Source organism: Streptomyces sp. NPDC086023 (genome assembly GCF_044540325.1).
Taxonomy (GTDB): Bacteria; Actinomycetota; Actinomycetes; order Streptomycetales; family Streptomycetaceae; genus Streptomyces.
This window is the reverse complement of record NZ_JBITRX010000027.1, coordinates 1-57671: the sequence shown is the minus strand read 5'-3', so window position 1 is coordinate 57671 and position 57671 is coordinate 1. Positions and strand designations below refer to the sequence as shown.

Here is a 57671-nt window from a genome sequence, read left to right as displayed (position 1 = left end):
CCTCGCGGTCGGCGGCACCAACGCCGCGGACTGGTGGGTGCAGCGCATCGGCAGGGCCGCCGACGGCACTCCGCTGCCGGCGAAGCTGGCGCAGGTGCCGGGCCCCGGCTACCGCAAGACCGGCATCGCGATCAGCCGCGGCGTGCTGCGGGTGGCCGAGGCCCATCCGGCTCTGGCTCCGGCTGCCCGCACGAGCGTGTGGGAAGTGGCCTCGACGGCCGACGGCCGGCTGACCGCGTCAGACCGGATTCCGGGTTCGAAGACCGTGGCGCTCTGCCCAGTGGCCTCGCTCGAGTGCACTCCGCTGTGGGGTAACGCGGGGTCGGGTGGCGATGTCGTCCACCGGCGAACCACGGTCGACGGAATGGAACACCACTACCTGAAGACCCTCGACAGCAGCCACAGCCTGAGCTTCGGGCGCACGCCCGGAGATGCTCTCGTCGACGTCTCCGACGGCTACGTGGTCTTCAACACGGGCGGAGCCACCCCCAAGCAGTTCGTCAAAAGGTTCGTCTTCTACACGGAGCACGAGACGCTGCTGGTGCGATCGGTGCGTGCTGCTGCCCTGAGCAGCCACATCCTGTGGAGCGCCACGACCACGGCCGGACGGCTGGAGCGGCTCAACACTCTGTCGGGTGGGCCGACCACGGTCGAAACCGGCGCGAGCTGTGTGCCCAAGGAGCTCCAGGCGCGCGGCCGCTGGGTGTACTGGAGCTGCGGCAGTGCGGGCCCCGCGGGTGTGTTTGACACCGTATCCGGCTCGTCCAAGGCCGCCCCGGCCGGCGACGTGATGCTGGGCGACGGCTTCACCGTTCGTCATGATCACACTGCCAAGACTCTCATCCTGACCGACGCCCGAACCGGGGTCAGCGAAACGCTGGCCGCCCTCGAGCCGGTGAAGGGGATGGCCCTGGATCGCCGAGTGCGGTGGGCCGTGGACGAGTACACCAACTTGGTCGCCTGGGTCGACAAGGACGAGAAGGTCCACGTGAAGTCGGCGGGCGTCGCGCCGTCCCCCCTTGCGATGGTGCGGAACACCGTACCTGCGGGTGTGGACCCGACGGCTGACCCGGCCGCCTGGAAGTTCCTGCTCAATCGCCCGGTCGCCTTCTGGAGCATGGCGTTCACCGACCTGGCAGGCGTTCCTCTTCGCACGCTCTCGGGCGGGGCGAGGCCCGGGAGGTTCACCGTGGAATGGGACGGAAGATCGGCCGCCGGCGCCTACGCCCCCAACGGCGGCTACCGCTGGACGCTCAAGGCGGTCCCGTACGGGACGACATCGGCCGTCACGGTCGCTTCGGGCACCGGCAGGATCTCCCACGGCGGAGCCGCCCCGCACGACTACGGCAACTTCGAGCAGTGGCCCGACGGCACCGGCGACGTCCTCGCCCACACCACCACCGGCGGCCTCCGCTTCGTGTACGGCGACGGGAAGGGCGCGTTCAACGGCACCGCCACCGGCTCCGGCTGGCCCGCCGGGATCCGCCCCGTACCGATCAAGGACATGAACGGCGACCGGTGCAACGACCTGCTGGTCCGCAACCCGGCCGGCGAGCTGCGCCGGTACACCCCCTCCTGCGGCAGGGCGGTCACCCCGTCCACCGCCAACAAGCTCATCGGCACCGGGTGGAACCAGTACGACGTGCTGACCTCGCCCGGTGACGTGACCGGAGACGGGCGCGGCGACCTGGTCGCCCGCAACGCCTCCACGGGCGCGCTGTACCTGTACGCGCGCAATGCCGACGGCGTGTTCGCGGCGCGGACGCAGGTCCCGGGCGCGTACAAGGGCTACAAGCGGATCACCGGTGCCGGCGACCTCAACGGCGACGGCCACGGCGACCTGGTCCTGCACGACACGGGCAACGAGCTGTGGCGGATGAGCGGCCTGGGCGGCGGGAAGTTCGCCGCGCCCGTGAAGCTCGCCGACAACTGGGGTACGGCATACAACGCCCTCGTCGGCGTGGGCGACCTGACCGGTGACGGCCGGGCGGACCTGATCGCCCGCGACACCTCGGGCGTCGTCTGGCGCTATGCGGGCACCGGCAAGGGCACCTTCGGCTCCCGCGTCCGGATCGCAACCGGCTGGCAGGTCTACGCCGGACTGTACTGAGCCGGGCTGTACAGGGCGAGGGCGGCACCCCGGCATCGCCAGGGGGCCGCCCTCGGTCCGTTCGAGCGGGAGGCTACGCCTCGCAGCCGCGTCCCGCAGAGGGGTTGCGGCAGGTGTCGGTGCCCGATCCGCCGTTGTTGACGTTGGTCCCGGCGCCGCCGTCGAGGGAGTCGGCGCCCGCTCCGCCGCCGAGTTCGTCGTCACCGTCGCCGCCGAGCAGGGTGTCGCCGCCACCGCTGCCCGTCAGGGTGTCCTGCCCGGCACCGCCGTGGAGCCGGTCGTCGTCCCCGCCGCCGTTCAGACTGTCGTCGCCGGCGCCACCGCAGATCCGGTCGTTGCCGCCCCGGCCGTTGACGTTGTCCGCGCCGTCACCGGCGACGAGGACGTCGTCCCCGGACGTGCCGCTGATGCGGTCGTTGCCGGACGTGCCGGTGATCGTCGCCGGGAGGCCGAAGCACAGCGTCGGGGCGGGGGTGCCGGGCGTGAGGGTCGTCGTCTCCTGGACCCGGTTGTTCGCGGGGGCGGGGTCGGACGGCCACGGGACCTCCGCGGTGTCGGTCGCCGAGCCGGCGGCGACGGCCGTCGCGCTGACGGTGACGGTCCTGCTGCTCCCGGCGTCGATCGTGCCGCCGTGGGCGATGTCCACCCGGTCGCCGCCGACCGGCGCATGATGCTCCGTCACGACACGGGGCTGTATGGCCGCGTACGCGGAGCCGCCTCCTGCCAGCAGCAGACCGAGAACCACACCGACCGCGGGCGCACGTCGCATGAACCAGCCCTTCCCCGTCCCTTGCCGCCCCCTTCGGCTCCAGGGAACACCAGGACCGCCCGCACCCGGCGTTGCGACGACGGACGGTGACGAGGAGTGCCCCGAACGGCCGCGTACCCGTCACGGTCCGTCAGCGCCCGGCGGCTTTGGCTCCGTTCGCTCCGTTCGCCGCCCACTCGCGGCCGATGCCGCGGATCAGCGCCGGGTAGACCCCCGCGTACCGGAACGGCTTGATGGCCAGCATGTACAGCGCGCCGAGCCGGCCGTTCGGCTTGACCAGTACGGCCATCTGGCCGCGGTACCCGCCGGAGCCGTCCGGCACCCAGCCGATGTGCATCAGGCCGTGCACGGTCCTGTTCCCCATCTCGGCGACCCACTCGTCGTGCGTCTGGTAGACCGAGGTGAACGGGACCGCGCGCAGGTCGGGGCCCCTGTTCCCGGCCCGGAGGTCCGCGGGCAGCCGGTCCCGCAGGGTGGTGAGCCGTCCGCCGACGCCGCTGTCCTCCCTGTCCCAGCCGAACCACTCGCCGAGCTTCCAGCGCGCGGCGAAGAGGAAGCGCGTGACGGGCGCCCGGATCGGTTCGCCGTTGCCGTCGGCGAACTGGTCCACCAGCCGGGCGAGGTCGTCGGGGCCGCCGGGGGTGGGGAGGGCCCAGACGTCCTCGACCGTGAAGTCCGGAGCGATCTCGTGGATCCTCCAGGGCTGGGAGGTGTGTGCGGACCTGGGAAGTCTCATCAGCCGTACCCCTGTCTATACGATGCCGTATAGACCTACGCTAGCACCGTCTATACGGCACCGTATAGACGGGTGGGGAACCCGAGGGGAGACATCCATGGGCGCGATCCGCACGCCGCGCGGCGCCTGGATCGAGGAGGGCCTGAAGGCGCTGGCCGCCGGGGGCCCGGACGCGGTCAGGGTCGAGACGCTGGCCGCCGCCCTCGGGGTCAGCAAGGGCGGGTTCTACGGCTACTTCCGCAACCGGGACGCGCTCCTGGCCGAGATGCTCGACACCTGGGAGCGCGCGGTCGCCGACGCGGTCATCGAGGAGGTCGAGAGCGGCGGCGGGGACGCCCGGACCAAACTCGACCACCTCTTCACCATCGCCGCCGGGGGCGAGCGCCACCCGGCCCTGGGCACCGCGGCCGACCTCGCCGTCCGCGACTGGGCGCGCCGGGACGAGGCCGTGGCGGAGCGCCTGCGCCGGGTGGACAACCGCCGCATGGAGTACCTGCGTTCCCTCTACCGCTCCTTCTGCCCGGACGAGGACGACGTCGAGGTCCGCTGCCTGCTCACCTTCTCCGTCCGGATCGCCGGTCACTTCCTGCACGTGGACCACGGCGGCCGCAGCCGCGGCGAGGTCATGGCGCTGACCCGCCAGTGGCTCCTGCGCTGAGCCGCACGGAATTCCGGCGCCGAGCCGGCGCCGAGGTCCCGTCGTGGCGCGCCGTCGCCGCCGAGCCGGAGGCCTCGGCCCCGCCGGGCCGAAAAGCGGTTGACCCCGGTCGGCCGGCGCCGGTCACATGGTCCTCATGATCACCAGGGACACAGGACCGACGGCCCCCGGCGGGCAGGACATCGACGAGGACCTCGTACGGCGGCTCGTCGCCGGGCAGTTCCCCGACTGGGCCGGAATCCCGGTGACCCGAATCCCCTCCGGCGGCACGGTCAACGCCATGTTCCGGCTCGGCGACCTGATGGTCGTACGGCTGCCGCTGACCGAGGGCGGTGCCGGGGACGTGGGACTGGAGCGCCGCTGGCTGCCGCGCCTCGCCCCCCTGCTGCCCACGCCCGTCCCCACGGTGCTCGGCGCCGGCCGCCCGGCGGAGGGCTACCCCTGGCCCTGGTCCGTGTACGGGTGGCTCGCCGGCGCGAACCCCGAGGCCGGGGCCCTCGACGCGCCGGTCCCGCTGGCCCGCGACCTCGCGGCCTTCGTCACGGGGATGCGCGGCGTCGGCCTGCCGGACGCGCCGCCCGCGTACCGCGGCGGGCCGCTCGCCCTGCTCGACGCCGCCACCAGGGCGGCCGTCGAGGAGCTGCGGGGGATCCCCGAGGAGGGCGTCGACTGCGACGGCCTGCTCGCCGTCTGGGCGGACGCGCTGGCCGCGCCCGCCTGGGACGGGCCGCCGGTCTGGGTGCACGCCGACCTGATGCCGGGCAACCTGCTGGTCTCCGGGGGCCGGCTGACCTCGGTGATCGACTTCGGCTGCACGGGCGTCGGAGACCCCGCCTGCGACCTCTTCCCCGCCTGGAACCTGCTGCCGGCCCGGGCGCGCGGGGTGTTCCGCGACGCCCTCGGCGTGGACGACGCCACCTGGCGCCGCGGCCGGGGCCGTGCCCTCTCGCAGGCCGTCATCGCCCTGCCGTACTACCGGGGCGTGAACGCGCACATGGCCGGCAACGCACGCCACGTCATCCGCGCGGTCCTCGACGCGGCCTGACCCCGGCGGGACCCGGGGACCCCAGGACGTGTGCGTCCCCGGCCCGCACCGGGCCGGGGACGCACACGCGGTCAGCGGGCCGGGGTCAGCGGCGCTCGGGCAGGTCCGCCTCGGCCGGGTTCACCGAGAACCCGCGCGCCGCGGACCGGGCCGCCGGGGCCTTCTTGCCGCAGAACGCGGGCTCCAGCACGCCGCCCAGGGCCGTGTTGGCGACGCCCCGGTTCGAGGTGTTCGCCATCGCGGCCAGGCTGCGCTTGCCGTCCTTGGTCGCGAACGCGTACGTGTAGAAGCCCTGCACGGTGCCGGTGTGCCCGTACACCGAGGTGCCGCACGACAGGTCGTACCGGCGCAGCCCGAGCCCGTAGTGACGGGTGTTCGTGGCGTCGGTCGGCGTGACCGTGGTCATCGCGTCCAGCATCGCCGGCTTGAGCAGCTTGCCACCCAGCAGACCCTTCACGAAGGTGTTCAGGTCGGCCGCGTTCGAGATCATCGCGCCGGCCGACTGGCCCCAGGACACGGTCTGCTCGGTGGAGTCGACCAGCGGCGCGCCCGCCTCGTCGGGGTGCAGGTAACCGCGGGCGTGCAGGCCCTTGATCTCCGTCTGCGGGTGCACGTACGAGGTGTTGCGCAGGCCGAGCTTCTTGATGATGCGGCGGTCGTACTCCTTGGCGACCGGGCGCCCGGTCAGCTTCTCGATGAGCATGCCGACCACGACGAAGTTGGTGTTCGAGTACTTGTACGCGACACCGGGCTGGGTCGTGCGCGGCTCGGCCAGCGACAGGTCCACCAGCTCCTGGTAGCTGAACTGGCGGTTCCGCACGGCCTCGAAGCCCGGAACCGTCTGGGCGAACATCTTCTCCGTGTAGTCCGCCAGGCCGCTGCGGTGGGTCATCAGGTGGCGCACCGTGATCCGCTCGTCCGGCAGCAGACCGGGCAGGTAGCGGTTGACCGGGGCGTCCAGCTCCAGCTTCTTCTCCTGCACCAGCTGCAGCAGCACCACCGAGGAGAAGGTCTTCGTCACGCTGCCGATGCGGAAGCGGGCCTTGGCATCCATGGCGGCACCGCTGACGCGGTCACGGACGCCCAAGGCGCGGCTCTGCGCGCCGTCGGGGCCGGAGAAGCGGGCGAGCGCACCCGGCGCGCCGTTCGCCATCGCGGAGTTGAGCGCCGCGACGACCCCGTCCAGGTCGGGGGCCGGGGTGGTGGCCCCCGCGGCGGCGGGGGCGGCGGGGGCGGGAGCGGCGTACGCGCCGGCGGCGGGCACGAGACCGCCCACCAGGGCGGCGAGCAGGGTGGTGCTCACGGTCAGGCGTCGATGCGGCGACAGGGACACGTTGGTTCCTCGACTTGATCGTTACGGGTCGGCAGGGCCGCCCACGCGGGGCGGTCGGCCCGGGGGTACCGGGCGCTGCGCGCCGTTCCCCCCGGGGTCCACTGATCATGAGGGGTGCTGTGGCGGACGGGTTCCTTCCGCTCCTGGCGGGTCCCGGGCGACGCCCGCAACGGGGCACCTACTGGGCCGGCCGGGCCCACCCGATCGTGTGGCCTCGCGTGTCCCCGCCGTGGCGCTGAGGGGTGGCCGGTCCGTCAGGGTCCAGGGTGGCGGAGGCCGTTCCCCACGCAGGTGGTGGAGCAGTTCCCCACGCTAGGAGCAAACCCCATGCGCATTCGTACGACCATCGCCGCCGGTGTGCTGGCCGCCGCCGCCCTCGTCCTCGGCGGCGCGGGCGCCGCGTCCGCCGACTCCATCGCCGAAGGCTTCGCGTACGGCTCGCCCGGCGTCCTCTCGGGCAACGTGGTCCAGGTCCCCGTCCACGCCCAGCTGAACGTGTGCGGCAACTCGATCAACGTCATCGGCCTGTTCAACCCGGCCGCGGGCAACGTCTGCGTCAACGCCTGACGCACCGCCCGGCCCGCCCGCCGACCGCGGGCGACGCCGACCCGCCGCGCCCGGGTGCCCCCGCACCCGGGCGCGGCGTCGTCCGCCTCGCGGGAGGTTCGCCCACGAGGTTCCCGTACGCAGTCCCCCTGCGAAGTCCCCTGCCGACGGGACAACCGCCCCATGTGCCCGGGACGCCCCCCGCCCGAGCATGAGCCCGTCCCGATGAACGGGCAATGACAGGGGGGCACATGAACCACCGCATACGCACCACCCGCACCGGCGGCCCCGGCCCGGCCGGCCGCACCACCGCGCGCCGCAGGCTTGCCGCCGTACTCGGCGCCGGAGCGCTCGCCGCGTCCCTGGTGGCCGGCACCGCCGCCGCACAGGACGCGCCCGCCGCCAAACCCGCGCCCGCCGCCCCGGCCGGCGCCACGACCGGCCACACCGGCCCCGTCCCCGGCGGCTTCGCGTCCTGGGCCGACCTGATGGCCCTGCAGAAGAAGCTCGACGCCGCCGCCGACCGCATCACCGCCACCCGCGCGGAGGGCTACGCCGGCATCGTCACCGCACCCGAGAACCGCGAACTGCGCCTGTACTGGAAGGGAACGCTGCCCGCTCCGGTACGGAGCCTGGTGGCCGACATCCGGCGCAGCGTGCCGGTACGGGTGCTGCCCGCCGCCCACACCGAACGCGCACTCCAGGCCGAGGCGGCCCGGCTCATCCGGCAGCCGGGCGTGCTCTCGGCCGCCCCGGACGCCGACGGCAGCGGCCTCACCGTGGCCACCGCAGGCACCGCGGCCGCGGACGGCCTGACCGCCTCGGTGCCCCTGCGCCGGACGGCCGAGCGCCCCGCACCCGTCTCGCGCGGCGCGGACACCTCGCCGTACTGGGGTGGCGCCCGCTGGAACGGCTGCTCCACCGGCTTCGCCGTGATCACCGGCACCGGCACCTCGGCCATGCTGTCCGCCGGGCACTGCGCCGACAACGGAGCGACCGCCCGCACCGGCGGCGGCATCACCATGGGCCCGGTCTCCGGCACCGACAAGACCCGCGACACGCTGCTGATCAACGCCACCTCCGCAGGCCGCATCTACGACGGCGGCGTCGGCACGGGCGAGTTCTCCAAGCCGGTGGCCGGAGCGCGCCGCAGCTACACCGGGGACTGGCTGTGCGACTCGGGCGCGTACTCGGGTGCCGTCTGCAACATCCAGGTCAAGGCCACCGGCCAGTGGATCAACATCGGCTACAGCGTGGGCCCGGTGGTCCGCGCCGAGCAGGTCGACCACGTCGCGCCGGTCGGCAACGGCGACAGCGGCGGCCCGGTCTTCGAACTCGACTGGCCCGACCACCCCGAGCGCGTCATCGCCAAGGGCACCAACACCGCCATAGACCTCAACACGCAGGCCGCCTGCCAGGGCGTCCCGGAGAGCACGAGCCGTCGCTGTGCCTGGCGCTTCTACTACGCCGACGTGATCGGCGCCCTCACCTCCTACGGGGCCCGCATCGCGACCGGCTGACCCGACCGCTCCTACGACGCGCGCGTCGCGACCGGCTGGCCCGACCGCCCACACCGGGCCGGTCCGGGCCCGGACACCCGGGCCCGGACCGGCCGGATCACGACATGTGGGCGGCGAAGGCCTCGTAGGCCGGCTCGCCGAAGAGCACGAAGCGGACCTCTGACACGGAGGTCGGGGTGGCGCGCACCGTCTCGACGGCGATGCGCGCGCCGTCGTCCATCGGCCAGCCGTAGACGCCCGTGGAGATCGCGGGGAAGGCGACGGTACGGGCGCCGAGCTCGTCCGCGACGTGCAGTGACTCGCGGTAGCAGGAGGCCAGCAGCGCGGAGCGGTCCTCCTCGCGCGACCAGACCGGGCCGACGGTGTGGATCACCCAGCGGGCCGGGAGCTTCCCGGCGGTGGTGGCCACGGCCCGGCCGGTGGGCAGACCCTTGCCGTAGCGGGACGCCCGTAGGTCGCGGCAGGCGGCGAGGATCTCGGGGCCGCCCCGGCGGTGGATCGCGCCGTCCACGCCCCTGCCCCCGAGCAGCGAGGAGTTCGCGGCGTTCACCACGGCGTCCACCTGCTGGTCGGTGATGTCGCCCCGCACCAGTGTCAGCTCGGTCATCGTCCCTCCCTCGGGTCCGCCCCTCAGGGTCTCCGCGCCTCGCGTGCACCCTGCTGCCCGAGCCTACCCGCCGGTCCGGGAGCCCGGCGGATTCCGTAGGCTGGAGACATGACCGAGCGAAAACCACCGGGTGTCAGCTTCGAGTCGTTCGTGGACAAGCAGATCCGCGAGGCCACGGAGCGTGGCGACTTCAGGGAACTGGCCGGCTTCGGCAAGCCCCTGGCCGACGACACGGCCCCCTACGACGAGCTGTGGTGGGTCAAGGGCAAGCTCCACCGCGAGGGCGTCTCCGTCCTCCCGCCCGCGCTGGCCCTGCGCAAGGAGGCCGAGGACGCCGCGGAGGAGGTCGCCGGGGCCAGAACCGAGGCCCGCGTCCGGCAGATCCTCACCGCCGTCAACGAGAAGATCGCCGCGGCGATCCGGATGCCGCCCCCGGGGCCGCCGCTGAACCTCCGCCCCTTCGACGTCGAGGCCATGGTCCGGGACTGGCGCGAGACGCACCCGAGCTGAGCCCCGCAGGGCCGGCGGCCAGCGGCCAGCGGCCAGCGGCCCGTGGCCCGTCGGCCCCGGGTCAGGTCTCCCGGGACGGCGCGTACTCCGCCGCGTCCAGACCGAACGTCCACGCCACGCCCTGCCGTGCGGTCAGGGTCTCCGGCGGCACGCGCAGCCAGTACGTGCGGCTCGTGCCGTCGGGCTCGGGCGTGGAGTTGACCACCTCCACCATCACCACGTCCTCGTCGTCCGGCAGCGGTATCCGCCACAGCACCCCCGTCCCGTCCCGGTGCACCGGCTCGGCTCCCGACTCCTCCAGGTACCGCTCGTAGCCGTAGTGCTCCAGCATCACGCGGCGCAGCTCCGCGTTCTCCTCCTCCCGGATCCGCTCGGGCGTCAGCGTGGCCAGGCCTGACAGCAGATCGGCCGGCACCGGCATCCCGCGCCACGCGTACAGGGCGAAGCCGTCCGGGAAGGCGAGGGCGGGTCCGTCGCCGCGGTCCAGGCGGCCGGCCTCGTCCCGGTGCAGCTCCACCGCGCGCTCGCACACCACGGCCAGCCGCTCGTACGGCCACCACCAGCCGGCGGCCGCGGCCACCGCCGCCACCCCCTCCAGCGGCGTACCGGCACCCGTGTCGTACGCGCTCAGCCAGGCCGCGTCGTGCTGGCCCAGGACGGCGTCCAGGAGCAGCAGCCGGATCTCCGCCTCCTCCCCGGCGTCCTCTGCCAACTCCTCGACCAGCCCGGTGCGGATGCGGTCCGCCAGCCGCTCGGTGTTCTCCCACAGGCGGGCTCCGGTCAGCGCCCACCGCCGGCTCCACCCCTGGGGCCCCAGCGCCCCGCTGAGCCGGGCGCGCTCGGCCGCCCAGGGCGCGCTGCGGACCTCGTCCCGTACGCTCCGCCCGCGCGCCTCCGTGCCCCAGGGGCCGTCCGGGTCGCCGAGCAGTCCCAGCGCGGCCCGCGGCGAGTCGGCCCACAGGATGCGGGCGGGCTCGGCGAGTCCGGCCGTCCGGTACGCGAGCCGCACCCCCGCCTCGGCGGCCGCCCGGTCCGCCGGCCCGGTCGCGGCCGCGACCGCCCGCCAGCCGTCCGCCGGCCCGTCACCCTCCGCGACCTGGCCCGCGGGCGCCCCGCGCCCCGGCCCGACTCCGGCCACGCCGTCCGCCCCGCCCCCGGCCACCGGTACTCCCGCCATCGCCTTCACCACGCCCAACCCCCTCGTTCCGTCCTGTGGATCCATCAGCCCGCAGCACCGCCCGTCACGTCAGTCCGCCACGATGCGGACCGCGCCCGGCACGTACTCCCGCTGCCGCACCACCCGGTACCAGCCCTTCGGCAGCGGGATCGCGGCGTGCTCCTCGTGCACCACGCGCCCGCCGTCCGGGAGATGGAGCAGCATCGGCCCGAACGGGCCCGGCTCCCGCACCAGTCGGCCCGGCCCGAGCACCGCGTGCGCGTGGCCGGTCACCTCGCCCAGCGCCAGTACCAGCCGCCCGCGCCCGTCCCTCGGCTCCTGCGGCGCGTCCACCGCGTGCGGCGGCACCGCCGCCTCCGCGAGCGGCACGATCAGCACGTCCCCCTGCCGGTACATACGTGTCCCCTTCCCGCACCACGCTCCGTGCGCCGCGCCGTTCACACAACGTAGGGCCGGGGTCTGACAACGCAGGGCGAACGCCGTCCGCGAGGCGGGGACGCCGCCGGAACCGCCCCTGCCGCGGCCGTTGTCAGCGCCGCTTGCTACAACTTGCAGGCACGTCGGACGAGGCGTCCGGGACCGAAGAGGAACGGCGGGGACCATGAGTTACGCGAGGCATCTGCGGGAGTCGTACGGACTGCCGGTGTTCGACTTCCCGGAAGCCGACGACCTGAAGGGCCTGGCCGCGCTGCCCGAGGCCGACGCCGTCGCCTGGCGGATCTCCTCCAACCCCTACGACGCCACCGAGAGCTGGCCCGCGGCCTTCGCCCGCTTCACCGCGGCCGTCGACACCACCAAGGTCAAGTCCCTCGTCGTCGGCGCCTGGGAGGAGGCGTACGACCGGGGCCCCGGCGACATCATCGAGGCGCTCCTCGCCGCCCGGGACCGGCTGCCCGCCCTGCGGGCGCTGTTCCTCGGGGACATGGAGTCCGAGGAGTGCGAGATCAGCTGGATCAACCAGGGCGACGTCGGCCCGCTGCTCGACGGGTTCCCCGAACTGGAGGAGTTCGGGGTCCGCGGCGGCAGTGGCCTCGTCATCCCGCCGTTCACCCACCAGCGGCTGCGCTCCCTCACCGTGCAGACCGGCGGCATGCCCGCCACCGCCGTCCGGAACGTCGCGGCGAGCAGCCTGCCCGCCCTGGAGCACCTCGACCTCTGGCTCGGCACCGACAACTACGGCGGGGACTGCGCCCTGACGGACGTGGAGCCCATCATGGCGGGCGACCGCCTGCCCGCCCTCCGGCACCTGGCCCTGCGCAACAGCGACATCCAGGACGAGATCGCCACGGCCATGGCCGCCGCGCCCGTGGTCGCGCGACTGGAGCACCTCGACCTCTCCATGGGCGTCCTCACGGACCAGGGCGGCACCGCCCTCCTCGGCGGCCAGCCCCTCACCCACCTCAGCTCCCTCGACCTCCACCACAACTACCTCAGCGACCCGCTGAAGCAGCGCTTCCGCGACACCCTGGCAGGCGCCGGCGTCCGGCTCGACCTCGACCGCGGCCACGCCGACGAGGACGAATGGGACGGCCGCGTCTGGCGGTTCGTCGCCGTGGGCGAATAGCCACCACGGCCGTGACACAGCACACGCCCCCGCGCTGGGCGGTCGTCGGCAACCCGGAGAACCGCCGCGTCGCCCTCTTCGGCCAGGCCCTGCACGACGCGGGGCTGCCCGCCCCCCGCGTCGTGCCCTGGACCGCCGTCCTGCGCGAGGGCGGCGCCGTCTTCGGGTCCGACGAACTCGTACGACTCGACTCGCCCGGGGAGAACCCCGAGGTCGACCGGGTCCTGCGCGGACTCGACGACCCCACCCGCGTGGAGGGCGGCGCCCGCTGGTACGCCGGGTTCACCGCGGCCGTAAGGTCCCTGACCGGCGGCGTGCGCCTCGACGACCCGGACGAACTGGCCGTCCTCTTCGACAAGAGGCTCTGCCACCGCGTCCTGGACACGGCGGAGGTGCCCGTACCCCGCTCACCGACCTCCGGCGGCCTGTTGCCCGTCCGCGGCTGGGACGACGTGCGCGCCCTCATGGACGCGCACGCCATGCCGCGCGTGTTCGTCAAGCTCGCGCACGGCTCCTCCGCTTCGGGCATCGTCGCGGTCGAGACGGCGGGACGCGGCCGGATCCGGGCCACCACCGCCGTCGAGACCACCGACGACGGGAAGCTCCACAACTCGCTGCGCGTGCGCCGCATCACCAGCGAACGCGAGACCGCCGCCCTCGTCGACGCCCTCGCCCCCGACGGGCTGCACGTCGAACGCTGGTGGCCCAAGGCCTCCCTGGGCGGCCGCACGGCGGACCTGCGCGTGGTCGTCGTGGCCGGCCGGGCCACCCACGCCGTGGTCCGCACCAGCCGGTCGCCCATGACCAACCTCCACCTCGGCGGACTGCGCGGCGACCTCGCCGCGGTGGTCGAGGCGGCCGGCCCCCGCTGGGCCGACGCCCTGCGCATCTGCGAGCGGGCCGCGGCCTGTTTCCCCCGCACGCTCTGCGTCGGCGTCGACCTGCTGCCGGCCGTCGGCTGGCGGCGGTTCGCCGTCGCCGAGGTCAACGCCTTCGGCGACCTGCTGCCCGGCCTCACCGGCCTGCCCGGCAGCGGGGCCGAGGGCCTCGACACCTACGCCGCCCAGGTCGCCGCCGCACTCCCGTACGCGCGCGAGCGCGCACCCCTGCACCACCACCCGAGGAACCACCGTGCACCAGCCTGAGCCCGCCCCCGAGGGGCCGGACATGAACGAGGTCGTCGGCCGCGACGACCTCCTCCTGCTCACCCTCGACACCCTCCGGTACGACGTGGCCGCCGAACTGGCCGCCGCCGGACGCATCCCGAACCTCGCCCGCCACCTGCCCGGCGGCGCCTGGGAACGGCGGCACGCCCCCGGAAGCTTCACCTACGCCTCCCACCAGGCGATGTTCGCCGGCTTCCTGCCCACCCCCGCCGCGCCCGGCCCGCACCCGAGGCTGTTCGCGGCGCGCTTCGCCGGCAGCGAGACCACCGCCGGACGCACCTGGGTGTTCGACACGCCCGATCTGGTCTCCGGCCTCACCGCGGCCGGCTACCGCACGGTGTGCGTCGGCGGAGTCGGCTTCTTCAACAAGCAGGGCGCGCTCGGGGACGTGCTCCCCGGCATGTTCCAGGAGAGCCACTGGGAGCCCGAGTTCGGCGTGGCGTCCCCCACCTCCTTCGAGGCCCAGGTCGCGCGGGCCGAGCGGATCGTCGGCTCGCTCCCCGACGAGCAGCGGCTGTTCCTCTTCCTCAACGTCTCCGCGCTGCACCAGCCCAACTGGTTCCACACGCCCGGCGCGACCCGCGAGGCTGGCGACAGCCGGGCCACCCACGCCGCCGCGCTGGAGTACGTCGACCGCCACATCGGCCGGCTCTTCGCCGCGATGGGCTCCCGCCGGCGCTGCTTCGCCATCGTCTGCTCCGACCACGGCACCACCTACGGCGACGACGGCTACACCGGACACCGGCTCGCCCACGAGGCCGTCTGGACCGTGCCGTACGCCCACTTCTTCCTGGAGCACTCCGCATGACGCCCACCGCGACCGAGACGCCCACCGCGACCGAGACGGCGGCCCGAACGGCAACCGGGACGGCGCCCGCGCCCGCGACCGGGGCGGCGGGAAGCGCCGCCGCCCCCGTCCGCCCGTACCAGAGCTACGTCTACGCCTACCCGCACAAGACCGCGTACCGCCCGCTCCCCGAGCGGCCCGCCCTGCGCGACCTCTGGCGCGGCGAGGACAAGCAGGCACTCTCCCTCTACCTGCACATACCGTTCTGCGAGGTCCGCTGCGGCTTCTGCAACCTCTTCACCCGCATCGGCGCCCCCGACGGACTCGCCGGCCGCTACCTCGACGCGCTCGACCGCCAGGCCGCCGCCGTGCGCGACGCCCTCGGCGACGCGGGCCCGGTGCGCTTCGCCAACGCCGCCTTCGGCGGCGGCACCCCGACCTTCCTCACCGCGGCCGAACTGTCCCGGCTCTGCGACATCGCGGAACACCGCATGGGCGCCGACCTGCGCGCCGTACCCCTCTCCGTCGAGACCTCGCCCGCCACCGCGACCGCCGACCGGCTCGCCGTCCTCGCCGACCGCGGCGCCACCCGCGTCAGCATCGGCGTACAGAGCTTCGTCGACGACGAGGCCCGGGCGGCGGTCCGGCCGCAGCGCCGCGCCGACGTCGAGGCCGCGCTCGGCCGGATCCGCGACGCCCGCGTCCCGGTCCTCAACGTCGACCTCATCTACGGCATCGACGGCCAGACCCCCGCCACCTGGCGCACCTCGCTCGACGCCGCCCTCGCCTGGCAGCCGGAGGAGCTGTACCTCTACCCCCTCTACGTCCGCCCGCTCACCGGCCTCGCCCGGCGCACCGCCCACACCGACCGCGCATGGGACGAACAGCGCCTGGCCCTCTACCGCCAGGGCCGCGACCACCTCCTCGCGCAGGGCTACGAGCAGGTGTCCATGCGGATGTTCCGCAGGCCCGGCGCCGCCCCGCAGGGACCCGACGACCACGCCTGCCAGACCGACGGCATGATCGGCCTCGGCTGCGGGGCACGCTCGTACACCTCGGCCCTCCACTACTCCTTCGACTACGCCGTCGACATGGGGGAGATCCGGGCCATCATCGACGACTACACGGCCACCACCGACTTCGGCCGCGCCGTCCACGGCCGGTACGTCGACGGCAGCGAGGCGCGCCGCCGCCACCTCCTCCAGTCCCTCCTCCAGGCCCGCGGCATGCCGCTCGCGGACTACCGAGACCGCTTCGGCACCGGGCCGCACGAGGACTTCCCGGCCGAACTGGCCGCCTTCGCGGCCCGCGGGTGGCTGGAGGAGACCACGGACCCGGCCGGCGGTTCCGGCCCGCTCCTGCGCCTGACGCCCGAGGGACTCGCCCACTCCGACGCCCTCGGCCCCGCGCTCTTCTCACCCGCCGTACGCGCCGCCATGGCCGCCTACGACCCGAAGTAGCCGCCGTGGACCTGACGATCCTCTACCGCGGCCCGCTCGCCTCCTGCGACTACGACTGCCCCTACTGCCCCTTCGCGAAGCGCCGGGACACCCCCGACCTACTGCGCGCCGACCGCGCCGCCCTGGAGCGCTTCACCGCCTGGGCGGCGGACCAGCGGGACGACCGGCTGTCGGTCCTCTTCACCCCGTGGGGCGAGGGCCTGGTCCGCTCCTGGTACCGCCGCGCCCTCGTCGAGCTGTCACACCAGCCGCACGTCGCGCGCGTCGCCATCCAGACCAACCTCAGCTGCCGCACCGACTGGCTCGCCGACGCCGACCCGGCCACCGTCGCCCTCTGGTGCACCTACCACCCGGGCCAGACGCCGTACGACCGCTTCCTGGCGAAGGTCCGCGACCTCGCCGACCGCGGCATCCGGCACAGCGTCGGCATCGTCGGCCTGCCCGAGAACCTGCCGGACGCCCGGCGGCTGCGCGCCGACCTCCCGTCCCACGTCTACCTCTGGGCCAACGCGGCCGAGGGCCACACCTACACCGACGCCGAGGCCGACGAGTGGACCGCCCTCGACCCGCTCTTCCCGTACAGCCGGCACCCCCACCGTTCGGCCGGACTGCCCTGCCGCACGGGCGAGTCGGTCCTCTCGGTGGACGGCGAGGGCACGGTCCGCCGCTGCCACTTCGTCCGCGCGGAACTCGGCAACCTCTACGACGGCTCGTACCGCGCCGCCCTCGCCCCCCGTCCCTGCCCCCTGGCCACCTGCGACTGCCACATCGGCTACGTCCACCTCGAAACCCTCCCCCTCTACGACGTCTTCGCCGGGGGCGTCCTCGAACGCGTCCCCGCCCCGGCCCACCACGGAGCCCCCGCGTTCGTCCCGTTGGCCCGGGTACGTCCCGCCGCGGATTGACGAACTCCGCTTCACGGGTGATATTTGCGCGGCCGAGCAACGGCTCGGGTCGCAACACCGGGGTGGGGAACATGCACGACACGAACGGACCGGCCACCGCGCCGCGCGCGGACGTTGACGAGGCCGTCGTGACCAGGACGGACGCGGCCGGCGAGAGCCGCAGGGCGCGGGCCCTGATCGCCTCCGGCCGCCACGCGGAGGCGCGCCGGACCGCCCGGGCGGCCCTCAAGACCCTTGGTCCCGCGCCGGAATTGGCGCTCGTCCTTGCGCTCGCACACGTCGCGGAGAACGACGACGACCACGACGACCGGGCGGAGGAGGTGTACCGCGACGCCCTCGCCGACTTCCCCGAGGACGTGGACCTGCTCGCCGGCTACGCCGAGCTGTGCCTGCTCACCATTCATGCCGACCGTCCCGCGCGCAGCGGCCGAGGGCCGGCCCTGGCGGCGCGGCTGTCGGAGCTCGCCCCCGGATCGGTGCAGGCCCGCCGCGTGGCCGCCGTCGCCGCCGCACCGCACCGTCTGCCCGCCCCCTTGTCGGTCCGCACCGTTCAGTGGCTCGACGTCCGCGACGCCCTCGCCGCCGGCGGCGACCCGCGCGCCGCGGCGGAGGGCGCCCGGGCCCGCGCCGCCCGCCTGCCGGACGACCGTCGGCGGGCGGTGCTCGCGGAGAGCCTCAGCGAGCTGGCCCGTCCCGGAGCGGCGTTCCTCGTGCCGCTCGCCCGCTCGCCCCACGGCGCGCTCCTCCTGCAGTCGGTGCTCTCCGCCCTGGTCCTCCTCGCCGCCGCCGGCTTCGGCCTGCCCGTCTGGGCAGCGGCCTGCGGCGTCCTGCTCACCTGGACACCACGGATCCTGCTGGACCGGCGCCTGCGCGCCGCCCGGCGCCGTGGTGGGGCGGCGGCCGCGGCGCACCCGAGCGCCACCGGTCCCGGGCTGCCCGACCTGCCGCCCCTCCCGCCCTCCCCGCGCGATGTCGTCCTGCGCGTGGCCGCAGGGGGTGTGGCGCTGGCCGTGCTGGCGGGCTCGGGCGCCTGGCAGTAGGGCGTACGCCGGGATCGGCCGACGGCGGCGGCCGGCGGCCCGCTCAGCGTCAGAGGACGTTCATCAGGATGATCGCCACGAGGTCCGCGAGGATGACGGCGACCACGCCCACCACCATGAACCACGCCTGGCGTGACTCGTCCATGCCGTCACCCGCCTCCCGGGTCAGCGCCGCCGGCCACCCGTGCGCCGGCAGACCGGCCGGCCGCGGACCGCTCGTACGCGCACCGGCCGGCCTTCTGCCATCGTCCCCCGGCCGGCCCTCGGCCACATCTCGGCGGCAGCCCTCCCACCGGCCCGTGCCCTACCAGGGCAGGTCGCGGACCTGCACGACGCACAGGACCACGAACAGGAGGCCGGCAGCCGACAGGCACAGGTTGCTCAGCGGGCCGTTGCGCCACTCCCGCGGGGTACGGGAGGAGTTCAGGAGCCACACCAGGGTCAGGGCGAGGAAGGGCATGAAGAGGGCGCCGATCACCCCGTACCCGATGACGAGGCCGAACGGCTGGTCCAGGAAGAGCAGACCCACCGGCGGGAAGGTCAGCCAGAGCAGGTAGGCCCGGAAGGGTGCCGACCGCTCCGGGCGCGTCCCCGGCCGTGCCAGGGAAGGCCGCAGCTTCGTGACGAAGTCGGCGAACATCAGGCTGACCCCGTGCCAGACGCCGATCAGCGAGGTGTACGAGGCGGCGAAGAAGCCGACCAGGAACAGCCGGGCCGTCGCGCTCCCGTACCGCTCCTCCAGCACTCGGCCCAGGTCGAGCAGACCCTTGTCGCCCCTGGCCAGGGCCACCCCCGACGAGTGCAGCAGTTCGGCCCCGACGAACAGCATGGCCACCACGAAGACGCCCGTGGTGAGGTACGCGATCCGGTTGTCGAGCCGCATCACCCGCATCCACGACGGCCCCTCCCACCCCTTGGCGTTGACCCAGTACCCGTACGCGGCGAGCGTGATCGTGCCGCCCACCCCGCCGATCAGGCCCAGCGTGTAGACCAGCGAGCCCTCGGGCAGAACGGGCACCAGTCCGGCGAACGCCTCGCCCAGTCGGGGCGTCACCCTGACCGCGAGGTACACGGTGACCACGAACATGACGCCGACCAGCGCCGCCATGACCTTCTCGAAGACGGCGTACCGGTTGAACCAGACGAAGACCGACCCCGCCAGGCCGCACAGCACGGCCCACACCTTCAGGTCCAGCACCCCGGGGAACAGCGCCGCCAGCGGCAGCGCGCTCGACGACATGGCCGCCGCCCCGTACACGAAGCCCCAGACCACCACGTAGCCGGCGAAGTAGACCGTGGTCCACGAACCGAGACTGCGCCATCCGTCGAAGAGGGTGCGGCCGGTGGCGAGGTGCCAGCGGCCCGCGGCCTCCGCCAGGGAGATCTTCACCAGGCAGCCGATCACCGCGGCCCACAGCAGCGTGTAGCCGAACCTGCTGCCGGCGATCAGCGTCGCGACCAGGTCCCCGGCACCGACCCCGGTGGCCGCGACCACGATGCCCGGCCCGACCGACCGCCAGCCCGCCCTGCGCGGCACCGCGTCCTGCCCGCCGGGGGCGCCGGTCCGGGTCGTGTCCGCCATGGGTGGCCGCCTTCCGCTCGCCCTGATGTGACCCGGGTCACCCAAGCCGGTCGGCGGCCGCCGCGCAAGAACGCCTCACCGGCCCCGCGGCCCCCGGCGGCCTCACCCGTGCTCGTCCCACCGGTTCCGGCCGCCTTCCGAGGGCCGGATCTGGCTCTGCGGCGCCGCCGGGTACGGCGCCTCCCGCGGCCGGTACGCCGGTGCGGGCCCGGGGTCGTACCCGAACCGCGGCGCCGCCTGCCGGCCGTACGCCTCGTCGAACCCGGGCTCGTGGGCGCCCTGGCCCTCGTACCCCTGCGCGTAACCGGCCGCCGGCGCGGCCTCGTACTCCGGCCCGTACCCGGTCGCCGGGGCGTCGTGGCCCTGTCCGTACCCGCTGGCCGGAGTGTCGTACGCCGGCACCGGCGCCGGGGTGGCCGCCTCCGCCGCCACCGCCACCGGCACCGCCACCGGCACCGGCACCGGCACCGGCACCGGCACCGAGAGGCTCCCGTACCGCTCCATCCGCTGCCACCGCAGCCGGGAGCCGGCGATCGCGGTGAACACCGACTGGATCACGACCAGGTACATCAGCTGGCGGTAGACGAACTGCTGGAGCGGCAGGCTCCACAGCGGGCCCGGCCGCTCGCCGTCCAGCCGGAACGCGTACAGCCCCATCAGCACCTGGAGCAGCAGGAACGCCGTCCACAGCCCCACGATGCGCACCGGGTCGAGGAAGACCAGCCCGTACACCGCGAAGACGTCCACGACCGGCGCGAGCAGCGGCAGCAGCACCTGGAACATCAGCAGGTACACCAGCCCGCGCCGCCCCAGCTTGCCCGCCTGCCCGCGCTGCACCAGCGCGCCGCGGTGCTTCCACATGGCCTGCAGGGTGCCGTAGCACCAGCGGTAGCGCTGCTTCCACAGCGCCCCGAGCGAGGCCGGCGCCTCCGTCCAGGCCTTGGCCCGCTCCTCGTACACGACCCGCCAGCCGTCCCGGCACAGCGCCATCGTGAGGTCGGTGTCCTCGGCCAGCGTGATCTCGCTGACCCCGCCCACCGCCAGCAGCGCGTCGCGCCGGAAGGCGCCCACGGCACCCGGCACGGTGGGCATGCACTCGGCCAGGTCGAACAGACGACGGTCGAGGTTGAAGCCCACCACGTACTCGATGTGCTGCCAGCGCCCCAGCAGACCGCCCCGGTTGACCACCTTGGCGTTGCCCGACACGGCACCCACCCGGGGGTCGGCGAAGGGCTGGACGATCATCCGCACCGCGTCGGGCTCGAACACGGTGTCGCCGTCGACCATCACCAGCAGGTCGCAGGAGGCGGCGGCGATGCCGGTGTTGAGGGCGGCCGGCTTGCCGGCGTTCTCCTGCCGGATGACGCGGACGCCGGGCAGTCGCAGCGCCTCGACGATGTCGGCCGTGCCGTCACTCGACCCGTCGTCGACCACGATGACCTCGACCGGGTGGTCGGAGGCCAGCAGAGAGCGGACGGCGGCCTCGATCCCCGCGCTCTCGTTGTACGCCGGGACGATCACGCTCACCGGTTCGGTGACCGGCGGACCCCAGGGCTTCCGGCGCATCCGCACGTGCCGCCGCGCGGCCACGAACACGGCGACCGCGCGGAGCGCGCTGATCGCACCGGCCGCCCACAGCAGCCAGGACAGCCCGTCCAGCACCCAGTCACTGGTGCGGAGCGCGGCGATCAGGGCGGAGCCCTGCCACGCGTGCGCGGTCGTGGCGGGCTGTTCCGTCCGGGGCAGGGACACGGCCTCGCCGACCGTGGTGAACCGCCACCCGGCCTTCTTCAGCCGGGGCACCAGCAGGTCGAGCGCGGCGACGGTCTGCGCCCGGTCCCCGCCCGCGTCGTGCAGCAGCACGATCTGCCCGGACCGGCCCGCCGGAGTCGAGTTCGCGACGATCCGGTCCACGCCCGGGCGCCGCCAGTCCTGGCTGTCGCGCGTGGTCAGCACCGTGAGGTAGCCCTCGCGCCCGGCCTGCGCGACGGCGTCCCAGTCGGCATCGGTGAGCGCCCGGTTCGTGGACGAGTACGGCGGCCGCAGCAGCGGCGTGGTGACCCCGGTGGCGCCGGCGACCACCAGCTGGCTCTGGCGCAGCTCGAACGTGCGCCGCCAGGGCGAGGCCGAGCCGAGGTCGGTGTGCGTGAAGCTGTGCAGGCCGATCTGGTGCCCCTCGGCGACGATCCGGCGGGCCAGCCCGGGGTTCTCGGCGACCCGGGTGCCGACGGTGAAGAAGGTGGCGTGCACCCCGTGGCGCCGCAGCACGTCGAGGACCTTCGGCGTCCAGACCGGGTCCGGGCCGTCGTCGAAGGTCAGGGAGACCGTGCGGGCCGCCGGGGCGGTGGTGCGGGCGGAGGACCCTTCGATCACCGGCCCGCCGGAGCCGACGGCGGCGGGCACGGAGGTGGCGGTCGCGGGCTCGCGGGGGGTCGCGTCGGGGGTGCGGTCGAAGAGGTGCTGGGTGTAGCCCTGGAGGAGCAGCGCCGCCGAGAGGGTCAGCACGAGGGTGGTCAGCAGCACCCAGTGCGTGCGCACGGGGACGTCGCGGACGGTGGTGTGCCGGCCGCGGGCCCGGCGACGGGAGGCGGTGGCCAAGGGGGAGTGCTTCCTGTTCTTGCCTGCTGCGGGGGAGGGGGAGCGGCGGGGGACTACGGCTTCGAGGTCGGCTTGCCGCCGCCCTGGCCGGGCGGGGTGGTGGCCCGGCCGCGCCCCTGGCCGGGCGGGGTCGGCTTGGCCGTGGGGCCGCCGGTGGCCCTGGTCGGCGCGGGCGCTGTCGTGGGCGCCGACGTGGGTGCCGGGCCACCGGTGCCGGCCGTGGCGCCCGGCCCGGGGGAGGGGACCGTCCCGCGGGTGTCGGCCGGGGTGGTGCGCGGGTCGTGGCCCGTCGGGTCCGCGCCGGTGGGAGCGGGGCTGCCGGCGCCGCCCGTCGGGTCGGCCGGCTCGGCGCTGCGCGGTGCCTGGGCGGAGGGCAGGAAAGGTGCCTCGATCGTGGGGCCGCCCAGGAGGGTGCTGACGAGCAGGGCGACGTACGCCAGTGCCGGCACCACCAGCAGGTAGCCCCACCGGCGCACCCGCCGCTGCCGGCGGCCCGAACTGTCCACGAAGACCGGACCGGCCTCGGGTATGCCCGCCGACGCCGGGTCGGGCACCGCCTCGTGCGCGCCCGCGTCGCCGAGGAGGAGTTCCATGGTGTCGTCGTCCTGGATGCCGGGGGGTCGGTGCATGCGGGGATGGCCTCTGGGAGTCGGGTGTGCGGGCGGGTCGTCTCATGCCCTACAGCGTTGGCGGGCCCCCAGGTGTCACTCCCGCCCCCGCGGGCGACGGGGGCACCGTGGCCGTGCCGATCCCGGGTCGCGCGACTCGGCCGGACATGTCCGAAAAGCGCCTGGAGCGCGCGTGCCGGATGCCGCCGCCCGCCTGCCGGCCCTCTCCGTGACGCGGACCAGGCCGCCCCGTACGCGAGCGTTGCCCGGTCGTGGCCGCGCCGAGGACGCGGACCACGCCGCCGCCCGCCGCGAGCCTCGCCGTCCTGCACGGTCCCCGCGCCCGGCTGCCGGCGGACGGCCGGGAAAGCCGAGGGCGTGGGGGGCGTACGGATGCGGGTACCCGGTCGGGGACGGGACCCGCATGGGGCCGTCCGGTGCGGACGCCGGCGGACGTGCCCGCCTGCGGGCCCGGCCGACGGCGTCCCTCCGCGGCCCGCAGGCGGCGGAGACCCTGTCAGTCGGGGACGCCGGCCCGGTCGAGGACGGCGGTCATCTCGTCCTCCGGGAGTGCGGGGTTGGCGCCCGCGCTGGAGGCCAGTTCGGGGACGTGCAGCACCTCGCGGAGCCGGGGCAGCGGGAGGCGCGGGTCCTCGGCCGCCGCCTGACGCGTCCAGACCGCCGGATCGTGGCTGAGGCGTTCGATCAGCTCGGGGGTGGCCGCGGGGTCACGGACGGCCAGCCGGCGGCGGTTCCCGTCCGGGTGGTCCGCGTACCGGGCGGCGAGGCCCTCGCGGGGGAAGCGCGGGTGAGTCTCGGCCATCCAGGCGGAGAACGTCCCGCCCAGTCGGGCGAACACCCGCATCAGGACTTCCTCCGGGGTGTCGGGGTGGTGGATGCCCAGGAGGTCCTCCACCAGGGGGTCCCCGCTGCGGGCCAGCACGTCCAGGAGGTCGGGCGGCAGGTGGGGGCTCTGGGCGGCGGTGCGGCGGAGCAGCGGGTGGGCGGAGGTCGCGGCGCGACGCAGCACGTCGGGATCGGCGAGCCCGTCTCGGACCCACCCCACGTCCCCCCGGTCGAAGTCCCCCACGGTGAACTCGATCGACATCCGCCGGGCCTCGCCCAGTTCGGGCCGGACGGAGACCGCGAGCCGGACCTGTTCGTCCGGGTCCACGGCCAGCAGTTCCACGAGGTCGGCGGGCAGGGACGGGTTCCCGGCCAGCGCCGCCGGGTGCGCCCGCTCGGCAACGCACCGTTCGGCGTCGGCGCGGTGGAGGAGTCCACGGCGCAGCGCCTCCTCGGCGGCCTCCGGATCGCCGAGGAGCTGGGCCGTGACGCGTGCGTCGCTCCGGCACTCCCGCAGCGCGGCGGCCCGCCGCACCCCGGGGTCGGGGTCGGCCGCCAGCGCGGACCGCTCGCCCGCCGTCAGCAACTCCCACGCGCCCACCGCGCGGAGGCGCGCCGCGGGATCGTGGTGGGCGGTCAGCGAGGCCGTGAACGCGGGCGTCAGCCAAGGGGAGTCCAGCAGGGCGGCCCGTACGGACGGCTCGGGGTCCCGGAGCAGCCGGGCGTACACGTCGTCCGGCAGCGGCAGCACCGTCGAACGCGGCACCCGCCGCTCGGGCCCGTACGCGAGAGCGGCCCGCACCACGGGGGAGGGGTCGTCCACGAGCCGCGCCCGCTGGTCGGGCCCGGCCCCGGTGCTCGTCGCGAACTCGACCCGGATCGCGGGATTGGGATGGCCCAGGAGGAGAAGGACGGCCTCCTCCGGGAGCCGGGGGCGCCGGAGCGCGTGCCCGAGGGCGAGGCCGTCGTGGCCGTCCAGCGACAGCAAGCGCAGCAGCAGCGCCGTCGGGAGCGCCGGATTCCAGGCGAGCCCGCTCAGCGCGGACGCATGAAACGCGGCCATGCGGTGTCTCCCCCGTGTGGTCCGGTGCCGGTCGCAGCCCATGATGCCGGGTCCGCCCGGCGTGGCCGGGGCCTGGACGCCCTCGCCGGGGAGCTCCGGTCGATTGCGGAGACGGACGACGACGGCCACCGGCACATCGAGCACTTCCCGGATCACCGCTACCTTGCCGCCGGGTCACTGCCCATGGTCGTGAACAGTCCTCATGGAGGCATGCCGGCCCGGTGAAGGGCCCGACGTCCCCCCTCGGCCGTCGTCGGCGCCCTCGCGCCTACGGTGTCGCGGCGCGGTCGCAGAGCGGGCGGTGAGCCTGGTCGGGGTCCGGCCTTGAGTGCCTGGTTCGGGGCGCTGCACAGGCCCGCCCCCGTGCCCACCGCGGGGGCGGAGGGCACGGGGGCGGGCGGAGGCGCGGTGGGCGGGGCTCAGCAGGTCCGGCCTGAGCCGGTGCGCCTGGCGGTCGGGTACAGGACCGCCGCGGCCAGTACGGCCGCGAGGCCCGCGGCCAGCACCGCCAGGGCGTCGGCCATGGGGACGGAGTCGCCCCAGGCCCCGGCGAGCGGCTCGAAGCCGGTCACCCTGCCCAGTACGTGCAGGCCGACGGCCGACACGGCGGCCAGGGCCGCTGCCCACCACGCGGCCGCCGTGTCCCGGAGGACCAGTACCACGGCACAGCCGAGGCACAGCGCTGCGACCGCCGCCGGCAGGAGCCGCCCGGAACCCGCCGACAGCAACGGCACGGGATCCGCGGGCAGGTGCAGCCCGGCGACCACGAGCAGCGCCAGGGCCACGGGCCAGCGCAGGACCAGCCGCAGCGCGGCGGACCTGCGGACCCGGGACCCCGCGTCCTCACCGGGAGCCTCGTCGTCGTCCCCGTGCCCGCTCGCGCCGCCGATGCGTACGGGAACGTGTCCGGGGTTCCGGGCGGCGGCAGTTCGGACGGGAGCCCGGCCCGTACCGCCCCTGGCCGCGTCACCGGTGGAACCGGCGCCGCCGTCCGCATCCCGTTCCGGGGGACCGGGATCGGGGACCGGGGGCGGTGCGGTGGTCCCGCGTACCGCGGGATCCTGGCCGGCGAGGACGCCCACCAGCTGGGCGACGTCCTCGACGGGCCGGGTGAGCGCGACCGCGCGCAGCGCGATCTCGGCCTCGGCTCCCTCCCGCGGGGGCTTCGCCAGCAGGTCGATCAGCTCGCCCACCTCGTGGACGGGGCGCGAGACGGCCGCGGTGCGGAGGGCCTCCGCCACGAGTTCGGGATAGCGCCCGCCCTGGTTGAGCAGGTCGAGAAGGGTGGCGACCTGGTCCAGCGGTCGGCCCGCGGCCGCCGTGTTCACCAGGGAGTGCAGCGGGTCCGCACTCACCTCGCCCGTGGCAGTGGGGTCGTCGGGAAGCCCGCGGCGGTCTGCCGGTGGTGCCGCGGGCGCGATTGTCTTGTTCATCGGAACTCCGTTCGCCGACGCGCGGGGTTTGCTCGACGCGCGTCGGTCGCTGTGCGCCATTGGATGCGCACGCAATGTCATTAGGTGCCATGTCCGCGTCGTACGCCATTCGGGCCAGGCAAACGGGGGGTGTGCGATGCCTTGCGGAGGCCTCGCGGGGGAGGTGCCCCGCGCCGCCTCCCGGCCGCGAACGCGACTTCCCCGCCACGTCGGTCGCCACGTCGGTCGCCACGTCGCGAGGCCGCACCGAGGCCGTGTCTTGCGGATCAGGGCGGATCGGCCCGGGCCCGAGGCGCGGTGCCAGACGCCGCGGGCCCGGGCTGATCCGAAAGACACGACCTGGCCCGCGCGAGTGCCGACGCGCGTTACGGCCCGTCGGCTGCGGGGGCATGCCCGAGGGCGACATCGCGCGTACGGCCGCACCGGCCGCGCGCGCCCGCCTGTCGCCAGGGCCGGAGCGCCACGGCGCCCGGGCGTGGGCCACGGCGCCCGGGACATCCCGCCGGCCGCGGCGTGCGCTGCCCGCGCTCTCCGCCTCGACCCGGCCCGCCAATTCGCCGGATCGCCGGCTCGCCGGTTGAGGGGCGTCCCCCGCTCGTCTGCGCCGAGAGCCCCGCTCAACCGCACGGCGCGTCGGCGGGTGACCCGCGAGCGCGCGGCTGCGCGTCATCGGCCGGGGCCGGTACCGACCACCCGGCGGGATGCAGTCCGTCCGCCCCCGTGCGCCTGCCCCGTGCGCTGCCATCGTGTTGCGCCTGCCTCCGGCCCCGCGGGACCCTCTGCCCCGCGCCGCTGCCTGCCCGCCGGCGGCCCGTGTACGGGGCAGGGGCCTGGCAGGGCCCCGCTGCCCGCCCGTCCTCCCGGCCCCTGCCGGCCTTCGGGGCGGCGATGCCCCGCTTCCCCGCGTCGCCCTGTCCCCCCGGGGCGTTCCGACGGAACCGCGCCGTGCGTCCGGCGCGTCCCGCTCTCCGTGCAGCGGTCCCGGATCCTCCGGTCGGTCGGCTCCCGCCCTCCCACCAGCCGGTTCGGCCTCACGCACGGTAACCCCGCGCTCCCCGCCGGTCGATGAGACCCCGCCAGGTGACGGGCCGCCATCGGCGTTGTCAGTGGCCCCCGCTACTGTCCCGCTCATACCGCAGCTCAGGGGGAGTTGGACCCCCTGGTTCCGGCTGCGCTGGAATCGGCAGGACTTACCGAGGGGGCACGAGCGATGGGCTGGCTGGCAGCGGGCGAAGGGTATGAAATCGCCCTGGTGGAGGGCCGGGTGGCGGCACGCGCTGTGACCGGCCGGGCCGCGGGACGGCAGTTGAAGACACTCCCCAAGGCCCTGCGCGACCACCCCGAGGTGGACCGGCTGCGCCGCCTCGCGGAGTGGCTGGACCGGCACGAGGCCGCGTGCGTGGCGCAGGTGGACGGCTGGATGGTCTCCTCCCTGCCGGTGCCCACGGCACTGATCGCCCGCGTCTGGCGCGACGAGGCCTGGCAGAGCGCGCTGCGGGACATCGCCGTCGTCGGCGAGGACCCGGAGGAGGTGGGCTTCCTGCGCGAGGCCACCGAGTCCGGCGAACTCAAGGTGGTCGACCTCGACGGCGAGACGGTGCGGCTGTCCCCGGCCACGGTGACGCTCCCGCACCCGGTCCTGCTGCCCGACCTGGCCGACGTACGCGAGTTCGCCGCCGAACTCGGCATCGTGCAGCGGGTCGAGCAGATTCACCGGGCGACGTGGACCAAGCCGGCGGAGCTCGCGGCGGAGACCACGGAGGTACGGGAGTTCGCCGGCGGCGCCTACCCCTCCCGGTTCCGCCTCGCGGCCCGCGCCACCGGGCTCGGCTACCGGGTCTCCGGCGGCTACGCCACCTGCACGGTCCGCGACGCCGGGCGCAGCCTCGAGGCGGCCGTCTGGATCGGCGAGCCGTACTGGGACGGGGACTCCGCCACCGGCGCCCTGACCTGGCAGGACGACAAGGGCCGGGCCGTGCCGCTGCGGGAGGTCGGGCCGGTGGCCTGGTCGGAGGGCATGCGGATGGCCGCGGCGCTGTACGCGGGACGCCGGATCGAGGAAGGCGCGGGCGCATGAGCGGCAGTCCCTCCACCACGACCGGCACCGGCGCCGCCGCGACCGGCACCGGCACCGGCACCGGCGCCGGCGCCGCCACTGCGACCGGCACCGCCACAACCGGCACTGCCGCCACCGGCACCACGACCGCAGGCACCGCCACCCCCGTCACCCCACCCACGACGAAGAAGAGCACGGACATGACCACCACCCACGGAAGCGCCGCCGCCCCGGCCCCGCGGCCCCCGCACGAGTCCGAACTGCTGCTCAAGGCCGGTGCGGTGCTGCCGCACGGCACCCCGGGGGCCGGCCCGGAGGCCGTGGACCTCACGGCCCGCGCGTACCGCCACCCCGCCCTCGCCGACGAGCGCGTCGTCGTACGCCTCGCCCCGGCCGAACTCGGCGCCGCCGAGGACCTCGCCACCGGCTTCCTCGGCCTCGTACCCGACGGCGAGCCCGCCCTGGTCGGCCTCGGCCGCCGGCAGGCCCTCGGCTTCCCCGAGTGGGTGCTCGTCCACCACCCCGAGGACGGCCACCACGCCCTCGCCCTCGTCCCCGAGATGGAGCGCGTGGCGCGGCGCGCCAAGACCAAGCCCAAGGCCGCCCTGGAGGACTGCCAGGAGCTGGCCGGCCGGCTCGCCGCAGCCGTCCCCCACTTCCTGCCGGTCTTCTACGAGGAGGCCGCGCGCGTCTTCCTGTCCGTGGAGAACCCCACCTTCGCGGCCCAGCTCTTCACCCGCGCCCGCAAGGCCGAGGCGACCCACGGACTGGCCGTCGACCAGGACCGCCTCGACGCCGTCTTCCTGGAGTTCGCCCTCGCCGGTGCCCTGCCGGTCCGCGTTCTCACCTCCTACGCCAAGGAGCTGGAGGCGCGGGTGGCCGCCCCCGAGGCGTACGAGCGCTTCCGCCGCCTGTGCGTACGCCGCACCGCCGGCGGCATGGCGCCCTCCGCCCAGGCCGCCCCCGCGCTGCGCCGGCTGGCCCGCGCCGCCGGACTCGACCCGGCCGCGGCCGAGCAGGAGTTCCTCGCCGAGCTGCTGCCGCTGCCGGCCACCCTGCGCGCCACCACCGCCTGGTGGAAGTCCCACAAGCCCGCGCTCATCGCGCTGGGACGCCGCGAGCCGGCCGTGCGCGGCACGCTGCTGACCCTGATGCCGCCGTGCGAGGGGTACGACGACGAGATGTCCCCCCTGTGGCTGGACATCCTGGAGGAGTCCGGCGCCACCGCCGGCCTCACGTCGGCCGACGTCACTCCGGAGGAGCGCTGCGCCGACGGCGCCGCCGGCTGGCTGGAGCGCTTCGCCAAGGCCCGCCACACCCAGTGGAGCAGGCGCCCCGGCCTGCCGCTCCTGCTCGACGTCGTCAACCGCGCCGCGGACCGGCTGCGGGCCGAACTCGACGGGCCGGACCGGGAGAAGGGGCTGGATGTCGGCGTCGGCGACGTCGACCTGATCGACCTTCTGCTCTCCCTCGGCCTCCCGGTCGCCGGCCCGGGCCCGCAGGCGGTGCTGAACCTCAACGGCTGGGCCGCCACCGCCGGCCGGCGCGACCTGCTGGCCCTCGCCGCCGACGAGCGGTTCCGGCCCGCGTTCGACCAGGCCGCGTACGCCTTCGGCGACGACGACTTCAGCCGGACCGCCATCCGCCGCCTGGCCGAGTCGCCCGGCGGCCGGCCGATGCTCGCCGCCTGGGTCCGGGAGGTGGCGCGGGACTCCGCCGCCACCGGCCTGCCGCTGCTCCCCGAGAAGACGGCCCGCCTCACCTGGCTCCCCGCCGAGGCGCTCGCCCTGGCCGAACCGGAGGTCGCCGCCGCGGCCGCCACCGACCTCGGCGCGCTGTTCGCCCGCACCCTGCGCGGCGGACTCTTCGAGGAACTCACCTGGCCCGCCTGGGAGGAGGCGCTCGCCGCACTCGACCCCAAGGGCAACCGCAACGACCTGACCGTGGTCTCCGCCTGGCCCCACCTCATCGTGGCCAACGACCGCCAGGTCCGCGTCATCGGTGCCGACTCCACCCTGCTCGTCCACGACCTGCGCATCCCCGGCGACAACCGCCGCTCCACCGGCTTCCAGTACGCCGACGGCGCGCTGCTCGTCTGCTGGCGCCCCTGGTACGGCGGGGGAGAGGCACAGGGCTACTGGCACACGGCACCCGACCGGATCTTCCCGCTGGACAACGGCAAGCAGTCCTGGCGCCTCGCCCTCCAGCAGATCGGCCTCCCGCTCCCGGACGGCGGCCTCGCCACCGGCGAGGGCGTCCTGCACCGCGGCGACACCCGGCTGCCCCTGGAACGCCCGGTGATCTCCGACGGCATCACCTACTGGGCCTGGCACGGCGAGGAGCGCCCGGCAGGCTGGTACGAGTTCGACCCCGCCGACGGCAGCCGGGGCCGGCACTCCCTCCCCGGGTTCCTCGCCGACGCCCTCCAGGGCCTGCCCGAGGGCAGCACCCTGTGCCAGAACACGAGCTGGCTGCGCCCCGCCCCGCACGTCGAGGGCTCGGTCGCGGGCGCCCCCGTGGACGGCCTCCTCGGCTGGCGCGCCGTCGCACTGCCCGGCGGCGGCTGGCAGGCCGGCGACACCGCCGGACGCACCGTGACCGTGCCCGAGGACGGCGAGTACCCGGTGGCCGCCGTCACCTTCCCCGGCGACGACCGCCCCCGCGCCCTGTCCCACCACTGGCAGTCCTTCCGCCTCACCGACCCGGACGGCGTCATCACCGCCTCCGGGGGCATGCGGCCGGGCACCGGCCACGGCGGCCACGGTCCCAAACTGCCGCCCGCCGACCACTGGTTCTGCCTGCGCCCCCGGGACCACGAGGGCTCCCTCGCCCTCCGCGGCATCGGTACGGACACCGCGTCCGCCCTCTTCGCCGCCGCCGCGAAAGCGGTCCCGGCCCCGGACACGTACACCCACCAGGGCACCGGCGTCACCCGCGCGACCGCGGAACTGACCGTCCTCGTCCGCACCGCGCTGCCCCAGGTCACCGACCCGGCCCTGGTCGAGGGCGTCGTCGCCCAGCTCGGCCAGGCCCTCGACCAGCGGGCCCTCCTGGGTGGCATCGCCCGTCGCCTGGCGGCCGGCACCGACGCCGAGCCGGGCTCCCGTGTCCCGGACGGCCCGAACGACGGAGTCCTGGCCCACGCGGTCTCCGGCCTCACCGGGAACACCCGCTACGGCTGGATGAACAACGACGGCCACGGCTGGTTCGAGGCACTCCGGGCCTTCTCCGACGCCCTCACGGACACCGCGGCCGCCGCGGTGCCCGGCCGGCTCCACTGCGATGTGCCCGGCCTGCCGTACGCCGGCCTGGCCTGGACCGAGTTCCTGGAGCACCCCGCCGCGCTCGCCTACCGGGCCGTCTCCGCGACGACCACGGACGAGCACCGCGAGGCCCTGCTCGCGCTGCTGGCCGAACTCGACGGCCTGGGCCTGGCCGCCGCGGCCACCGGACGGTGGCGCCGCGTCACGGTCGAGCTCACCCAGCGCGACCTGATCAAGGAGGACGGCTCCCACCACAACGTCCACCACCGCGGCGTACTGCCGCTCGGCGAGGGCGCCTTCCTCGCCAGCACCGAGCACTGCGTCTCCGTGCCCACCGGCTTCTCGCTCGGCATGCTCCAGCACGACCCCGCGGGCCGCTTCGAGCTGCCCGCCCCGTACACCGAGCGCGGCGCGTCCCCGCTCGGCGACGCGGGCCGCGAGGCCGACTGGCTGACCCGCTTCCTCAAGGAGGCCGCCGACCGCGGCCCCGCCCCCTGGCTGCCCGAGGCCGTCGAGGAGTTCGCCCGGCTCACCGGCGTCCCCGGCGTCCTGGCCGGCCTCGTGATCGCCGGCCTGCCCGGCGTCGACGCGTACGAGCGCGGCTTCCTCACCCCCGAACAGCGGACCCTCCTCGGCGTGAAGGTGGCCGACGCGGCCGTCGCCAAGGACGACCTCGGGGCGGTCACGGGCGCGGTGCGCCGGGCCGTCCTCGGCGCCCTGCTGCCCGAGGACCCGGCCCGCCTGTGGACGCACGGACCGGACACGGCCGCGGCGGCCGAGGTGTGGAACCGCCTGGTCGGCCGCCGAGTCCCCACCCCCCAGTGGCTGGTCACGGAGGCCCACCGGAGCGTGAAGGGCGCCTGGCCGGCCCTGCGTTCCCTGCCCGCGGTGCTCTCACCCGCCACGTCCGCCGCGCTCAGCACCGACGTGGCGTGGGAGGTCAAGGGCGACCGGGTGGCCCCCCGGGAGGGCGGCGCGGACGGGGGCTTCTCCGGCGAGGTCCTCACCGGCGCCGTCGCCATGCTGGCCTGGCTGGCCCACCGCCTGCCCGCGGGCGACCCGCTGCGCGCGCAGCTGCCGCCCGCCCTGACCGCGGTCCGGGACCGCCTCACCGCCCCCGACCTGATGCTCAGCCTGGGCCGGTACGTCGGCCTGGCGGAGTTCCGCAAGGCCGCCGGCGCCCCGACCCGTACCACCGAGCACTACGAGGAGTACGGCGCGGTCGTCATGGCCACCCACGACGGGCAGCCGATGCCGGCGCTGCGCCCGAGCCTGCTGGACTCCGCCGGCGGCTGCCCGTACCTGCCGCTGCTGCGCGGCACCGACCAGCAGCCCTTCCCGGCGGAGACGGCGCTGAGGCTGGCCGGCGACCTCCGCTTCGCGGCACTGCTGGCCGACCCGGGGGCGCCTGCGGCGGGCGGCACCGCGGCGGACGGCACCTGGTGGCCGCAGGACCCGACGCGTTCGGTGCCCGGCCTCGTTGCCGAGGCGGCGGCCGAATACGGGCTCGGCGAGGACGCCGCCGCCCTGTACCTGATGCTGCTGGCGATGCCCGACCCCACCGACCGGAACACGGCCCGCTGGACGGGCTGGAAGCCGGCCCGGCTGAAGGCCGCCCGCGCCGAACTGGCCGCCACCGACCTCGTCGTGGAGGCCGCCCGTACCCGCGCCGGGCGGAACCTCTTCCTCCCGGGCGGCTGGGCCGAGCTCGCCTCGCCGGTCGTGCCGGTCGAGGAGTGGAAGGCCCCGATGTACGAGCTCCTCGCCGGCGGCAGGGCGCACCTGGGCGTCCTGATGCCGACCGAGCCGGTCGCCGACCTGTACCGCAGGACCTGGGAGCGGGTCCGCTCCGGCGACGTGCCGCGCTTCGCGGAACTGAAGGTACGGCGGCGCGCCCGGCGCCGCTGAACCGGTGCCGCCGGCCCGCCCGCCGGGCCGGCGGCACCCGCCCGCCCGCCGGGCCGGCGGCACCCGGCCGCGCACCGGGCCGGCGGCACCCGCCCGCGCACCGGGGTCAGCCCCCCGATGCGCGGCGTACCCGCCCGGTGCGCGGCGAACACCCCGGTACGCGCCAGGCCCACCCCGGTACGCACCGGGGGGTTCGCCCACCCACCTCACCGACACACCGCACCCACCGAGAACAGGACTCCGCACACCATGACCGTCACCACCCAGCCCGGCCTCCCGGACCTGCCCGAACAGTCCGCGGCCGGACGCCCCGCCCGCCGGGGGAGCGCGACGCCGCCCGCCCGTCAGGTGCTGCCCGCCGAGGAGCGGTACGCGACCGAACTCGCCTTCCTCGCCGCCCAGGACACCGGCCCCCGCCCGCCCGGCTGGGCGCTGACCCCCCGGGCCGTGGTGACCTTCGTCTGCGGCAGCGGCGGCGAGGAGCTCGCCCTGCCCCGCCGCCGCGCGGGCCTCCCCGCGAAGCTGACCATCGCGCCCAAGTTCGTGGGCGAGCGGTCCCTCGTCGAACGCTGCGTCGTGACGCTCGCCGGCGAGCGCGGCCTGCTGCTCGTCGGCGACCCCGGCACCGCCAAGTCCATGCTCTCCGAGCTGCTGTCGGCCGCCGTCTGCGGTACCAGCGCCCTCACCGTCCAGGGCACCGCGGGCACCAACGAGGACGCCTTCCGGTACGGCTGGAACTATGCCCAGCTGCTCGCCCAGGGGCCCACCCCGGACGCCCTCGTCGACTCTCCGGTGCTGACGGCCATGCGGACCGGCCGGGTGGCCCGCATCGAGGAGATCACCCGCTGCCTGCCCGAGGTGCAGGACGCGCTGGTGTCGATCCTGTCCGAGCGCCGGGTCACGGTGCCCGAACTGACCGCGACCGAGGACGCGGTGGTCAGCGCGGCCCCCGGCTTCACGGTCATCGCCACCGCCAACCTGCGCGACCGCGGTGTGTCCGAGATGTCCGCGGCCCTCAAGCGCCGGTTCAACTTCGAGACGGTGCAGCCCATCGCGGACGCAGACGCCGAGGCGGCCCTGATCCGCCGCCAGGCCGTCGCCGCCGTCGAGCGCGCCGGTGCCGGGTTCGGCGTCGACGACGCGGTACTGGACGCCCTGGTGACCGTGTTCCGCGACCTGCGGACCGGTCGCTCCGCGGAGGGCTGGGACGTGGAGCGTCCCGGCACCGTGATGTCCACCGCCGAAGCGGTCCAGGTCGCTGCCTCGCTCGGCGTCGCCGCGGCCTACCTGCCGGGCGGTGACGTCCTCGACCTGCTGCCGGGACACCTGCTGGGCGTGGTCCGCAAGGACGACCCCGCGGACCACGAGCGGATGCTCGGCTACTGGGACGGCCCGGTCCGCCGCCGGGCCGAGGACGGCTCCGCGATGTGGCGCCGCCTCTGGGACCTCCGGGGGAACCTGCGGTGACGACCTCCGGTACGACGCACGATCCCCACGCGGCCGTGGAGGCCCTGGCCGGCTCCCGGCAGCCCTTTCTGCTCGGGGTGCGGCACCACAGCCCGGCCCTGGCCGCGATGACCCCGGCCCTGCTGGACGCCTCCGGCGCCGAGGTGGTCTGCGTCGAGCTCCCCGCGGACTTCCAGGACTGGCTCCCGCACCTGGCCGCCCCCGAGACCGTCGCGCCGGTGGCCCTGGCGGGCGTGGGCACGGACGGCCGCCTGGCCTTCTACCCCTTCGCGGACTTCTCCCCGGAACTGGCCGCGATCCGCTGGGCCCGCGAGCGCGGGGCACAGGTCCTGTGCTGCGACCTGCCGCTGGCGGACGAGGGCTGGACGGCCTCCCGGCCGGACCTCCCGCTCCCTGTCCCCTCGGTCACCACCCCCGAGGGGAAGGCACCCGGCAGCCCTGCCGGGCCGATCGGGGAGGCCCCCGACCCCGACGCGGCCTCCGGCGTGGAAGCACCGAGCCTCTCCCCATCCGCGGCGGACGCGGACGGTGGCGGCGAGCCCGGATACGTGCCGGTGCCCCCTGCGGTCACCGCCGGGCGGTCCTTCGCGGATGCGCTCGCCGCGGCCGGCACCGGCCGGGAGGGCGAGGACATGTGGGACCGCGCCGTCGAGGTCCTGGCACCCGGCTGCACGCCCGAGGCCGTCCGGCGCGCCGCGCTGGGCGTCGGCTGGGCCCTGCGCCAGGACGCCGAGGCGGGCGGCGGAGTCCCCGCCACCGACCTCGCCCGCGAGGCGCACATGCGCCGCGTGATCGGCGACGCCGCCGCCTCGGGCCGCAAGGTCGCGGCCGTGATCGGCGCCTTCCACGCCCCGGCGCTCCAGATGCCGGCCACCCCCGGGGGACCCGGGATCCCTTCCCGGACGACCACGCCCGGCACCGCGAACGTCCCGGCCGGCGCGTCCGGTACCGCGAACGTCCCGGCCACGGCCTCCGGTACCGCGAACGTCCCGGCCACGGCCTCCGGTACCGCGAACGTCCCGGCCACGGCCTCCGGTACGCCTCGGGGCACCATGAGCCGGCCGGCCGCCGACACGGTCCCCGGCACCGCGCAGGGCTCCGCCGACGGTGCCGACACGCCGGCCGGCTCCGCCGGTGCCTCCGGCGAGGCCGAGGTCGCCGAGGGTCTGCCTGCTGCCGCAGGCTCGTCCGAAGCGGTGGACGGCTCCGTCAACGTGCCGGACATGCCGAACGGCCCCGCCGGCGCGCGTCCGGTGCCCGGTTCGGGTGGGGGCGAGGGGTTGGTCACCTCGCTCGTTCCGTATTCGTTCGATCTGCTCGACTCCCGGTCCGGGTATCCCGCCGGGATCCGGGATCCGCGGTGGCAGCAGGCCGTGCTGCGGGCCGGGGGCGAGCCCGGGCGGGTGGACGAGGAGGCGGCGCGGGCCGTCACCGACGTGTGCCGGGAACTGCGGGCCGCCGGACACACCGCCGGTACCGGGGAGGCCGCGGAGACGCTCCGGCTGGCCGGGGACCTCGCGCGGCTGCGCGGAATCCCGGCGCCGGGGCGCGGCGAGCTGCTGGAGGCCGTCACCTCCGTACTGGGACAGGGCGAACTGCTCGGCCGGGGTCGCGCGCTGGCCCGTGCCCTGGAGGCCGCACTCGTCGGCACCGCACGCGGGCGCCTCGCCCCCGGCACCCCCCGCTCCGGCCTCGCGCCCTCCGTGGAGCAGGAGCTGGCCGCGCTGCGGCTGCCCTGCCCCGACGACCCGGGTGCCCGCGAGGTCCGCCTGGAGCCGCTGCGCTCACCGCTCGACCACCGCCGCGAGGTCCTGCTCCAGCGCCTGCTGGTCTGCGGCGCCTCGTACGGCGAACCCCTCAAGGTCGCCGGCACGGGCGACGCGGCCGCGCTCGGCACCAAGTGGCGGCTGCGCTGGACGCCTTCCGTCCCCGCCCGCCTCGACCTGGCCGGGGTGCGCGGTGTCACCGTGGCCCAGGCCGCAGCCGGCACGCTCCGGGCGACCGCCCGCCGCGAGGCCGCCGACGGCGGGCCGACCTGCGCCCAGATCCTGACGGGACTGGCCGCGGCCGCCCGCTGCGACCTGCCCGAACTGGTCGACGCACGGCTCGCGGAGGCCGCCGCGACCCTGCCCGCGTCGGCGACCCTGCCCGAACTCCTGGAGGCCCTCGACCTGCTGGACGCCCTGCACCGCGGCCACCTGCCCGGCACCAGCGAGGCCGGCCGTGCCGAGGCCGCCAGGCTCGCGGCGGAACTCCTCGAGGCGGCCGTCCGCACCCTCCCCGGCCTCGCCGGCAGCGAGGAGCCCGCAGATGCCGCCGCGCTCGTGGCCCTGGCCGACCGGGCCGCCGCGCACCACCTCGGCCTGCGCCTGGACCAGTCCCTGGCCGGCCTCGCCGGCACCGGGGCCCCGCTGATGCAGGGCGCTGCCCTGGCCGTTCGGGCCCTGCTCCAGCTCGACCCGACGGAGGACCTGGGCGACCGGGCCGCCGGCTGGATCGACACCGCCACGGACACCTCCGGACGCCGTCGGCTCACCCGCCGGCTGACCGGCCTCCTCACCGCCGCCGGGCCCCTGCTCCAGGCGTCCGCCGCCGCCCTCGACCCCCTGCTGGACCGCATCGAGAGCCTGGACGACCAGGGGTTCCTGGACCGGCTGCCCGCCCTGCGCGGCGGGTTCGACGCCCTGGCGCCGGCCGCGCGCGGTCGGCTCCTCGACACCGTCACCGGACGGCTCGGCGACCGCATCGACCTCACCCTGGAGGCCGCGCCCGCGCTGCTCGCCCTGTGGGCGGCGGCCGACGCGGCCGGCGCCGCGGCACTCAAGGCCTTGCCTGTGCCGCAGGATCCGGGCAGTGGGGTACCGGTACCGGGTGCTGAGGGTGCTGAGGGTGCTGAGGGTGCTGAGGGTGCACCGGGTGCGGGCGGTGCCAGTTTGGTTTCTGGTGCGGGTGATGCCGGTTTGGTTGCCGGTGCGGGCGGTGCGGGTTTGGTTGCCGGTGCGGGCGAGCCGGAGTTGGTCCCGGTACCCGCCGGGGTCGGTGTGGCCGGGGCCGAGGTGCCCGCCGGGGCCACCGGACCTCGGCGGTCCGAGCCGCACCGCATCGCCACCGCCGACCGGTGGCGGCTGCTGCTCGGACGGGAGCACGACCGTCTTCCCGACGGTGCCCGTCGCCACGCCCGTGCCCTCGACGAGCTGTACGGCACGGGCCGTGGCGAAGGCGCCGCCGATCTGGACCGGGGCGGCGTGCCGGGTGCCGGCGGCGGCCAGGAGGCGTCGTTCCCCACCGCCCGCGAATGGGCGGGTGAACTGGAGGCCCTGTTCGGTGCCGACATCCGCGAGGAGGTGCTCGCCGCGGCGGCCGACGCGGGCCGCACCGACGTGCTGACGCAGCTCGACCCGGCCTCCGTACGCCCCTCCGTCGAGCTGCTCACCTCGGTTCTGTCTCTGGCCGGCGGCCTGCCGGAGCACCAACTGGCCCGGCTGCGCCCGCTGGTGAAGCGACTGGTCGAGGAACTCACCCGCGAGCTGGCCACCCGTACCCGGCCGGCCCTCTCCGGGCTGACCACCCCGCGCCCGACCCGCCGTCCCGGCGGCCGCCTCGACCTCGCCCGCACCCTGCGCGCCAACCTCGCGCACGCCCGGCGGGCGGAGGACGGCCGGGTGAGCATCGTGCCCGAACGCCCGGTCTTCAGCACCCGGGTGCGCAAGGAGGCCGACTGGCGGCTGATCCTGGTGGTCGACGTGTCCGGTTCCATGGAGGCGTCCGTGGTCTGGTCCGCGCTGACCGCCGCCGTGCTGGCCGGAGTGCCCGCGCTGTCCACCCACTTCCTCGCGTTCTCCACCGACGTCGTGGACCTCACCGACCGGGTGGACGACCCGCTGTCCCTGCTGCTGGAAGTGTCCGTCGGCGGTGGCACGCACATCGCGGCCGGCCTCGCGCACGCCCGTTCGCTGATCACCGTCCCGAGCCGCACCCTCGTCGTCGTGGTCAGCGACTTCGAGGAGGGCCTGCCCGTCGGCGGCCTGCTGGGCGAGGTACGGGCCCTGGCCGCGTCGGGCGCCCACCTGCTCGGCTGCGCGGCCCTCGACGACGCGGGCACCCCCCGCTACTCGGTGCCCGTGGCCCGTCAGCTCGTCGCCGCCGGCATGCCGGTGGCCGCACTCAGTCCGCTCGCCCTCGCCCGCTGGGTGGGCGACCGCCTCCGTGGAGATGCCCGTTGAACCCCGAACCGCCCGCTGTCTTTTCGCCGGTGGAGCCGACCGTCCTTCCGGAAGTGGTGTCTGCCGGTCTTCCGGCTGGGGCTTCTGCCGGCCTTCCGGCTGGGGCGTCCGCCGGTTTTCCGGCTGGGGCGTCCGTCGGCCTTCCGCCGGTGGCTCCCGTCGTGCTGGCCGAGGCCGTCGAGGGCCTCACCGCCCGGTTGCGGAAGAAGCTGGACGCTGCCATCGCCGAGTGCGCCGGGGCCGCGGTGGCCGGTCCGGACGGTACGGTCACGGTCTGCTTCGGCGAGGACACCGTGGTCACCCTTCGACCTGGCGACGCCGGGGTGATCGCCACCGCCGGGCAGGCGGTGTGCGGTTGCCTGCTCGCGCCGCGCTGTCTGCACCGTACTGCCGTGCTCGGTGCCGCCCCGATCGCGGATGATGTTGATGATGCGGGGCTTGAGGCCGGGGCCGGGGCCGGGGCCGGGGCCGGGTCCGAGTCCGGGTCCGAGGCGGGGGAAGGGGGCGAGTCCGAGGGAGGGGCAGGGGTCGGGGCCGGGTCCGGGGCAGGCGTAGGGGTACGGGCAGGGACCGAGGCCTGCGTTGAGGCGGCGGCGGGAGTTCCGTCGGCCCGCGTGCCGGGCCGGGGAGAGGCCCCGACGGCCGGGTCGGTTACGTCCCGGCCATCGGTACCCGGTGACCCCGGCCCCGCGGATCAGGTGCCGGGGGCCCCCGAGCCCCTCACCGACGGCCAGGTCACCGCCGCCGGAGCCCTCTGGGAGGCGGCCGCCACCGCGCTGGCCGCCGGCGTCCCGGCCTCCGGGGCCGTGGTCCAGGCGGAACTGCTCCGTGCCGCGCACAGCGCACGGGTCGCGGGACTGCCCCGTGCCGAGGCGGCCGCTCTGCGCCTGGTACGCGGCCTGCGCGCCGCCCGCGACGGCGGCGCCACACAGCCGCTGGCCGCCCTCACCGCCGCCTACCGCGAACTCCTGCTGGTCAGTGCTGTGCTGGCTGCCGGCACCCCCGACCCCGCACTCGTCGGCACCGGACGGCGCGCGTACCGGCCGGGCGGCAGTGTGCGCGTACACGGCCTGTGCCGCGAACCCGTGCTGTCCGCCACGGGGTACGGCGGCGTGGTCACCCACCTGCTCACGCCCGACGGTGCCCGTCTGTCCGTCTCCGACGTGAAGCCGGGCGGCCTCGCCCGTGCCAGGGGCGCGGGCTCCGCGTCCGTGGCCATCGGAGGCGCGGTGCTCGACCACGCCGGACTGGCCCGCGGGGGGCTGCTGGTCGTCGGCGCCACCGTCTCCGCCGACGGCCGCCTCGGCGCCGGCCGCGGGGTCAAGGCCACTCCGCTGCCCGGCCTCGCGTGGACCGACCAGCCCATCGCCGCACTGTTCTCCCGGCCCGCCGCTGAGGTCGTCGCCGACCGGCAGGCCGTCGCCGACCGGCAGGCCGACGGGTCCGGGTACGAGGGCCGGTCGGAGCTGCTCGGCTGTGACGTGGAGGTCGTGGGGGCGTACGCCGACCACCTCCTGGTCCGCGAACTGTCGCCGGACGGCACCGTACGCGACGGCGCACCGCTGCTGCGCCTGCTGCCGGCCCACCCGCACCCCGACCTCCCGTTCGTGGCCAATCTCCGCCGCCTCGCCGGCTGCCCCGGGCTACGGATCCGGGTCCTGGGCCGCCCCGACCTCGACCGGGCCGCCACCCTGCGTCCCGTTGCCGTCGGACCGGTCCCCGGGGCGGAGCTCACCCTGCGGCTCCCCGATGCCTGGCTCGGGCGGGCCGACCTGGGCTACGACCTGCTCCAGGGCGAGCACCTCCCCGCGGGCGCGCCCGGCTCCGTGCCCCTGGCCGTCGATCCCGGGGCCGACCTGCTCGCCGACTCCCCGCTGTGGCGGGTGCGGCGGCTGCTGGAGTCCGGTGTGTCGGGCGGACGCCGTGCGGTGGCCGAGGCAGCCCGCGGCGGCGAACCGGTCAGCCGGCCCGACCTGCTCCGCCGGGCCGGTTTCGGTACGGCGGCCGAGCTCGCCGGCACCCTGGCTGCCGAGGCGGACCGCCGTACCCGGGACGCCTTCGGGCGCCTCACGGACAGCTCGGCCGACCGGTACGCGCGGGCTTGGCTTGCCTCGGCGGTTCACCTTTCGGCGGCGGAGCGGTCCTTGATTGCGGCTTCGTGGTCGTGAGGGGGTGAGTGAGGGGGAGGCGGTGACTGCTCGGGTGCTCGGGTGCTCAGGTGCTCGGGTGCTCGTCAGGTTGGCTTCAGGGGGGTGGGGAGGTCGGTGTTTGGGGTGCCGTTCTGTTCCGCTGGGCCGCCGACCCTCGCTTCGGGGGTGGGTCGTGTGGTGTGTGGGTCCCCTCGGTGCTTGACGCGTCGTGGCCTGCAGGCCTCCCTCAGCTACCGCTGGGAGGTACCCCCAGCGGCAGGCCCACCCCGGGGGCAAGGGGGCTCGCCCCTGGCCTTCGGCCACCCCAGGCCCGGGCCTGCCTCCGGACCGGCCTGCCACGACGCCTCAAGCACCTCCCCCGCACACCACACGGCCCACCAGGGCAGCCAAGGCGAGTGACGCGGAGTGTTCGTCCGGGTGCAGGGGCATGCGCCCGGCGTCGACGGGCAGGCGCAGGGTGCGTTGTCGTGCGCCGCTCATGTCCGCGAGCTGGAGTTGAGACCATGACCAGCACCACCGACCGAGGCACCGCCGGTACGAGGGGATCCGCGTCCGGTACGCCGGGCAGACCGCGAGCCGCGCTGTTCGACCTGGACGGCACCCTCGTCGACACCAACTACTTGCACACCCTGACCTGGTGGCAGGCCTTGCACCAGCACGGCCACGAGGTTCCGATGGCCGAGATCCACCGGGCCGTCGGCATGGGGGGCGACAAGCTCCTCGACCACCTTCTCGGTGCCCGGCACGACCACCGTCAGGACCAGGCGCTCGACGACGCCCATCATGCTCTGTACGCCACCTGGTTCGATGCGCTGCCCGTGCTTGAGGGGGCATCCGACCTGCTGCGCGCCGTGGCCGCCCGGGGAATGCGGATCGTCCTCGCGAGTTCTGCGTCGGCGGACGAGGTGGCGGCCATCAGGAAGGCGCTCGGCGTCGACGACGTGGTGCACGCTGCCACTTCCGCCGACGATGTGGACGCCACCAAGCCGGCTCCTGATCTGGTGGAACGGGCGTTGGAGCTGGCCGGCGCGGCGCCTGAGGAGGCTGTGTTCGTCGGTGACACGGTCTGGGACGTGAAGGCCGCGGCCCGTGCCGGCGTGCCCTGTATCGGTCTCCTCACCGGCGGTGTGTCGGATGCGGAGCTGACGGCGGCGGGGCCGGTCACCGTGTACCGGGGTCCTGGGGAACTGCTGCGGGGGCTCGATTCGAGTCCGTTCGCCGTTTCCCGAGCTGCGTCCGCTTAGGGCCGATAGGGGGCAAAAGGGCGGTATAGGTACGAATCTCGTTGAATGGGGAGGCGGTGCGTCCTAGGGTCCACAGCGATCCCGGGGCCGACCGGCGGCCCGGCGAGACCGGAGGCTGTCATGAACCGCCGCACATCCCTGACGGTGGCAACGGCCGTCGTCCTGCTGGCCCTCGCCGTGCCCGGCTCGGCTGTCGGAGCCGAGGAGAACCTCTGCTTCGGACGGGCGGCCACCCTGACGGGGTCGGGGACGATCACCGGTACCGCGGGTGACGACGTGATCATCGGATCTGCCGGTGCGGACATCGTGGACGGCGGCGCCGGAAACGACCTGATCTGCGGACTCGGCGGCGACGACAGCCTCGCCGGCGGCCTCGGCAACGACCAGGTCGACGGCGGCGAGGGCGGCGACCTGGTACGCGGCGACCTGATCTCCACCCGGACCCCGGTGGAGGGCGGCGGGAACGACATCGTCTTCGGCGGGCCGGGCAACGACCGGGTCGGCGGCGACAGCATCGCGTTCGGAGCGAGTGCCTCCGGCGGTGGGAACGACATCGTGTACGGCGGCGACGGCGACGACCACATGGTCGGCGACAGCAGGGGCGGCATCGACGCCTCCGGTGGCGGCAACGACATCCTCGACGGGGGTGCCGGGGACGACCAGATGACCGGCGACTCCTCGGCAGAGTCCCGTGCCACGGGCAGCGGGAACGACGTGCTGGTGGGCGGCCCCGGCAAGGACGACCTCATCGGGGACAGCAATTCCGGGCGCGTCGCGCACGGGCGCGACGAGCCGAACACCGGCACCCCCGCCCCGCGCCCGCCGCGCCCGGCGCCCGCTCCGGGTGCGGCCACGCCCGCCCCGGCCGCCACGCCCGGAGAGGCGGTCCCTGCCGCCGCCGAGGGCGGCAATGACGTACTCGACGGCGGTGCGGACGCCGCCGACACCTGCGACGGCAAGGACGGCGCCGACATCGCCCTCGCCTGCGAGACGGCCACCAACATCCCGTAAAGAACGTGGCGCCCATGGGCTCGGCTTCACGCGACCCTCGGATGACTCCGGTGCGTCCGCCGGGTGGATCCGCACCGCCGGCGGGAAGCCGGCCTGGGTGACGACCTCCACGCTGCCGTCCGCCACCGGCCGGTCCGCCGGGCGCCGGGCCCTGGTCGCGGGCGGCTCGGGCAACTTCGTCGAGTGGTACGAGTTCGGCGTCCACCTCTGATCTTGGCCAGTGCTCCGCCCTTTAGGGCAAGGCCGTGAAGTTAGGGGTGTTTGCGCTGGTGGGGCGGTGGCTTTGGTGATGGCCTGACGCAGGAAGCGGAGCCCCGGTAGAACTGACAGTCGACCAAGACATGTCGTTCACACAGACCGGAGGCTCCGCTGTCGGGCCAGTGTGTCATCAGCCGCGAGATCGCGGTAGCCGCAGGCGTGTTCGCGCCCGGCCATCTGGGCGGGCTGACGCAGATCGTGCCGTTCGAGATGGTCGACGCGGTGCTTGCCGAGACCGGAGCGGCCCAGCAACGGCTGCGAAAGCTCCCGGCCAGGGTGGTGGTCTACCTCCTGCTGGCCGCCGCGCTGTTCGAGGAATGCGGCTATACGGCCGTGTGGTCCAAGCTCACCGCCGCGCTGGACGCTCTGCCGATACCGAAGGTCACCGCGACGGCCTTATGGCATGCCCGTGCCCGCCTCGGTGTCCGCCCGCTGCGGGCCCTGTTCGACCTCCTGCGCGGGCCGGCGTCCGCGATCCGCACCACCGGGGCCCGCTTCAGCGGCCTGCTCGTCGTCGCGGCCTTGCCCTTTAGGGCAAGGCCGTGAAGTTAAGGGCTGATCGGTCCTGGCAAGAGGATGTTGACGCTGAGGGTGGCTTTGTAGGTGCGGCGGTCGACGCGGAGGCTTTTGTAGGCGTAGCGGGACAGGGGGCGTTTGACGGCGCGGGGGCTGACGCGCAGGCGGCGGGCGGGCATGGGCTGGTCGAGAACGGCCCGGCCGATGGCGCCGACGAGGTCGATCACTGTGTCGGCGATTACGCCTGCGGCCTGTATGACCTGGTCACGGGCGGTCTGGAGGGCGATGCTGAAGCTGGCCCGGTCAGGGTCGATGCGGGCGGTGCCGGTGGCGTCGGTGAGGGCGATTCTGATCACTTGGTAGGCGGTCAGCAGGGCGTAGACCTCCTGCGCGATGCCCGGCAGCGTGCGGGCCCGCAGCACACGTCGGCCGAGCATGGTCTTCTTCAGCGCGTAGTAGGCCGATTCCACCTCCCACCTCTCGTGGTAGAGCTTGACCAGCTCGGAGGCTGGATGAGCGCGGGTATCGAGCAGGGTGGTCGCCAGGCGGTAGACGCCCGTGTGGGCTCCGGCCGTGGTGGCGATGGTGATCTCGCACTCGATGACGCGGACATCCACCGGGCCGATCCTCGACAGGAACGAGCCGTCTGGCAGGCGGCGCAGGACGGGCGGCTTGCGGAGGGCGGAGAGCCGGGCCAGGAAGGCTGCTCCGGTGTCGGTGACCGCCTGGAGGAAGGTGTTGGTGGCGAAGCCGCGGTCCAGCAGGACGATCATGCCGGGGTGCAGGGAGCGTGCCAGACGTTGTCCGTAGGTGGTCTCACCCTGGGTGCGGGGGCCGAAGGCGGCGTCGATGACGGCGCGGGTGCCGCAGGCGACCAGGGCGGTCAGGCAGATCTGGGGGTATCCGGACGCGGCGGTGTACTGGTTGGAGCCCTTGCCCAGGGCCTGCCGGGTGGCCGGATCATCGGGTACGTCGAGGTAGGTGCCGTCGATCGCGACGACGAGCAGGCCGCTGAAGCGGGCCCCGGTGGTGCGGATCGCGGACGCCGGCCCGCGCAGGAGGTCGAACAGGGCCCGCAGCGGGCGGCCTTGTCCTTTAGGGCGGAGAGGATGTCAAGGGTACTTCGCCCCGGTCCTGGCCGCCGCCTTCTTCCCGGCCGCGGGCGGGGGCGGCTCCGGGCCGTTGGTCGCCACCTATGCCGCCCTCGCCTTCTTCTTCCGCCCCCTCGGTGCGCTGCTCCTCGGCCGGCTGGGCGACCGCGTCGGGCGGCGGCCCGCGCTCGTCACCGCCGTCACGCTGATGACGCTCGCCACCACCGCCATCGGCCTGCTGCCCACCCACGCGGCCGCGGGCGTCGCGGCGCCCGTCGCGCTCACCGCCCTGCGGGTGCTCCAGGGGATCTCCGCGGGCGGCGAGTTCGGGGGAGCGGTGTCCGTCCTGACGGAGTTCGCCCCGCCGGGCCGCCGCGGCCGGTACGGGTCCTGGCAGTCCTGCACCGTGGCGCTGGGCCTGCTGGCCGGCGCGGGTACGGCGGCCGTGCTCGCTGTCGTGCTGCCCGAGGCCGCCCTGTACGCGTGGGGGTGGCGCGTCGCCTTCCTGCTCGCCCTGCCCCTCGGTCTGGCGGCCCTGGTGCTGCGGCTGCGGCTGCCGGAGACCCCGGAGTTCCGCGCGGACCCCGGCGCGTGCCCGGACCGGCGGCTGCGGCCGCGCGACGTGCTGCTCGGTGCCGGGAGGATCGTCGGCTGGTCGGGGGCGGGGTACGCCTTCCTCGTCGTGCTCCCCTCCCACCTCCAGACCGCGCTCGGCGCCTCGTACCGGGACGCGCTGCTCGCCACCGTCCGCGCCAACACCGCCTTCGCCGCCGCGATCGTGCCCGCCGGCGTCCTGAGCGACCGGATCGGGCGGCGGGCCGTGCTGCTGACCGGGACCGTGCTGGTGATCGTGCTGGCCGTACCGCTGTTCGCGGTCCTCCGCGACCCCGGACAGCCCGCTGCCGCCAAGGGTGCGGCCGTGCTGGTCGCGGGCGCCCCCGTCGGGCTGCTGGCCGGCCCGGGCCCGGCCATGCTGGCCGAGATGTTCCCGGCCCGGGTGCGCTGCACCGGACTCGGTACGGCGTACGCGCTTGCCAACGCCCTGTTCGCCGGCTGCGCGGGGCTGGTCATCACCAGGACCGCCGAGTGGACCGGCCGCACCGACATCCCCGCCCTGTATGCGGCCGGAGCCTGCGCCCTCAGCCTGCCCGCCCTCTGCACGCTGGGCCGCGACGACCACCGGCGGCCGCTGCGATGAGTCCCCCTGCCACCCCGGGAGCCCCCGTGCGCGTGATCGGCATGATGTCCGGCACCTCCTGCGACGCGATCGACGCCGACGCCGCGGAACTCGTCGCCGAGGACGGTGCCCTGCGCCTCACCCCGCTCGGCATGGTCAGCCGCCCGTACCCGCCCGGCCTCCAGGACCTCCTGCTCCGGGCGCTGGCGCCCGACGGCGCGGTGACGATGGGCGAGGTGTGCCGACTGGACACCCTCATCGGCCGGGCCTTCGCCGAGACCGCCGTCCTCGCCGACCGCGAACTGTGCGGCGGCACCGCCGACCTCGTCGCCTCGCACGGCCAGACCGTGCACCACTGGGCGGAGGACGGCCGCGTGCACGGCACCCTCCAACTCGGCCAGCCCGCCTGGATCGCCGAGGCCACCGGCCGCCCGGTCGTCGCCGACTTCCGGCCCCGCGACATCGCGGCCGGCGGCCAGGGCGCGCCCCTGGTCAGCCTGGTGGACCTGCTGTGGCTCCGGGGCCGGCCGGGCGTACCCGTGGCGCTGAACGTCGGCGGCATCGCCAACCTCACGGCACTCCCGCCCGGCGGCCCGCCGGTGGCCTTCGACACCGGCCCCGGCAACACCCTCATCGACACGGCCGTACGGGAGCTGACCGGCGGGCGCCTCGGCCACGACGTGGACGGCCGGATCGCTGCGGCGGGGGAGTGCGACGAGCGGCTCCTGGAGGTCCTGCTCGCCGAGCCGTATTACCGTCTGCCGCCGCCCAAGACGACGGGCCGGGAGCTGTTCCACGGCGGCCACCTGCGCGCCGCCCTGGCCGCGGCCGGCCTCCCGGGTCCGTCCCCGGACGTGGTCGCCACCCTCACCCTGCTCACCGCCAGGACCGTGGCCCGGGCGGTGCACCCGCTCGGCGTCACCGAGGTGATCCTCTCGGGCGGCGGGTCCCGCAACCCGGTGCTCACCGCCGGGCTGCGCCGGGAACTGGGCGCCGCCGCACTCCGCACGTCCGACGAACTCGGCCTCCCCGCACAGGCGAAGGAGGCCTACGCCTTCGCCGTACTCGGGTTCCTCACGCTCCTGGGGCTGCCGGGCAACGCACCGCCCTGTACGGGCGCGTCGGGCCCCCGCGTCCTCGGCTCCCTCACCCCCGGCCGCCACCCGCTCCGCCTGCCGCCCGCGGTACGGGCGGAGCCCCGTGCGCTCGTCATCACCCCGGGCGGCACGGCCCCTTGAGGGCCCCGTCCGACGCCCGGCCTACTGGGCCAGGTACCCGCCGTCCACCGGCAGGACCGCCCCCGTGATGAACGAGGCGGCGTCCGAGGCCAGGAAGGCGATGGCCCGGGCGACCTCGTCCGGCTCGCCGAGGCGGCCGGCCGGGTGCATGGCGACGACGTGCTCGAGGTACTCGGGGCCGCCCGGCTCGTCGTCCAGCCGCTGCACCCGCTCGGTGCGGATCGTGCCGGGCGCGACCGCGTTGACCCGGATGCCGCGTGCCGCCCACTCGACGGCCAGGTGCTTCGTGAGGCCCGTGGCGACGAACTTCGCGGGCCCGTAGGCGGCCTGCCGCGCCTGGCCCGCCAGACCGGACACGGACGACACGCAGACCACCGCCCCGCCCGAACCCTGCGCCGTCATCTGGGCGATGGCGTACTTGCAGGTCAGGAACATGCCCCGGCCGTCGACCGCCATCACCCGGTCCCAGTCCTCGGCGCTGGTCTCCAGGACGTCCGAGAGCGGGATGATCCCGGCGTTCGCCACCAGTACGTCCAGCCGCCCGTGCTCCCGTACCGCGGTGCCGACCATCCGCTCGGCGTCCGCGGCGTCCGACACGTCCCCGACGACCACCACCGGCGCGTGGACCGCGCCCGCGCACTCCCGCCGCAGCGACTCCAGTCCCTCGGCGTCCACGTCGGAGGCCGTGACGCGGGCCCCCATCCGGGCGAACAGCCCGGCCGTGGCCCGCCCGATGCCACTGGCCGCGCCGGTGACCAGACACGACGCACCGGTGAGACGGAACAGCTCCACCACACACCACCCTCCATGCCCCCCGGACACCCCTTGCCGGCACGGCAACGACGGCTGGAGCGCCGGGGTTACCCCGGTCGCCGCACGCCGCCCGGGCCGGGTGCCGGTCTGCCTCCGTTGGGGTGGGCCGGCGGTGCGGCCGGCTTCGGACGGGGGCGGGGTGTGGTAGGTGCTGGGCCGTCAGATGGTGGCCGGTGCGGTGGTGCAGTAGTGCAGTGGTGCAGCGCTGCAAGTGGTGTCGCGTGAGTGTGGGGAGTGTGCGGTGGACGAGCAGGGTGCGATGTCGGCGGCCGAGGTCTTCGACGGGCTGGGCGGCGAGTACGAGCGGGCCTTTGCCCGGCTGCCCGGGCAGGACGCGGCACTGGACTGGTTGGTGGACCGGCTGCCGGCCGGGGCCGCCGTGCTGGACGTCGGCTCCGGCACCGGGCGGCCCGTCGCCGCCGTCCTCGCCCGGGCCGGCTGCCGCGTGACCGGCATCGACGTCTCGCCGGCCATGGTCGGCCTCGCCCGCGCCCAGGTGCCGGACGCCACCTTCGAGCTGGCCGACGTCCGCACGTACCGCCCGGGCCGGCGGTTCGACGCCGTCTGTGCGTTCTTCCCGCTGCTCGTCATGTCGTACGAGGACGTGACGTCCTCCCTGGAGCGCATCGCCTCCTGGATCGAGCCCGGCGGCTACCTGCTGTTCGCCACCGTCCCCGGCGACCTGCGCGACGCGCCGATCACCTGGATGGGCCGGCAGATGAACGTCAGCAGCCTCACCGCCGAGGACTACCTCGCCCGGATGGAGCGCCTCGGCCTGACCGTGCTGCACCGGCACACCGCCGTCTTCCAGCCCGACAGCCCGGTCGCCGGACCCGAGGAGCACCTCTTCGTCCGCGCGCACCGCCCCGGCTCCGGCATCCCGCAGGACGCCGAGCGCCGTCCGTGACCCCGGTGCGCTGGGCCGTTGGGGTGGTCGTCGCGGACCGCACGTAACGCGCCCCGCTGCACGTGGCGTTGAGCGGATCATGCGAACCCTCATCACCACGGCCCTGGCCGCCGCGAGCGCAGCGCTGCTCCTCGCCCCGGCCGCCCCCACCCCCGCGCACGCCGCGGACCTCGACAGCGGCCTGTACGGGGAGTGCTGGGACGCGAAGGGCAGCTGGCCGTGCACCGTCCTGGTGGCCGTCGCCGGCAGCGAGCGGCGGTACGGCCCGGCACACCAGGAGGGCGACGTGTACGTCAACTGCACCCGGCAGACGGTGGAACGCCAGCGCTCGCTGAGCGGTACGCGGCCCGGGCGCGCCGACTTCGCCGCGGGCAAGGCGGCCAACGGGACGCGCAGGCCCACCCGCTTCACCTGGAGCGAGTACACGGACCGGTCCCTCAACGAGCAGGTCAGGCCCGGCGAGGCGTCGTGGGTCGAGGTGGAGCACGCGAGCGAGTCCGGCACGGCCACCTTCACCGTGACCGACGGCGACGGGCGCGCCCAGACCCTCACCGGCACCTTCGACGGCCCGGCCCGTGGCCTGCCGGACCGCGTCTACCAGCGCACCGGCCCGCTGACGGACGCCGAGCGCGAGAGGTGCCGCGCCGACCGGCCCACCGGGGCGGTCCGCTGACCGCAGGCGCTCAGCCCGCGGGTGCTCGCCGTGGCGCCCGGCACCGAGCTGCGCCGGCTCGGCCACTCCGGGGTGCCGGGCCGGTTCGACGGCGAGCACCAGTTCCGGTTTGACTTTACGGATCTTTTGCGATTGCGTACGCGTGTCGTCTTGATCGCTCCCTAAGGAACACCCCGTGCTCAGCTCCAGGCCCGCCCGTACCGCCCTCGTCGCCGCCGCCCTTCTGGTCGGTGTGACCGCCTGCTCCGCCTCCGAGGCCACCAGCCAGGTCGACAAGGCGATCGACAAGGCGGTCGACGAGACCTACGAGGTGACGTACGAGGTGACCGGCAAGGGCGTGGAGTACATCGAGTTCGCGGCCGGCGGCGGCACGGCCACCGCCCCGAAGATGGAGACCGTCAAGGGCGCCGCGCTCCCGTGGAAGAAGACGGTCACGCTGCGCGGAATCATGCCCGCCTCGGTCATGCCCGTCGCCGCCGACGTCACCGGCGCCCAGGTCGCGTGCAAGATCACCTACAAGGGCAAGGTGATCGCCGAGCAGACCGCCCAGGGCCTCGCGACCGCCGGCGCCTGCGTCGCGGTGTCTCCGATCGCAAACTGACCGGTCCCGCCCAGGGGCACCCAGGCCCCCCTGCCCCCGCTCGGCGCGGGGCGTGGCAGGGTGGGCGCATGAGCATCGAAGTGCGCCCGGCGACGGTCTTCGAGGACGTGCGGACCCTGGTCGGGCCGAAGTCACCGGACGCCAACGTCTGCTGGTGCCTCAGCTACCGCATCCCCGCCAAGCTCAACAACGAGCTGCGGGGCCCGGCCCGCGGCGAGTACGTCGCCGGGCTGTGCCGCACCGACCCGCCGCCCGGCGTGATCGCCTACGACGGCGACGAGCCGGTCGGCTGGGCCGCCGTCGCCCCGCGCTCCGCCACCTCCTTCGACCGCAGCCGCAAGATCCCGCACGTCGACGACCTGCCCGTCTGGTCGCTCTGGTGCATCCGCGTCCGCCCCGGCCACCGCAAGCAGGGCATCTCGCACGCCCTCATCGCCGGCGCCGTCGAATTCGCCCGCGCCCACGGCGCCCCGGCCGTCGAGGCCTACCCCCTCGACAACGGCGACGCGAAGGTCGACCTCACCATGGCCTACGCCGGACTGCGCCGGAACTTCGAGCGGGCCGGCTTCACCCACGCCGCCGACACCACCTCGGTCCTGGCGGGCCACCCCCGCGTCGTGATGCGCCTCGACCTCCGGTGACGCGTGACGCGGTGTGACGCCCGCCCTCTCGGGGTGCGAGCAGGCGGGGTGGGCCCGACGCTGGTGCCATGAGCACGAAGCAGCGTGTGGTGGTCTACCCGCCCGAGGAAGGCGGCGGGCGCCGGGTACGGGTCAACGGCGGGCTGCTCGGCCCGGTGTACGGGACCGAGGACCTCATCCTCCTCCTGGAGCGGTCGGGCCTGCACCGGGACGACATCTACCTGGAGGACCCCCTCCTCGTCGACTGGCGCGGCGGCGGCCCCGACGTGTGGGCCGCGGAACCGCCCCCGGTACCGGGCCACGCCACGGGCTCGTGACGTGCCGGGGGCCCGGGACGTCACGAGCCGCGCCCTCGGTCGCCACCGGACCGGTGCCGCGTCCGCCGGTCCGAGGGACGCGGCCTGGACTCCGGCCGTGGACGACAGCACGAACGGCATACGGATCCGCCCGGGCGGCCCGGACGACGCCCCCGCCATCCTGGACATGCTCGACGGGGCGGTGGCCTGGATGAACGCCCGGGGCAACACCGGGCAGTGGGGCACCACCCCGTACTCGCAGAAGCCCGGCGGCCCGGCCAGGGTCCTGCGGTACACCACCGAGAACGCCCCGTACGTCGCGGAACGGGACGGCACCCCGGTCGGCGCCCTCGTGCTGGACTCCGGCCCCAGCCCCCTGTTGCCGATCCCGCCGGCCGGTGAACCCGAGCGGTACGTCCGGTTGTTGGTCACCGACCGCAGCCAGGCGGGCCGGGGCATCGGGGCCGCCCTGCTGGCCCGTGCCGCCGAAGAGACCCGCCGGGCCGGGGTGGACCTGCTGCGCGTCGACTGCTGGGCGGGCGGCGGGGGCGAACTGGTCGCCTGGTACCGGCGCAACGGCTTCACCCCCACCGAGTCCTTCGACTCCGACGGCTGGCCGGGCCAGGTGCTGGCCCGGCGGGTGGGTTGAGGCCGGCTGTCCGGCCGGGCTGTGCTGCGCTTGGCGGGTGGGTTGAGGCCGGCTGTCCGGCCGGGCACCACCGCGCGGTCCGTCCGGACGGACCGCGGGCCACCGGAACGACACGCCCGCGCACGGGCCGGGGCGGAGGAGCGGGGGGCGGCCGGCCCCGCCTAGCCTGGGCCGCATGGACATCAGCATCAACACCACCTCCCTCCCGCACCTCGACCCGGACGCCTCCCTGGTCTTCTACCGCGACGTGCTCGGGTTCGAAGTACGGGGCGACGTCGGCCAGGGCACGATGCGCTGGATCACGGTCGGCCCCGCCGACCAGCCGGGTGTCAGCATCCTGCTGACGCCGCCGGCCGCCGATCCCGGGATCACCGAGGCCGAGCGCCGCACCATCTCGGAGATGATGGCCAAGGGCACCTTCGGCTGGATCCTGCTGGCCACCCGCGATCTGGACGCCACCTTCGCGAAGGTCAAGGACGCCGACGCCGAGGTCGTCCAGGAGCCGACCGAGCAGCCGTACGGCATCCGCGACTGCGCCTTCCGCGACCCGGCGGGCAACCTCATCCGCATCCAGGAAGTCCGTTGAGCCTTCACGCCGACCGGCTCTGAGGGCGCGGAGGGCGTGGAAGGCGCGGGGGCGGGGAGGGCGCGGAGGCGCGGAGGGCGCGGAGGGCGAAGCCGGTGGTCAGTCCAGGCCCGTGGCGGTCGCCCGCATCAGCAACAGGGCGATGTCGTCGGTGTGGTGGCCGCCGGGACGGGCGTGCCCCAGGAGCCTGTCGAGCAGCCCGTCGAGCTCCTCGCCGTCGTGCGCCGCGAGGATCCCGGCGAGCTCCGCGGCGACCCGGTCGGGGTCGGTCCCGGGGGACTCGACCAGCCCGTCCGTGTAGAAGGCGAGCGTGGTGCCCGGGGTGAGGTCCAGCACCGTGACCGGGTACGAGAAGCCCGGCGCGATCCCGAGGAGCGGGCCGGGGTCGAGGTCCACCACGGAGGCGGGCCGGCCCGGCCGGGCGAGCAGCGGAGGCGGGTGCCCCGCGCCGGCCAGCCGCACCTCGTGGCGGGCCAGGTCGACGTGTCCGTACAGGCAGGACACCAGCAGGTCGGTCTCCAGGTCGGCCAGCACGCGGTCCACCCGGGCCAGCACCTCGTCCGGCGGATCTCCCGCCGTGGCGTGGATCGCGGTGCGCACCTGCCCCATCAGAGCGGCGGCGGCCACGTTGTGCCCCTGTACGTCGCCGATGACCGCCGCCGCGGCGTCCGGCCCGAGCCGGATCAGGTCGTAGAAGTCGCCGCCCACGTCCATGCCGTGACTGGCGGGCAGGTAGCGCGCGGCGGCCGCCAGGCCCGGGAGGGCGGGCACGCTGCGCGGCAGGAGCGCCTGCTGGAGGCCGCGGGCCAGGTCGTGCGTGGCGTCGTACAACCGGGCCCGGTCCAGGGCCTGGGCGACCAGACCGGCCAGTGAGGTGAGCGCGGCGCGCTCGTCGGCGCTGAAGACGTGCGGCCGCTCGTACGAGAGGATGCAGGCGCCGACGGGCCGGCCGGAGACGAGCAGCGGCAGGAAGGCCCACGCCTGCTTGCCGCTGAGCTGCGGGGCGGTCGGGTAACGGCGGGCCATCTCGCGCGCGTCGGCGAAGAACGACGGGGTGCCCGTGGCCAGTACGTGTCCCGCGGGGGTGAGGAGCGTGTCCAGCGGCAGGCCGTCGAGGCGGTCGATGGTCTCGCGGTCGTAGCCGTGGTGGCCGGTGATCTTCAGACGTCCGGCTTCGGCGGCCGACAGCACCAGGCCGTCCGCGCCGAACGCGGGCAGCACCTGGTCGGCGACCAGGTCCACCACGTCGCGGACGGCCAATGCCTCGGTCAGCGCCGATGCCAGGTGCAGCAGCTGGTACAGCCGGCCCGCCCGGGCGCCGCCGGGCGTCGGGGGCAGGGCCTCCGCCGCCGTATCCGCGCTTTCGGCGGCCGGGGGTGCGACGGGGGTGGGGCTCGGGCTGGGGCTCGGGCCAGGGCTGGGGCTGGGGCTGGGGCTGGGGCTGGGTTCCGGTTTCGGGTCTGGTTCTGGTTCTGGTTTGGGTTTGGGGTCTGGTTCCGGTTCGGGTTCCGGTTCGTGGCCGCGGGTGATCCGTACGCTGATCCCGCTCGCGTCCGGGTACAGCTGGAAGCGGAGCCAGGTCTCGGGCGGCCGACGGGCGCTGAAGGCCACCGGATCCCGGCTGATCACCGCGGTCCGGTAGTGGTCCTCGACGACCGCGTCGTCCAGCCATGGCAGGGAGTGCCAGGGCCGGGTGCCGAGCAGCCGGTCGGCTCCGCGGCCCAGCAGCTCTTCCGCCTGCCCGCTCAGGAAGGTGATCCGGCCCTCCAGGTCCAGCCCCAGCGCCCCTTCGGGCAGGCGCTCGGTGTAGTCGGCGGCGGCTTGCAGGGCTTGGCCGCCGGCCGGTCGGAGCGCCGTACCGGTCGGCACCCGGCGGGGGGTTTCCGGCACTGCGGGCGGCGGTACCGCGTCGTCCAGGAACCTGGCCACCCGCCGCGCGGCCTGGGCGATGTGGCTCTGCTCGCGCCGGCTGGCCGTCGCCGGGTGGCTGGCCGGCCACAGCAGAAGCAGCGCACCCCAGCACCGGTTCCGGCCGGGCAGCGGGGCTGCGGCGAGCGCGAACCGGTACGGGAGACGGGCGGCGGCACGTGGGTAACCCCGGGCCATCTCGTCCTGGGAACCCACCCACACCAGCCGGTCCTCGCGCACCGCCTCGGCCACCGGGACCGGCGCGTCCAACGGCAGCCGGCGCCAGGGCCACGCCACCTCGGACGGCACGCCGCACACCACGGCGAGCCCCAGTTCCCCGCCCGCCCCGCGCGCCCTGTCCAGCAGGTACACCCCGCCCGCGGAGGCCCCGGTCCGGCGCACGGTGTCGGCGAGCAGCTCGTCGAACGCCCCGTCCCCGGCTGCTGGTCCGCGCGGCGCCTCGTCGACCGGTGGCCGGTCGACCGGCGAGAGGGCGTCCGGGGAGTGATCGTCCGGCGAGAGGGCGTCCGGGGAGAGGGCGTCCGGCGAGTGATCGTCCGGTGACCGGTCGTCGGAGGCCGCTGCCTGCGGGCTCTGGCCGCCCGGGTCGGGCGGGATGCGGTGGGAGGCGTTGGGGGTGGGGTGGGGCGCGATCCGGTGGGAGGCGGTGGGGCCGGGTGGGCCGAGGTTGGGTGTGGGTGGGCGGGGTGGGCTGAGGTCCGGTGCGGCCGGATCGGGCACGGGCGGGTCGGGGAGGGGCGGGTCGGGGAGGGGCGTGGGCCCGGCCTCGTCGGGCCGGTCCGGCGCAGGGCCGTTCACCGTCCGCCTCCGGGGGCTCGGGGGCGGAGCCGGGCCCGGGTCCGGGCCGGAGGCCGGGTCCGGGGTGGCCCCGTCGTCGTACTGCGCGCCGCACGGCTCATCGCTTGCTCCCGGGCGCTCGGTCGCCCTGTTCCCCGTGCGCCTGCCCCGCGCTGCCCGGCCCATGCAGCCCCGGCTGCGATTCCCGGGCCGGCCACCCGCCGGGAACCGGCGTCATGCCCGCCTGTCGGCCTCCCGCGCCACGCGCTCCAGACGGGTCCGGTACTCCTTCCACCAGGCCGTGTCGTCCGACGGGATGCTGGTGTTGCCCTCGTTCATGCCCACCGCGCCGTCCATCAGCTCGCGGATGATGTCCGCGTGGCCGGCGTGCCGGTGGGTGTCGGAGATCACCCGCACCGCGGCGTGGTGCAGCGTGACCTCGTCCCGCCCCTCCGGCCACCACGGCACCCGGCCGACCGTGTCCAGCGGCAGCGCCTCCAGCGTCGCGTCCGCGTGTGCCCACGCACGCCGGTAGAGGCTCACGACGTCCTCGCGGGACTCCGCGGCCGTCGCCCACATGTCCGCGTTGGCCTCCGCGTCCTCTCCGACCCACGGCAGCGACTCGCCGGACGGCCGCCCGAACGTGTCACCCAGGTAACCCAGTTCCACGCTCGCCGCGTGCTTCACCATGCCCAGCAGGTTGGTCCCGGTCGGCGTCATCGGCCGCCGGACCTCGTACTCGGACAGCCTTTCCAGCTTCCACAGCAGGGCGTCCCGGGCGGACTGGAGGTAGAAGTGCAGGTCGGCCTTGGGGTCGGGGGACTCGGGAGTCGTCAGGGTCATTGGGGTCGTCGGGGTCGTCGGGGTCGTCGGGGTCGTCGGGGTCATCGGTCCAGTCTTCACCCGCCCAAGACCTAGGTTCCACCGGTTTCGCGGAAGCGCCGCTGCCGCACGGGGCTTCCCGGCACCGGCCGTCCGCGCGACACTTGAACCGTGAACCGGTCGGCCGCTCTGTACCGGCTGGCGCCGCCGCGGGCGCGGGACCGCTTGGGCGACGCCCTCTTCCAGCGTGTCGCCGGCCCCTCGGGCCCGGAGAACCGGCAGCGCATCCACGGCACGCCCGGCCCGCGCTGGTTCGGGCCCGACGAGCCGATCCGCCGCGTGCACGGCGACGCCTCCATGTTCGTGGGCGGGCTGAGTGCGCTGCTCCTGCAGTCCCTGCACCCCCTGGCGATGGCCGCGGTGGCGGCCCACTCCGGCTACCGCGGCGACCCCTGGGGCCGGCTCCAGCGCACCAGCACCTTCCTCGCCTACACCACCTACGGGACCGCCGAGGACGCTCAGCGCGCGGTGGACGGCGTACGGGCGGTTCACGAGCGGGTCCGCGGTCGCACCCCCGGGGGCGAACCGTACCGGGCCGGCGACCCCCACCTGCTCGAATGGGTGCACATCGCCGAGGTGGACAGCTTCCTGCGGGCCCACCAGCGGTACGGCGCCCGGCGCCTGGACGCGGCCGAGTGCGACGCGTACGTGGCGGCTGCCGGCCGGGTCGGGGAGGCGCTGGGCGTCGTACGCCCGCCCCGTACGACGGCCGAGCTGGCCCGTCGCCTCGACGCGTACCGGCCTGAGCTCCGCGGCACCGACGAGGCCCGTGCCGCCGCCCGATTCATCCTGCTCAGGCCGCCGCTGCCGTGGCCGGCGCGCGTCCCCTACGGGATGCTCGCGGCGGCCGCGGTGGCCCTGCTGCCGCCCTGGGCCCGGGCACCCCTGGGCCTGCCCCTGCTGCCGCGGGCCGAGCGGTGGTGCGTACGGCCGGCGGGCGCGGCGGTGACCGCCACCATCCGCTGGGCCATGAGTCCGCCGCCTGCGTCGGCTGGGTGATCGTGCGGGGGGGTAATGGGGGAGGGAGAGGAGGGGGGAGGAGGCTGGGGGTGGGGTTGTGAGGTTGGTACGCGCAGGCCGGGTGCGTTGCGCGGCCGGCGCCCACTGGGCCCACCGAAGCCTGCTTCGGGGGTGGGTCGTGTGGTGTGTGGGTCCCTTCGGTGCTTGACCCGTCGTGGCCTGCAGGCCCAGCGGCAGGCCCACCCCTGGGGCAAGGGGCTTCGCCCTGGCCTTCGGCCACCCCAGGCCCGGG

The 57671-nt window shown here is 75.4% G+C and carries 45 protein-coding genes (1 of these 45 running past the window's edge); 30 read left to right on the top strand and 15 right to left on the bottom strand.

Going from position 1 to position 57671, the window contains the following annotated elements; genetic code table 11:
• Nucleotides 1–2110, top strand: partial view of an FG-GAP-like repeat-containing protein gene (locus ACIF6F_RS33850; RefSeq protein WP_399956134.1) — the 3' portion only. 995 nt of this gene lie to the left of the window's left edge; 2110 of the gene's 3105 nt are visible here — the last part of the coding sequence; its start codon lies off the left edge, out of view; the stop codon is at nt 2108–2110.
• A 73-nt stretch (nt 2111–2183) separates the two neighbouring features.
• On the opposite strand, the gene ACIF6F_RS33845 is transcribed toward ACIF6F_RS33850, so the two are convergent.
• Both ACIF6F_RS33845 and ACIF6F_RS33840 read right to left on the bottom strand, forming a co-directional pair.
• Nucleotides 2184–2879, bottom strand: a complete 696-nt coding sequence (locus ACIF6F_RS33845; protein WP_399956131.1) for a calcium-binding protein — start codon at nt 2877–2879, stop codon at nt 2184–2186.
• A gap of 130 nt (nt 2880–3009) precedes the next feature.
• Nucleotides 3010–3615 (bottom strand): DUF2867 domain-containing protein, encoded by a 606-nt coding sequence (locus ACIF6F_RS33840; protein WP_399956128.1) that lies wholly within the window; start codon nt 3613–3615, stop codon nt 3010–3012.
• 97 nt (nt 3616–3712) lie between these two features.
• Between ACIF6F_RS33840 and ACIF6F_RS33835 the strand changes: the two genes are divergently transcribed.
• Together ACIF6F_RS33835 and ACIF6F_RS33830 are read left to right on the top strand one after the other, a co-directional pair.
• The gene (locus tag ACIF6F_RS33835; protein ID WP_399956125.1) at nt 3713–4273 is read left to right on the top strand and encodes a TetR/AcrR family transcriptional regulator; all 561 of its coding nucleotides are present in this window, start codon (nt 3713–3715) and stop codon (nt 4271–4273) included.
• Nucleotides 4274–4409: 136 nt separating this feature from the next.
• Nucleotides 4410–5318, top strand: a complete 909-nt coding sequence (locus tag ACIF6F_RS33830; RefSeq protein ID WP_399956122.1) for an aminoglycoside phosphotransferase family protein — start codon at nt 4410–4412, stop codon at nt 5316–5318.
• A gap of 85 nt (nt 5319–5403) precedes the next feature.
• Here ACIF6F_RS33830 and ACIF6F_RS33825 read toward each other — a convergent pair whose 3' ends face one another.
• Nucleotides 5404–6651, bottom strand: a complete 1248-nt coding sequence (locus ACIF6F_RS33825) for a serine hydrolase domain-containing protein (protein ID WP_399956119.1) — start codon at nt 6649–6651, stop codon at nt 5404–5406.
• Between the two features lie 327 nt (nt 6652–6978).
• On the opposite strand from ACIF6F_RS33825, the gene ACIF6F_RS33820 reads away from it, so the two are divergent.
• On the top strand, nt 6979–7218 hold the full coding sequence (locus tag ACIF6F_RS33820) for a chaplin (RefSeq protein WP_399956116.1): 240 nt from the start codon (nt 6979–6981) through the stop codon (nt 7216–7218).
• Nucleotides 7219–7448: 230 nt separating this feature from the next.
• Nucleotides 7449–8717 carry a hypothetical protein gene (locus ACIF6F_RS33815; protein WP_399956113.1) on the top strand — a complete coding sequence of 423 codons (1269 nt, stop codon included), beginning with the start codon at nt 7449–7451 and terminating at the stop codon, nt 8715–8717.
• A gap of 97 nt (nt 8718–8814) precedes the next feature.
• Here ACIF6F_RS33815 and ACIF6F_RS33810 read toward each other — a convergent pair whose 3' ends face one another.
• Nucleotides 8815–9324, bottom strand: a complete 510-nt coding sequence (locus ACIF6F_RS33810; RefSeq protein WP_399956110.1) for an O-acetyl-ADP-ribose deacetylase — start codon at nt 9322–9324, stop codon at nt 8815–8817.
• A 108-nt stretch (nt 9325–9432) separates the two neighbouring features.
• On the opposite strand from ACIF6F_RS33810, the gene ACIF6F_RS33805 reads away from it, so the two are divergent.
• Nucleotides 9433–9834, top strand: coding sequence for a DUF1992 domain-containing protein (locus ACIF6F_RS33805; protein ID WP_399956107.1), 402 nt, complete (start codon nt 9433–9435; stop codon nt 9832–9834).
• 61 nt (nt 9835–9895) lie between these two features.
• Here ACIF6F_RS33805 and ACIF6F_RS33800 read toward each other — a convergent pair whose 3' ends face one another.
• Entirely contained in the window at nt 9896–11011 is a 1116-nt protein-coding gene (locus tag ACIF6F_RS33800) for a DUF6745 domain-containing protein (RefSeq protein ID WP_399956103.1), read from the bottom strand.
• A gap of 69 nt (nt 11012–11080) precedes the next feature.
• Entirely contained in the window at nt 11081–11407 is a 327-nt protein-coding gene (locus ACIF6F_RS33795; protein WP_399956100.1) for a hypothetical protein, read from the bottom strand.
• Nucleotides 11408–11612: 205 nt separating this feature from the next.
• Between ACIF6F_RS33795 and ACIF6F_RS33790 the strand changes: the two genes are divergently transcribed.
• From ACIF6F_RS33790 to ACIF6F_RS33765, 6 genes are all read left to right on the top strand, one after another.
• Nucleotides 11613–12575 (top strand): STM4015 family protein, encoded by a 963-nt coding sequence (locus ACIF6F_RS33790; protein WP_399956097.1) that lies wholly within the window; start codon nt 11613–11615, stop codon nt 12573–12575.
• Complete coding sequence (locus ACIF6F_RS33785; protein ID WP_399956094.1) at nt 12533–13720, top strand: STM4014 family protein; 1188 nt, start codon at nt 12533–12535, stop codon at nt 13718–13720. The genes ACIF6F_RS33790 and ACIF6F_RS33785 overlap by 43 nt, the downstream gene beginning before the upstream one ends.
• Nucleotides 13721–13742: 22 nt before the next feature.
• Entirely contained in the window at nt 13743–14549 is an 807-nt protein-coding gene (locus ACIF6F_RS33780; RefSeq protein ID WP_399956224.1) for an STM4013/SEN3800 family hydrolase, read from the top strand.
• Nucleotides 14546–15988, top strand: a complete 1443-nt coding sequence (locus tag ACIF6F_RS33775) for an STM4012 family radical SAM protein (RefSeq protein WP_399956091.1) — start codon at nt 14546–14548, stop codon at nt 15986–15988. The genes ACIF6F_RS33780 and ACIF6F_RS33775 overlap by 4 nt, the downstream gene beginning before the upstream one ends.
• A 5-nt stretch (nt 15989–15993) precedes the next feature.
• On the top strand, nt 15994–16893 hold the full coding sequence (locus tag ACIF6F_RS33770) for an STM4011 family radical SAM protein (protein ID WP_399956088.1): 900 nt from the start codon (nt 15994–15996) through the stop codon (nt 16891–16893).
• 71 nt (nt 16894–16964) lie between these two features.
• Complete coding sequence (locus tag ACIF6F_RS33765; RefSeq protein ID WP_399956084.1) at nt 16965–17933, top strand: hypothetical protein; 969 nt, start codon at nt 16965–16967, stop codon at nt 17931–17933.
• Between the two features lie 304 nt (nt 17934–18237).
• On the opposite strand, the gene ACIF6F_RS33760 is transcribed toward ACIF6F_RS33765, so the two are convergent.
• The 5 genes from ACIF6F_RS33760 to ACIF6F_RS33740 all read right to left on the bottom strand — a co-directional run bounded on the left by ACIF6F_RS33760 (nt 18238) and on the right by ACIF6F_RS33740 (nt 26063).
• Entirely contained in the window at nt 18238–19515 is a 1278-nt protein-coding gene (locus tag ACIF6F_RS33760) for an Nramp family divalent metal transporter (protein WP_399956081.1), read from the bottom strand.
• A 102-nt stretch (nt 19516–19617) separates the two neighbouring features.
• Nucleotides 19618–22113: a bifunctional polysaccharide deacetylase/glycosyltransferase family 2 protein gene (locus ACIF6F_RS33755; protein ID WP_399956078.1), complete on the bottom strand. Its 2496-nt coding sequence runs from the start codon at nt 22111–22113 to the stop codon at nt 19618–19620.
• Between the two features lie 53 nt (nt 22114–22166).
• A complete protein-coding gene (locus ACIF6F_RS33750) occupies nt 22167–22742 on the bottom strand; it encodes a hypothetical protein (protein WP_399956075.1) in 576 nt (191 codons plus the stop codon).
• 496 nt (nt 22743–23238) lie between these two features.
• Complete coding sequence (locus ACIF6F_RS33745) at nt 23239–24630, bottom strand: Mucin-2 (protein WP_399956072.1); 1392 nt, start codon at nt 24628–24630, stop codon at nt 23239–23241.
• Nucleotides 24631–25049: 419 nt separating this feature from the next.
• A complete protein-coding gene (locus tag ACIF6F_RS33740; RefSeq protein WP_399956069.1) occupies nt 25050–26063 on the bottom strand; it encodes a hypothetical protein in 1014 nt (337 codons plus the stop codon).
• Between the two features lie 1210 nt (nt 26064–27273).
• Between ACIF6F_RS33740 and ACIF6F_RS33735 the strand changes: the two genes are divergently transcribed.
• The 8 genes from ACIF6F_RS33735 (at nt 27274) to ACIF6F_RS33700 (ending at nt 44189) form a co-directional block, all read left to right on the top strand.
• Nucleotides 27274–28140, top strand: coding sequence for a DUF4132 domain-containing protein (locus tag ACIF6F_RS33735; RefSeq protein ID WP_399956066.1), 867 nt, complete (start codon nt 27274–27276; stop codon nt 28138–28140).
• A complete protein-coding gene (locus ACIF6F_RS33730; RefSeq protein ID WP_399956063.1) occupies nt 28137–33290 on the top strand; it encodes a DNA-binding protein in 5154 nt (1717 codons plus the stop codon). The genes ACIF6F_RS33735 and ACIF6F_RS33730 overlap by 4 nt, the downstream gene beginning before the upstream one ends.
• Before the next feature lie 249 nt (nt 33291–33539).
• Nucleotides 33540–34757 (top strand): AAA family ATPase, encoded by a 1218-nt coding sequence (locus ACIF6F_RS33725; protein ID WP_399956060.1) that lies wholly within the window; start codon nt 33540–33542, stop codon nt 34755–34757.
• The gene (locus tag ACIF6F_RS33720) at nt 34754–38980 is read left to right on the top strand and encodes a DUF5682 family protein (protein WP_399956058.1); all 4227 of its coding nucleotides are present in this window, start codon (nt 34754–34756) and stop codon (nt 38978–38980) included. Before ACIF6F_RS33725 ends, ACIF6F_RS33720 begins: the two co-directional genes overlap by 4 nt.
• A 698-nt stretch (nt 38981–39678) precedes the next feature.
• Nucleotides 39679–41148: a hypothetical protein gene (locus ACIF6F_RS33715; protein ID WP_399956056.1), complete on the top strand. Its 1470-nt coding sequence runs from the start codon at nt 39679–39681 to the stop codon at nt 41146–41148.
• A 485-nt stretch (nt 41149–41633) separates the two neighbouring features.
• The gene (locus ACIF6F_RS33710; protein WP_399956053.1) at nt 41634–42374 is read left to right on the top strand and encodes an HAD family hydrolase; all 741 of its coding nucleotides are present in this window, start codon (nt 41634–41636) and stop codon (nt 42372–42374) included.
• Nucleotides 42375–42494: 120 nt separating this feature from the next.
• The gene (locus tag ACIF6F_RS33705; RefSeq protein ID WP_399956050.1) at nt 42495–43385 is read left to right on the top strand and encodes a calcium-binding protein; all 891 of its coding nucleotides are present in this window, start codon (nt 42495–42497) and stop codon (nt 43383–43385) included.
• Nucleotides 43386–43802: 417 nt separating this feature from the next.
• On the top strand, nt 43803–44189 hold the full coding sequence (locus tag ACIF6F_RS33700) for a transposase domain-containing protein (protein ID WP_399956047.1): 387 nt from the start codon (nt 43803–43805) through the stop codon (nt 44187–44189).
• Between the two features lie 2 nt (nt 44190–44191).
• Here the strand turns inward: ACIF6F_RS33700 and ACIF6F_RS33695 are convergent, their stop codons facing one another.
• The gene (locus tag ACIF6F_RS33695) at nt 44192–45196 is read right to left on the bottom strand and encodes an IS4 family transposase (protein WP_399956221.1); all 1005 of its coding nucleotides are present in this window, start codon (nt 45194–45196) and stop codon (nt 44192–44194) included.
• Here ACIF6F_RS33695 and ACIF6F_RS33690 point away from each other — a divergent pair.
• Together ACIF6F_RS33690 and ACIF6F_RS33685 are read left to right on the top strand one after the other, a co-directional pair.
• Entirely contained in the window at nt 45150–46448 is a 1299-nt protein-coding gene (locus ACIF6F_RS33690) for an MFS transporter (RefSeq protein ID WP_399956218.1), read from the top strand. The two genes, ACIF6F_RS33695 and ACIF6F_RS33690, sit on opposite strands and share 47 nt — an antisense overlap.
• Nucleotides 46449–46474: 26 nt before the next feature.
• Nucleotides 46475–47665, top strand: a complete 1191-nt coding sequence (locus ACIF6F_RS33685; RefSeq protein ID WP_399956044.1) for an anhydro-N-acetylmuramic acid kinase — start codon at nt 46475–46477, stop codon at nt 47663–47665.
• A 21-nt stretch (nt 47666–47686) separates the two neighbouring features.
• Here ACIF6F_RS33685 and ACIF6F_RS33680 read toward each other — a convergent pair whose 3' ends face one another.
• Complete coding sequence (locus ACIF6F_RS33680; protein ID WP_399956041.1) at nt 47687–48457, bottom strand: SDR family NAD(P)-dependent oxidoreductase; 771 nt, start codon at nt 48455–48457, stop codon at nt 47687–47689.
• Between the two features lie 262 nt (nt 48458–48719).
• Between ACIF6F_RS33680 and ACIF6F_RS33675 the strand changes: the two genes are divergently transcribed.
• From ACIF6F_RS33675 to ACIF6F_RS33645, 7 genes are all read left to right on the top strand, one after another.
• Nucleotides 48720–49385 carry a class I SAM-dependent methyltransferase gene (locus tag ACIF6F_RS33675; RefSeq protein ID WP_399956037.1) on the top strand — a complete coding sequence of 222 codons (666 nt, stop codon included), beginning with the start codon at nt 48720–48722 and terminating at the stop codon, nt 49383–49385.
• Between the two features lie 79 nt (nt 49386–49464).
• Complete coding sequence (locus tag ACIF6F_RS33670; RefSeq protein WP_399956034.1) at nt 49465–50058, top strand: hypothetical protein; 594 nt, start codon at nt 49465–49467, stop codon at nt 50056–50058.
• Nucleotides 50059–50233: 175 nt separating this feature from the next.
• Nucleotides 50234–50659: an MmpS family transport accessory protein gene (locus ACIF6F_RS33665; RefSeq protein WP_399956032.1), complete on the top strand. Its 426-nt coding sequence runs from the start codon at nt 50234–50236 to the stop codon at nt 50657–50659.
• Nucleotides 50660–50727: 68 nt separating this feature from the next.
• Nucleotides 50728–51300: a GNAT family N-acetyltransferase gene (locus tag ACIF6F_RS33660; RefSeq protein WP_399956028.1), complete on the top strand. Its 573-nt coding sequence runs from the start codon at nt 50728–50730 to the stop codon at nt 51298–51300.
• Nucleotides 51301–51368: 68 nt separating this feature from the next.
• Nucleotides 51369–51617, top strand: a complete 249-nt coding sequence (locus tag ACIF6F_RS33655) for a hypothetical protein (RefSeq protein ID WP_399956024.1) — start codon at nt 51369–51371, stop codon at nt 51615–51617.
• Nucleotides 51618–51714: 97 nt separating this feature from the next.
• Nucleotides 51715–52245: a GNAT family N-acetyltransferase gene (locus ACIF6F_RS33650; RefSeq protein ID WP_399956021.1), complete on the top strand. Its 531-nt coding sequence runs from the start codon at nt 51715–51717 to the stop codon at nt 52243–52245.
• A 175-nt stretch (nt 52246–52420) separates the two neighbouring features.
• On the top strand, nt 52421–52831 hold the full coding sequence (locus tag ACIF6F_RS33645; RefSeq protein ID WP_399956017.1) for a VOC family protein: 411 nt from the start codon (nt 52421–52423) through the stop codon (nt 52829–52831).
• A 99-nt stretch (nt 52832–52930) separates the two neighbouring features.
• On the opposite strand, the gene ACIF6F_RS33640 is transcribed toward ACIF6F_RS33645, so the two are convergent.
• Together ACIF6F_RS33640 and ACIF6F_RS33635 are read right to left on the bottom strand one after the other, a co-directional pair.
• Complete coding sequence (locus ACIF6F_RS33640; protein ID WP_399956215.1) at nt 52931–55156, bottom strand: SpoIIE family protein phosphatase; 2226 nt, start codon at nt 55154–55156, stop codon at nt 52931–52933.
• A 615-nt stretch (nt 55157–55771) separates the two neighbouring features.
• Nucleotides 55772–56380, bottom strand: a complete 609-nt coding sequence (locus ACIF6F_RS33635; RefSeq protein WP_399956212.1) for a DinB family protein — start codon at nt 56378–56380, stop codon at nt 55772–55774.
• A 168-nt stretch (nt 56381–56548) separates the two neighbouring features.
• Between ACIF6F_RS33635 and ACIF6F_RS33630 the strand changes: the two genes are divergently transcribed.
• Entirely contained in the window at nt 56549–57418 is an 870-nt protein-coding gene (locus tag ACIF6F_RS33630) for an oxygenase MpaB family protein (protein ID WP_399956209.1), read from the top strand.
• Nucleotides 57419–57671 lie beyond the last annotated feature (253 nt).

Coding starts and splice junctions, on each gene's coding strand:
- ACIF6F_RS33845 (WP_399956131.1), bottom strand. CDS start 2,879: ATGCGACGTGCGCCCGCGGTCGGTGTGGTTCTCGGTCTGCTGCTGGCA.
- ACIF6F_RS33840 (WP_399956128.1), bottom strand. CDS start 3,615: ATGAGACTTCCCAGGTCCGCACACACCTCCCAGCCCTGGAGGATCCAC.
- ACIF6F_RS33835 (WP_399956125.1), top strand. CDS start 3,713: ATGGGCGCGATCCGCACGCCGCGCGGCGCCTGGATCGAGGAGGGCCTG.
- ACIF6F_RS33830 (WP_399956122.1), top strand. CDS start 4,410: ATGATCACCAGGGACACAGGACCGACGGCCCCCGGCGGGCAGGACATC.
- ACIF6F_RS33820 (WP_399956116.1), top strand. CDS start 6,979: ATGCGCATTCGTACGACCATCGCCGCCGGTGTGCTGGCCGCCGCCGCC.
- ACIF6F_RS33815 (WP_399956113.1), top strand. CDS start 7,449: ATGAACCACCGCATACGCACCACCCGCACCGGCGGCCCCGGCCCGGCC.
- ACIF6F_RS33810 (WP_399956110.1), bottom strand. CDS start 9,324: ATGACCGAGCTGACACTGGTGCGGGGCGACATCACCGACCAGCAGGTG.
- ACIF6F_RS33805 (WP_399956107.1), top strand. CDS start 9,433: ATGACCGAGCGAAAACCACCGGGTGTCAGCTTCGAGTCGTTCGTGGAC.
- ACIF6F_RS33800 (WP_399956103.1), bottom strand. CDS start 11,011: ATGGCGGGAGTACCGGTGGCCGGGGGCGGGGCGGACGGCGTGGCCGGA.
- ACIF6F_RS33795 (WP_399956100.1), bottom strand. CDS start 11,407: ATGTACCGGCAGGGGGACGTGCTGATCGTGCCGCTCGCGGAGGCGGCG.
- ACIF6F_RS33790 (WP_399956097.1), top strand. CDS start 11,613: ATGAGTTACGCGAGGCATCTGCGGGAGTCGTACGGACTGCCGGTGTTC.
- ACIF6F_RS33785 (WP_399956094.1), top strand. CDS start 12,533: ATGGGACGGCCGCGTCTGGCGGTTCGTCGCCGTGGGCGAATAGCCACC.
- ACIF6F_RS33780 (WP_399956224.1), top strand. CDS start 13,743: ATGAACGAGGTCGTCGGCCGCGACGACCTCCTCCTGCTCACCCTCGAC.
- ACIF6F_RS33775 (WP_399956091.1), top strand. CDS start 14,546: ATGACGCCCACCGCGACCGAGACGCCCACCGCGACCGAGACGGCGGCC.
- ACIF6F_RS33765 (WP_399956084.1), top strand. CDS start 16,965: ATGCACGACACGAACGGACCGGCCACCGCGCCGCGCGCGGACGTTGAC.
- ACIF6F_RS33760 (WP_399956081.1), bottom strand. CDS start 19,515: ATGGCGGACACGACCCGGACCGGCGCCCCCGGCGGGCAGGACGCGGTG.
- ACIF6F_RS33750 (WP_399956075.1), bottom strand. CDS start 22,742: ATGCACCGACCCCCCGGCATCCAGGACGACGACACCATGGAACTCCTC.
- ACIF6F_RS33745 (WP_399956072.1), bottom strand. CDS start 24,630: ATGGCCGCGTTTCATGCGTCCGCGCTGAGCGGGCTCGCCTGGAATCCG.
- ACIF6F_RS33740 (WP_399956069.1), bottom strand. CDS start 26,063: ATGAACAAGACAATCGCGCCCGCGGCACCACCGGCAGACCGCCGCGGG.
- ACIF6F_RS33735 (WP_399956066.1), top strand. CDS start 27,274: ATGGGCTGGCTGGCAGCGGGCGAAGGGTATGAAATCGCCCTGGTGGAG.
- ACIF6F_RS33730 (WP_399956063.1), top strand. CDS start 28,137: ATGAGCGGCAGTCCCTCCACCACGACCGGCACCGGCGCCGCCGCGACC.
- ACIF6F_RS33725 (WP_399956060.1), top strand. CDS start 33,540: ATGACCGTCACCACCCAGCCCGGCCTCCCGGACCTGCCCGAACAGTCC.
- ACIF6F_RS33710 (WP_399956053.1), top strand. CDS start 41,634: ATGACCAGCACCACCGACCGAGGCACCGCCGGTACGAGGGGATCCGCG.
- ACIF6F_RS33705 (WP_399956050.1), top strand. CDS start 42,495: ATGAACCGCCGCACATCCCTGACGGTGGCAACGGCCGTCGTCCTGCTG.
- ACIF6F_RS33670 (WP_399956034.1), top strand. CDS start 49,465: ATGCGAACCCTCATCACCACGGCCCTGGCCGCCGCGAGCGCAGCGCTG.
- ACIF6F_RS33660 (WP_399956028.1), top strand. CDS start 50,728: ATGAGCATCGAAGTGCGCCCGGCGACGGTCTTCGAGGACGTGCGGACC.
- ACIF6F_RS33655 (WP_399956024.1), top strand. CDS start 51,369: ATGAGCACGAAGCAGCGTGTGGTGGTCTACCCGCCCGAGGAAGGCGGC.
- ACIF6F_RS33645 (WP_399956017.1), top strand. CDS start 52,421: ATGGACATCAGCATCAACACCACCTCCCTCCCGCACCTCGACCCGGAC.
- ACIF6F_RS33635 (WP_399956212.1), bottom strand. CDS start 56,380: ATGACCCTGACGACTCCCGAGTCCCCCGACCCCAAGGCCGACCTGCAC.